Raw genomic sequence first — 57390 nt, 5'->3', positions numbered from 1 at the left:
CTTAGCACCGTGCGAGGCATGGCACGCTCGATGCTCCAATGCTCCACATTCACAATCAGCCACACCAGCATGCGGCCGTTGCCAGGTAGCTTGAGTTTGGGTCGGTCAACGATGGCTGAATACGGGGCACGCGCGCTGATCAAAGAGGTCATGGTTCAATCCTAAAAACGGGTTTTATTTAGACAGTTGAGAGCCAAACAAACCTGTGGGCTTGATCAGCAAAATCAGCAGCATCATGGCGAAGGGTGCCATTACTGCGAGTGGCGCGTAGATCAACGAACCCAAGGACACGACTTGGCCGACCAACAGTGATGAGTAGAGCGTGCCTTTGATACTGCCCAAGCCGCCAATGATCACCACCATGAAAACGAACGCCAGAATCTCTAAGCCCATGTGCGGATCCACCATGATCAATGGTGCATAAATGCCACCCGCCAATGCAGATAAGGCGCCTGCCAAAACAAAAGTGATGGTGAATAAACGCCCTGCATTGATGCCAAGGCCCTCGACGTGCTCCATGTCTTCAATACCTGCACGAATGGCTTTGCCGATGATGGTGCGGTTCAAAAACAACCAGATGCCGATGTAGACGAGCGCCGCGACAACAATCACAGACAGTCGGTAGATGGGAATCTCGGTGCCGAATAAATTAATTTGCTCGTCAAGTGGCATGCGAACAGGACGGGGCACAACGCCCCAAAGCGCTTTGACCACACCGATGCCCCCGAGCAAAATGCCAAAGGATGTGATCATGCTGAACGTGAGTTCGCGCTCATAAATGCGCTTGAAAACCAGTCGTTCGACAGCAAATGCTAGCAAGCCACCGACGGCAACACCACCGACTATGCCAAGCCATAAATTACCAGTGAGTGCACTGATGCTGTACGTGATGTAGGCACCGATGGTGTAGTAAAGCAGCTGATCCAGACTGATGATGCGCATCAAGCCGAAGCACAGCGACAAACCAATGGAGATGAGAAAGTAAATACTGGCAAGACTCAGTCCAAAAACAACGCCAGAAAATAACAATTGAGCGGTCATACGTTACCTTTCTGACCCGACAAGCGGCGCCACAAACTTTTGCTCCAGTTTTCAAGCGTTCCGTAGAGGCCCACTGAGTTGGTCATCATGATGAAGACCAAGATGAAGCCCACGATCAATTCCCAGTTGCCAATGAACTTACTGGCCACATCGCGCAAGCCTGTGTAGGCCAAGGTGCCCACAATGGGTCCCCAAAGTGAACCCACACCACCCAGAATGGTCACCACGACAGGATCCGCTGTTCGTGAGTGTCCTGTGATTTCTGGACTCACTGAGCCAAGATAAATGGCATAAAGGCTACCTGCCAAAGCTGTCGTGGTGTTGGCAATGACAAATGCGGTGAGGCGAATCTTGAAGTTGTCATAACCAATGAATTCGAGCTTTGTTTCATTGATTTTTGTGGCCAAGCAGCAGGCGCCAAATAAGGTGTCATCCAAGTATTTGTAAAGTGCCCAAACAGCAGCGCCAATGAAAATACAAAACAAGAAAAATTCAGACGGTCTCGTGAGATCGAAGACAGGTGTGGCGTCGATGTTGGTCAAGAACCAAAGCCCGTTGTCGCCTTTGGTGATGTCCGACAAAACTTTTTGCAACATGTAAAAGATGATGACCGAGAGCGCCAAGTTCACCAATGCAAAGTAATCACTGCGCAAGCGAACAAACAACAGTCCTACGATGAAGGCAAAAACAAAACCTACACCTAATCCAATTAAAAGACCAAGGTAAGGGTTGGTGCCAAAGTAGAACAAATAGAACGCGGTCGCATAGGCGCCTACCGCCAAATAAGCGGGTTGACCAAAGGAAATGAAACCAACGCGACCGAGTAGAAAGTTGCAACCGATTGTGTAAATCGAAAAAACCAAAACCTCATTCATGAAAGGTAAAGGTAAAACAAATTTTGCAAGCCACAAAGCGGTGAATGTGATCACAATGCCACGCCACCAATGAATCGAATTCAACATCGCATGTCCTAGAGGTAATGTTCACACACATCGGTGCGAACTTGGTCGTCTTTTAGTTCGGCGACAAAGCGCCCCTCTTTCAAAGCATAAATACGTTTTGAAATGGCGCAGACCAAGGGTAAGTTTTGCTCAACGATCAACACGGATGCGCTTTTGCTGAGCTCTGTGAAAACATATTTCAGATGCGTCACGATGCTGGGGGCCAGACCTTCGGTTGGCTCGTCAATCAAAAGAACTTTGGGCTGACCCAAGATGGCGCGACCAATCATGAGCATTTGTCTTTCACCGCCACTCAAATGGCCGGCTTTGCGGTCCATCAATATTTGTAGCTTCGGAAAGAAGGTGATGACTGGATCCCAGTTGTAGTCACCGCTGGCATAGCTGCCTAGCTCTAAGTTTTCTCGCACAGTTAAGTCGGAAAACACGCGCTTGTCTTGTGGGACATATTTAACGCCCAAGCGAGCCACCTCGTAGGGGCGAAGACCTGTGAGCGTATGGCCATGACTTTGCACGTCACCACTGTCGGCTTGCAAAAAGCCTGAAATGCTTTTGAGCAGGGTTGACTTACCTGCGCCGTTACGACCCACGCAGGCCACAATTTCATTGGGCGCCAAGTGAAGGTTGATATCAAATAAAACACGCGCCTCTCCGCGAGAGACGTTCAAGTTATTGACGATGAGGTGGTCTTGAGTGTCAAGCATTCGCGTCTTCCGTTGCTTCAATTTGCCAGTAGCTACGCCTGACTTCAGGATGATTCAAGCATTCTTCGTAGCCACCTTCGGCGATCACTCGGCCTTCATGCATGACGACAAGCCGTTGTGCAAAATCTTGGATGTGAGAAATCTTGTGCTCGACGATCAAAATGGTTTGCCGACCAATTTGGTTGCGTAACACCTTGAGAACGCCTTTGATTTCAGATTCGGCCAAACCTGCCAAGGGCTCATCTAAGAGAAGCACTTCAGGATCTGCCAAGATCGCCATGGCAATTTCTAGACGGCGTTTTTCGCCCAAGCTCAAACTTCTGACAAAGCGCGATTGAATGTCTTGCAGGTCAAAGGTTTCAATGGCTTCCATGATCTTTGGCTCGCGATGCAAACTGGCGGTTCGCGTCGTTAGCAGGCCCCACATTGTTGTTTTGTAGTGCGATCGGTAATAAGCCAGCACCAAGTTGTCGAGCACTGTGAGGGTGTCAAACGTTGACGTCAGCTGGAAAGAGCGCGTCAACCCTTTGGCCACGCGTTCGGCAGGGCTTAATTGCGTGATGTCTTCGCCCTTGTAAAAGATCGTGCCTTCACTAGGGGGGAACATACCGGTTAGTAAATTAAAAAAAGTGGTTTTCCCGGCCCCATTGGAGCCAAGAATTGCCACCACTTCATGTTCGGCCATCTGGAAATCCACATGGTCAACAGCTACCAAGGCTCCAAAGCGTTTGGTAACGCCTTGGGCTTGTAGTACTGGGGTTGCAGTGTGCTTAAGCGTCATTGCGTTTGATCAATCAGTAACCCAATGATTTGAGGGAAGGCATGACTTGATCGCCGCCGACAGCGTTGATGACATTGAACAAATCCCATTCGTTCTTTTGATCTTTGGCGCCCTTGCCTTTGACCAAGAATGCTGCGTACTTGTATTCGGCCGCATGGTCTTCACGCCAGCGAGCTGGGCCTTTGAGCGTGTTGAAGCTGCCATTGTTTGAGCGCATGACGGCGGACACTTTGGCAGGGTCAAAGCTCTTGGCTTCTTCGAATCCTCGGAACATTTCCATATAGGCAATGTAGGCAATCGCAGCATAGGCATCGGGCGGACGGCCATATTTTGCGCGGTACAAGTCGGTGAACTCTTTCGCAGATTTCGCCACTTCTTTGTCCGCAAAGTTAGCCAAGTCGTAATAGAAGTAATGCATGGCATAGACGTTCTCTAAAGCCTCAGGTGGCAACCCTTTTGCAACAACGTTGGTGATGAACGCATTGAAGATGGTGGTTTCTTTGTTCAAGCCCATTTGCTGGACTTGCTTCAAAAGAGCCACGGCATCGGCAGCGAATTGCGCGGAGATGAACACATCAGGTTTGGCAGCGCGAACTTTTTGCAATACGGTGGTGAAGTCAGAGGTGCCCAGGGATACCTCGTCATAGCCCACAATTTCTGCGCCGTACTCTTTGGCCGCTGCATAGACGCCGTCACGAATATCCCAACCAAAACTATCCGAGCGGGCTAAGAAGAAGATCTTTTTCTTGCCCAAAGTTTTGATGGCAGATTGACCTGCCATGTAGCCCACCGTCCATGGGCTGTAAGCGGTTGCGTAGGTGGAGTCAGAGAGCTTGCCTTTTTGGAAGGCTTCTTTGGACATCACGCACACAGGGTAGTAAGGCAAGGGGTCTTTGCCCACCAAAGAGTTAATCGCGTAAGCGAGTGGCGCGAATGTTTGACCACCCAAGCCTTTGACGCCTGCGTCACGCATGTAGCGATAGCGACGCACGCCCACGTCTTGTTTGGCTTCATCGTCGCCCACTTCGCCTTCCACCAAGACTTTGCCGCCTGGCATGTTCAAGCCACCGCGTTTGTTGATGACATCGATGGCTAAGAGTGCGCCTTCTTTTTGTGTTTCTGCGACCGCTGCAAAGTTACCAGTCAACGGCAGCAGGATGCCGACTTTGACTTTTTCATTGGCATAGGCCTGGCTGACCAAGGCGCTGCAAAGCGCCAAAGTCAAGGTAGATATAAGTTTTTTCATGAGGAATGTCTCCTTTTGGTGAGCAAATGAACTAACAGAAACAAAAAATCAATGGGTGGCTTCGCCGCCTTCAACCACCACGTTTTCGACCACGCCCCCACCGTTTCTGCGGAAAGCAGCAGCTTCAGCATATTCAGGGGAGTGAAAGCAATTGACGCCTGCTTCAAGCGTTGGGAACTCAATCACAACATAGCGATTGAAGGTGTCCGGCCCTTCATTCACTTGGTAGCGACCACCACGCGCCAACACTTTGCCGCCATGTTTTTGAAGGATCTCGGGCACCCGATCCGTATATTTCTTGTATTCCACTGGATCATGGATGATGCAGCGTGATAACCAGTAAGCAGCCATGTTGAGTCCCTTTAAGTGATCAGTTGATCTGAATTGACTTTAACTTGCACTGCTCATGATTTTTTGTAACCTAGGAGACAAAAAGTGCCTCACTAGGGTTTTCACTTTGTGGGGTGATGTCGCCTTTAGGGGATCAGCACACTTGAGCCGCTGGTGTGACCAGACTCAAGATCTGCATGTGCTTTAGCAACATCGTCTAGCGCATAGCGTTGGTTGATGTTGATCTTCAAAGCACCTTTGGCAAACATGTCAAACACAGCGGCTGCTGAATGGCGCAGATCTTCTGTGGACGCGGTGTAGGTCACCAGTGTGGGGCGGGTGAAATACAAGGAGCCCATTTTTTGTAGAGTGCTAGCAGGCATCGGTGGTGGCGCACCTGTGGTGGTGCCGAATGACACGAAGTAGCCGCGCGGTGCCAGGCTGTTGAGAGATTGGTCGAAGGAGTTTTTACCCACCGAATCAAACACCACAGGCACGCCGGCGCCACCTGTGATTTCTTTGACACGGGCAGGGATGTCATCTTTCAGTCGGTCTAAGCAGTACTCGTAACCGTTGGCCAATGCGAGTTTGACTTTTTCGGGGCCTGCAGCCACGCCAATCATGTGGGCACCCAAATGCTTGCCCCATTGCCCTGCCAATAAGCCCACACCTCCAGCAGCAGCGTGCATCAACACGAATTGACCCTTTTGCACGGGGTAGCAACGTTGCATCAAGTATTCCACCGTCATGCCCTTGAGCAAGGAGGCGGCGATTTGTTCGTCTTGCATGTGTGCTGGCGCATGGAGCAAACGTGCTGCGGGATAGTTGCGGTGCGTAGCGCAGGCGGCTAATACGGGGCCACTGGCATAGCAAACACGGTCACCGACTTTGAACTCTGTCACGCCTTGGCCGACCCCTTCCACCACACCCACAGCCTCTGTGCCTAAGCCTGTCGGCATCGGGGCAGGGTATTGGCCTGAGCGTGCGTAGATGTCTTGAAAGTTCAAACCAATCGCTGTGTGACGAATGCGAACTTCGCCTTGTGCTGGCTCAGGCAGTTCAAGATTTTCAATTTTCAAAACTTCAGGGCCACCTGCGGCGTAAATGCGGACTGCTTTCATGGGAATTTTTTCTCTTTAGTTGAAGGTAGAAACTTTGACAGGCGCATCTTTGGCGACCATGACATCGTCGACGGCCTTGGTGTTTGCTCCGTCGTCGGTCCATTCAGGTACACGGCCCATACGAACCGCTTCGTGCCAAGCAAAGTTGAGTTCAACTTTGATGCCGTTGATGGGTTCACGCATGAAGAGCTGATAAAGGTTGGAGTTATGGGCTTTGCGTTCACTGAACTCAACCCCGTTTTTGGTCAACCGTTCGACAAACTCTTCCATCCCATCGCAGTTGATGCACAAGTGGTCAATGCGGCCTGAGCCAGGTGCACCTGCAGCTGAATAATCCATGCCTGCAACGTCTGAGGGGGTTTTCAGGTACGTGTCTTGGTGCGTGGAGTGACGCGCTTTGCCAATGTGAATCACGTCCTGATCGCCGATATAAAGCCAATAAACAGGAAAGCCAAACTCTGGGTGATAGCCGTTTTTGAAGCCAAGGTTTTCGCAAAACCAGTCGCGCGTGCCATCAGGATCGTGCGTGAGTATGAGTAAGTGTTCAAGAAAACGAAGTCCCATGGTGTGCTCCTTGGATTTAGGTTTATTTATTGTGTTCAGCCGTGATGGGCCGCGTTTCGCCAGAGTCGGTCAAGGTACGTGTCGCGTTGACAGAGGCATAGGTCCAAAAGATTTTCATAGGTTCGGAATCTGAGCGATTACGAAAACGGTGTGACACATTGGGTGGAATAAAGGTGGTGTCGTACGGCTTGAGTTCGAGCACTTCACCATCGATGTCCAAGAACGCATGGCCCGCAAGTAGCATCACGCTTTCTTCGCAGTTATGGCTATGGAATGGAATGGCCGTGCTGGGTGCAAACTCTGTGATGCCATTGATGAACGTGCTTGCCCCCATAGAAGGCAAGACCAGAGGTGTGGTGCGAGCGCCACCGCCACGGTCATGGCTTTTGATTTGATCGGGTCGAAGTACAGCGTGTTTCATAAATTTCCTTTCAAGTGCGAGCGGGCCCGCGCCAAACAGTTTTGATATTGGTGAATTCGTGCATGCCCAACATGCCTAATTCACGGCCATAGCCTGAGGCTTTGGTGCCGCCAAATGGCAGACGCGGATCAGAGGCAACCATGCCATTGATGAACACAGCACCGGCCTGAATTTGGTGAGCCAAGCGATAGCCCAAATCGATGTCCTGTGTCCACACAGCAGCACCTAAACCGAAGGGGCTGTCATTGGCGATGCGAATGGCTTCGTGCGCATTGCTGACACGCAAAATGGCAGCAGCTGGGCCAAAAGTTTCTTCACGCGCCACCGTCATGGCTGGCAACACATGGTCGAACACCGTAGGCTCGTAGAAAGCGCCTGAGCCTGCAATGGGGTTTCCACCCATCAAGAGTCGCGCACCTTCCTTGACCGAGGCTTGCACTTGCGCATGCAGTTCGTCACGCAAATTCAAGCGAGCCATTGAGCCCTGCGTCGTGTTGGCAGACATGGGGTCGCCCACAACCAATTGGCGGGTGATCGCGCAAAACGCATCTACAAACTCGTCTGCCACAGCTGCTTCGACAATGAAACGCTTGGCCGCAATGCAGCTTTGCCCTGTATTTTGAAAGCGGGCTTTGACAGCAACTGCAGCCGCAGCTTGCACATCGGCATCAGCCAAAACAATGAATGGGTCGGAGCCACCCAATTCCAGCACTTGTTTCTTCAGTGCTTCGGCAGCAGTGCTAGCAATTTGCCGACCAGCAGGCGTCGAGCCGGTAAAGGTCACGGCTGAAATACGTGGGTCCTTGATCAGCGCAGGTACTTTGGCAGCACCCACCAAAAGGGTGCTGAACAAGCCGCTGGGCAAGCCGGCCTCTTTGAACACATCCTCTAGAGCCAACGCGCATTGCGGCACGTTGCTGGCATGTTTTAAAACCAAGGCATTGCCGCTCACGAGCACCGGTGCTGCTGCGCGCATGACTTGCCAAAATGGGTAGTTCCAAGGCATGACGGCCAAGATCAAGCCCAAGGGGTCGTACACCACGCGGCTGTCAGTCGCGCCACTGGGGATGACCAGGTCATCTAAGTAGCCAGGCGCGCTTTCAGCGTAGTACTCAAAGTTCCACGCACATTTTTCAACTTCACCCAGGGCTTCTGTCAAAGGCTTACCCATCTCAAGCGTGATGATGCGGGCCAGCGACTCTTTGTTGCGACGTAAAGTTTTAGCGACATTGAGCAAGAAAGGCAGACGCTCTGACAGCGACAAAGCCGCCCATTTTTTTTGCGCGCGATCGGCTTGGGCCAAGGTTTGCTCAATGTGCGCGTCATCGTGCGCATTGAAGGTGGCCAGCGTTTCACCTGTTGCAGGGTTGAATGAGGTAATCATGTGTTTATCTTTATGCGTGAGTGAGCGGAGCAATGCCCAACTCGGCCGCCAAGGCGTTGAGCTCGGCGATCAAGGTCGGTGCGACGGGAATGCCTTGGGTGGCGTAGCGTTCCCGTTTTTCGTGGCTCTGCTCGCCGGGTAACCAAATGCGTTCAACCCCTGGCAAGCGTTCGCTGCTGCGAATGTCGCGCACCAACCTGTCCACTTCGTGTTTGAAGTGTTCGGGGTCGCCAAAGGCTGCCAAATCGATGACCAAAATAGCTTGGCCTGTGTTGGTCACACTCACATGGTCGGCGTTGAAATCGATCACATCGCGGCCCATGGCCGCACCACCCAAGGTGCCAGCCAGCAAGCCCACGATGAGGGCTAAGCCATAACCTTTGTGTTCGCCAATGGGTAACAAAAAACCATCATTGGCTTTGTTGGGGTCCAGCAGCGGTTTACCTTGACGGTCAATCATCCAGCCAGGCGGCATCATTTCGCCACGCTTGGCTTTGGCTTTCACCTTGCCGTAGGCTGCCACGGTGGTGGCCATGTCGAGCACGACAGGAGCCTCCTCAGAAGTTGGGATGCCAGCGGAAATTGGGTTGGTAGAGAGCAACATGTCCATGCCGCCCCAAGGCGGCAGATGGTTGGCGTTGCCGACGGCAAAGTACAAACCCAGCATGTTGTGTTGTAGCGGACGACGTGAGTACAACGAGGCAGGTCCTGCATGGTTGCTGAACCGGGTGCTGACCCACGCCACACCAGCTTCGCTGGCTTTTTCAATCGCCAAATCCACAGCATGAGAAACCACCAAATGGCCCATGCCGTTGTCACCATCCACCACTGCCATTGCAGAGCGCTCATGCACGACACGAATTTTGGGGTGCTTGTTGATGCCGCCCGCTTGGATGCGTTTGATGTATTGCGGTAACCGAATGATGCCGTGGCCATCAGAGCCTTGCAAGTCGGCTTCTGCCATCAGTTGGGATACTTTTAATGCATCTTCTTGAGGTAAGCCTTGGCTTGTCAGTGCATTTTGTATGAACTGTTGCAGTTCATTGAAGGAGTAAGTTGTAGGGGTGCTCATAGATTCAATGCGTGGTTCTTTAATCAGCGCGGATGCCTTTGTCTTGGATTAGTTTTCGATATAACTCGTATTGGTTGCGTGTTGCAACGCCAAAATCTGTGGGTGTGGTTCCGCGTGGCGTCACACCGATGGCTTGCAACTTTTCTCTCGTGCTGGGGTCATTCAGTGCTTTACGTACTTCGTCGCTGAGTCTGTCAATGATGGGTTTGGGTGTTCCAGCAGGCGCGACCATGGCGAACCAAGAATTAAATGTGAAGTCTTTCATGCCAGCTTCGCTGAAGGTGGGAACTGCGGGGTATTGAGGCAGTCGAGCCTGCGTCGAAACCGCGAGTAACCGCAATTTCCCGGCCTGAATCAGAGCTGTGACTGTGCCGAGTCCTTGCATGGCTGCATCGACTTCTCCTGCGGCGACAGCAACTGCAGCAGGAGTCGCGCCCTTGTAAGGCACATGGCTGATGTCAAGATTGGCTCTGCTCAAGACCAACGCCATACCAATGTGTTGGGGGCTGCCGTTGCCGCCTGAGCTGTAGTTGAGCTTGCCTGGGTTAGCTTTGGCTGCATTGAGAAAGTCAGATAGGGTTTTGTAGGGACCATCTGCCTTGACGACGATGCCCCATTCAATCGTTCCAACCAATGAAATCGGTTCGAAATCAGTCAGTGCATTCCATGGCATTTTGGCCATCATGTGCGGCACCATGGTTAAAACGCTGTCGTTGTAACCGCCGATGGTGTAGCCGTCAGGTGCGGCCCGTGCAACCCGCTCTGCGCCGATCAGACCGGATGAACCTGCGATGTTTTCGATCACAAACGCTTGGCCCATGTTCTCACCCATTTTGACGGTGATGACGCGCGCAGCATTATCAACAGCACTGCCTGCCGCCAGCGGGATGATCATCTTGATGGGCTTTTGCGGGTAGGCGGTTTGTGCTGAACACAAAGCCGCGATACAAAAAATGGCCGTTGCAAGAATAGGGCGAGAGAGCCGAACGTGGAATGGTTTTTTGAGGGTCATGATGGTATTCAGCTGTTGTGGCTGTCTATGTTTTAGCAATATGAACTGCCCTCAGCTTAAAAGGCCATCTACCCGTTGTCCAATGCTAGATTTTTACTCTGCCATATCATTGTGTGATTGATCCAGAGGGTGACTGCATGAATTTACGTACCTTGCGCTACTTCATTGCCATTGCGGATGCTGGCAGTCTGACCGCTGCAGCGGCAGCCATTCCAATTGCGCAACCCGCTTTGACGCGTCAGATGCGTGAACTTGAATCTGAGATGGGTGTTGCATTGCTTCAACGCATGCCGCGAGGGGTGCGTTTGACGCAGGCAGGCGTCACTTTTTACGAGTCTGCGCAACGCATCCTCGCTGAATCGACGCGACTGCGGCAACGCTTGTCGCATGAACAACACCCGGGGCAATCCAAGGTGACATTAGGGGCGTCTCCGACACTGGCGCGCGTGTTGTTACCAGGTTTGTTAGAGAACTGCTTCAACACCCTTGAAACCATTGAGTTGAGCGCGCGAGAAGCGTTCACCCCCGCCTTGATGGATTGGCTTGAGAAGGGGGTGATCGATATGGCCATCGTGACCAACCCAGGCACAGGGCGCGCGCTGTCTTTACAACCCTTGTTAGGTGAGCCATTTGCTCTGGTATCGCATGTCGCCATGCGGGTTGGCCCGGTTGTTTCGGTGAATCAATTGACACGCATCCCGCTGCTCATGACCAGCCTACACCGAGGCATCATTGATCGCCAAATGTTGGCATTGGGCAAGCAGTTGAATGTGCAAGCTGAAATCGATTCGGTCGATTCGATTCGTGAGTTACTCATGCGTGGGCGCTGGGCAACGATCATGCCCGTCTCTGTTTTCAAAGATATTGATTTGCACCCTGAAATCATCATGTCTGAGATTTCAGGCGTACAGCTCAATCGCTTGTTGGTGTTGGCCACGCGTTTGGAGCCACGCCCAAGTCTTGCCTTGACCTTGGTGCAAGAGTTGGTGGAGGCTGAGTTTTCCCGCTTGATGCGCCAAGGCGTATTCAGTTTTGGCTCGGGGATCGAGCATGCGGCTGATTAGGTAAGAACGCCATCACCGCCTGATTGAATGCTTCAGCTTGCTCAATGTTTGACAAATGCGCAGCATCTTTGAGAACCACATAGTGTGACTTTGGCCAATGTGAGTGGATTTGCTCCGACATGGCTGGTGGGGTAGCTTGGTCTTGGTCTCCGACGATAACTAAGCCAGGATGCTGAAGTTTTTGTAAGCCGTCGTGTGTGTTGATGACCGAAATAGCGGCACAACAACCCGCATAGCCTTCAGTCGATGTGGTTTCAATCATGTGACCGATGCGTGCCATCACCTCTGGATGACGTTCGCGGTAAGGGTCGGTGAACCAGCGTGATAAGGTGGGCTGCACCAATGCGGTCAAGCCCTGAGTGCGCGCAAGCGTCGCACGATCGCCCCACATGGCTACGGCATTGGGCGCACCCTTGCCAGTACTGTCTGCAATGACCACATGGTCCAACATACTGGGGTGTCGAATGGCGAATACCTGTCCAATCATGCCGCCCAACGACAAGCCAATCCAATGTGTGCGTGTCACGCCCAAATGTTTGAGCAAGCTGTGCACGTCATCTGCCAATTGCTCAAGTGTGTAAGGACCTTCTGTGCTTTGTGTTTGTCCATGGCCACGGATGTCGTAGCGTAAGACCGTGAAGTGTTGATTCAGTAATTCAAGTTGTGAATCCCACATGCCTAAATTTGCAGCCAATGAATGAGACAAGGTTAGCCAAGGGCCCTTACCGGTTACTTCGTAGTACACGTCAATGCCGTCGATGTTTGCTTTCATAGGGGTGTCCTAAAGATGTCAGTGAAATTAATGGTTAACTTGTTCAATGGCTTGCATCAAGCGCTCTGGGTTGAGCGGCAAATGGCGAGCTCGAATTCCTAGGGCATGTGCCACGGCATTGCCCAGTGCAGCTGCGCAAGGTCCTGTGGCGACTTCGCCGCTGCCAAGACTTGGGTGCTCAGCGGCATCGACCAAATGGATGTCTAGCTCTGGTACATCGTTGAAAGACAAAATGGGGTAATTTTCCCAGTCATGCGTGCTAATGCCTTGTGCATTCCAGCGTACCGATTCGTGCAAACTCCAACTGATAGCTTGCAAGATTCCGCCTTCAATCTGGTTACGTAAACCATCGTGATGAACAATTGCCCCAGCGTCGACGCAGGCCCAAATCTTGAGCACTTTGACGCGTTCGGCCACTTCGACGTGCGCGATCAAAGCGCAATAGCCGGCTTTGTTTTTGTAGCGTGCATAGCCCACACCATAGCCATAGCCAGATCCAGCGTCGCCACGTGCTTGCCAGTTGGCTCGATGTGCCACGGTCTCAATCACGTGTCGTGCGCGTGCGTCGCTCAAGTGATTGAGGCGAAACGCCACAGGGTCGATCTTGACTGCCTCGCAGAGCTCATCCATGAATGACTCAATGGCAAACACGTTGGCATGAGCACCTAAAGACCTTAATGCAGACACTCGCACAGGGGAGTTGTCAATGAAGTGATGCTCAATGCTGAGCTCACCTACGTCATACGCGGGTATTGCATTGCGTAAGCCACCGCCAGTGGGCAAGGGGACGTCTTTGGGGGTGGGTGGTGTGCAGTTTTTAAATGCTGACCATGCGCCGAGAAGTTGTATGCCATCACCCCAGCTTGGACGGTTCAGATGGGTATGTGACCAGACTTGGGTTTGCCATTGGCAAATGCGGCCGTCGTTGTCCAAGCTGCCTTGAATATCCACTAGGCTGGCAGGTCCCATGGGTGAAACTGTCATTTCATCTTCGCGACTCCATTGCACACGAACGTTGAGGTTCCAAGTGTGTGCGATGAATGCGGCGTCAAATGCGACATCATCTGCGCCGTTGTGGCCATAGCACCCTGCGCCAGGCGTGTGTTGAACATGTACTTGTTGGGGTTGCAGTTGCAAAGCTTGTGCGATTTGGTCGCGCAGTTTGAAAACGCCCTGCGAGTGCGACCACACCTGAATGCCTTGGTGGGTGGGCTGCGCCAGTGCACATGCTGGTCCAATGGACGCATGGGCAATATAGGGGCGTGAATACCGCCGCTGCAAAGTAAGGTGCGCAGGAGCAGGCTGAGGTTGATGGGGAATTTCATGTGCCGCCATGTGACTGACGGCCGACAGTTGCGGTAAGAGAACTTCAGCATCCAAATCGCGAGGTAAATCAGGCGTAGACCATGCTGTGAGTGCTTTGGCTTGCGCATGCGCCTTGGTTAATGCACCTTCATCTCTGCTCAAAAGAGCGATGAAATGGTGTTGTACCAGCACACGATCTACACCTGGCAAAGCTTCTAGGGCCTTGGTGTCAATCACCAAAGGTCGGCTATTTGGATGCTGCCCACGTAAAACACGTGCATGCCATAGGTCGGACAAATGAAGGTCTTGGATAAACCCAGCACCTGTAAATTTAAGCCACAAGTCTTCGCGCTTGGCCACGAAGGTTTCGGTTGGTACAGCGATCAGCGTTGCATTCGCATCATCGACGCGCAAAGCTTGCCAGATATGGTTTTCAGCTTTTGCTAACTCTTGATAAGAGAGTGCTTTTCCAGAAGGTGCAATGAACCTGCCTTCTTTCAAACGCAGCGCGTCAGTGTGGCAAGCCAAATTTTTCGCGGCAGCTTGGGCAAAGTGGCTACGTACGACATTGCCAACGTGATGCCATGCTTGCCCACCAACTTCAATAGATTGACTGCCCGCTGTAAAACCTTCGTCGGGTGAAAAATTCGTATCTCCTGCTACCCACTTCACTTGCGCAGGTGCTACGCCCAGGGCGTCACATGCGATTTGGGTGAGTGCCGTTGAAATGCCTTGGCCTAGTTCAACTTTGCCAGTGCGTAATTCAAATTGACCCTCATCGGTCAATCTCAGCCACTGGCCCGCCCTTGGCGCAGTGATCAAGCTAGGTGAGAGAGCTGACATGGCTGAGATTTTTTTGAGCCAAACGCACGGCTCGCAAGATGCGCGTGTGCGCGCCGCAACGACACAAATGCCGTGACAAGGTATCGCGTATCTGAGCTTCGTTTGCATCCGGGTGTTGTTGAAGTAAACCAGTGACGCGCATCAAGATACCGCTTACGCAATAGCCGCATTGCGCCGCTTGTTCATCAATGAACGCTTGCAGCACCACGCGACCAATGGGGTCTTCTGACAAACCTTGAGCGGTTTGCACATGGCGACCCTCAGCGGCCCACACGGGAAGACTGCAAGAGTTTTGGGCTACCCCATCTACCAATACCGTACATGCACCACAGTGTTCCGTGCCACATCCAAACCGCACAGATGCGTCTGAACATTGCTCGCGCAATTCATGCAACAAAAACGCCTGTGAAGAGCCTTTGAGTGTGATTGAGCGATGGTTGTGTTGGATTGTTGTCACGATGAATGACTTACTGGTGAGTGTCTGTGCATTTACTGTTTCGCGTGCTTGAGCCACCACGCAGCCAGCTGTGTACCGTCGGCATGACCTAAGCCGTCAGATGAGGCTTTGTCAAATGCGCTCAGTGCAGATTGAACAGTGGGTACTGTGTAACCCAAGGCACCGGCTTCTTCGACCATGGTGCGTAAATCTTTACGAATCGAGTCAATATTGAAGTGTGCAGGCCCAAGGTCTTCACCATGCAAGGCAGACACGATGGCGGGTGTGCGCATTTTTAAAATAGCGGGGGCCCCTGATGTGTCAGACAAAATGTCCATGACTTTTTCTGGGCTCAACCCCGCAGGCGCTGCCAACGCGAGTGCTTCACCCAATGCTTGCCAATAGACCAGCAAGGGCAGGTTGATTGCCAACTTCACGCTTGCACCAGCACCAATAGCGCCCACATGTTCCACGCGGCGGCACAGCTGATCCAGCAAGGGCTTGGCAAGTGCAAAGTCTTCTGCTGAACCACCCGCCAAACCTAACAGCTTGCCATCACGCGCAGGGCCGACTGTGCCGCCTACTGGGCATTCGACAAAGTGGGCTTTGGCTTGTTTGAGTTTGACGCTGAGGTCCTTTTGGGTCACAGGACGCACAGTGCTCATATCAATGAATAACTTGCCCGCGATGTTTGCACTCAATGCGCCTGATGACCCTGAGTAGGCTTGCTCAATCGCCTTCGCATCGGTGAGGACGGAAAGCACGACTTCGCTGTCTGCCACTGCTTGTGCAGGGGTCTGTGCCCAATGTGCACCGCGATCTAGGAGCTTTTGAGATTTTCCTGCCGTGCGGTTCCAAACAGTGAGCGTATGGCCTTGATCGAGTAAGCGTTCGGCCATGGCACTACCCATGCGGCCGGTTCCAAGAAGGGTAATTTTCATGCGTGACTCGTTGGTGATGGATTACTTGATTTTGAACAGCTTCATGGCATTACCACCTTCAATGAGGCGACGGTCGGCCGCGCTGAGACGGTTCACACCAGCAATCAAACCACGTGGATCGTCTTCACCCATGTCATAGGGGTAGTCGGTGCCCAGCATCACATGATCTGCACCGTAGCGGTCAATCAATTGCTTGAGCATGCGTGGATCAAAAGTGATCGAGTCGAAATAAAACTTTTCTAAATAGCTGGAAGGTTTTTTCTTGATGACCGTGCGTGTATCAGGACGTGCACGCCATGCATGGTCCATACGTGCCCAGTAGTGTGCAAGGAAGCCGCCACCATGGGCAGCTAAGAATTTAATTTTTGGATAACGAGCCACGACACCATCAAAAATCAAGTGGCTGACTGCCACGGTGGTTTCCAGTGGATTGCCAATCACGTTGTTGAAGTAGTGGTTACGCAAGCGCTCGCCTTGGGTGTATCCCAAAGGATGCATGAACACGACGATGCCCAGTTCGTTGGCTTTTGCAAAGAATTTTTCAAGCCCTAAGCTTGGGTCGGTCAAGTTCAAACCATTCACGTTGGTGTTGATTTCCACACCACGCAGACCAAGCTTTTTGACGCAGTATTCCAGCTCTTTCACTGCAAGTTCGGCATTTTGCAAAGGGACTGAACCCATGCCAACAAAACGATCGGGATGCTGAGCGACTACGTTGGCAATGCCCTCGTTCACTTCTCTTGCCAGTTCTGCTCCATAAGCAGGTTCAGTGAAGTAAAAGTAATGGTAAGGAGCGGGAGCCACAGCTTGGATGTCAACGCCCATGCGGTCCATATCCTTCAAGCGCACATCAATGCCCATTAATTTGGGCGCGCGGTCTTTCATTTGCTTGACGTTGGTTTCATTCGTCAAATCGTTGGCAAAGATGACGGTAGGGTCATATTGCGCCGCATTCAAATGCGCAGTTTTTTGGTTGACAACAGGATTCAAGTAGTGGCAATGCACGTCCACTACTTTGAGCTTGCCTTTGCTGTTGCGAACCGTTTTTTGCGTACTCGATTTAGCCGCGACTTGTACGCGACTTTTGGTGGGTGCTTTGGTGGCAGCCTGGCTCATGCCAGAGCTCGAGCGTGACATGCGCTCAGCTGCCGTGTGGTGATGTGAGGGGTCAACGCAAGATGGGGAGCAAGTGAAAAACATATGAACCTCTGTGAATGAAACCAGTTAAAAAATACCGAGATGACGAGTTGCCAGCTCTGGCGATGCGCGGACTTCTTCGGCACTGCCGCTAAATGCAACTTGGCCAATGTTTAGTACAACCAATTCATCGGCCAATTCTTGAGCCACCCCAAAATTTTGTTCTACCAAAATAATGGATAAGCCTTCTTGCTTGAGTTTGCGGATAGATTCGGTCACTTCATGAACGATCAACGGCGCTAGACCCTCAGAGGGTTCATCTAGCAAAAGCACATCAGGATTACCCATGAGTGCACGGCCAATCACTAACATTTGTTGTTCGCCGCCAGATAAGGTTCCGGCGCGTTGTGTGGCCCGTGATTTGAGTTGAGGAAACATGTCGTAAACACGTGCCAAATTCCAAGGTGCTGACGTGTCGCGTCGCTGTGCAGCCACCTCTAAATTTTCTTGCACACTCAAATTGGCAAATACCCGACGGCCTTGTGGCACCAAACGAATGCCCTGTCGTGCAATGGTTTCTGGTGATAGGTTGTCTGTTCGTTTGCCGCGCAACAAAATCTCGCCGCTGCTGGCAGTTAATAACCCCGACAGGGTGAGCATGGTGGTGGTCTTGCCCGCACCATTGCGACCTAGCAGCGCCAAGAGCTGGCCTTGCTTGAGCGAAAAGGAAATTCCGTGCAGCACATGGCTGCTGCCATAGTGCGCGTGGACGTTGTGTAGAGATAAAAGTTCAGTGGCCAAGGTAGACCTCTCGGGTACGCGGGTGGTTGACCACGGTGTCGCGATCGCCTTCAACAATCAAGCTGCCGTAGTGCAACACTGAAATCTTTTCAGCAAAAGCCAAAGCGACATCCATGTCGTGTTCGATCATCACGATCGTTGTGCTGCGAGGCAAGCCGGCAATTAAGTCACGAACCAAGATACGTTCATCTTGCGATAAACCTGCCAGAGGTTCGTCAAGCAATAGCAACTTGGGTGACTGCGACATGGCAACCCCAATTTCGACGCGCCGTTGTTCGCCATATGACATCTCGCCTACATGTCGGTCTGCACTGTGCGTCAAACCTACGCTTTCAAGCACATGCAATGCCTGTTCATAGACTGGATCATTGCGACGAAGCGGTTGGAACGCATTGAAACGACGCTGACTGATTCCAAGTAATGCCAAGGCTACGTTGTGTAGAACCGTATCTTTGTTGAATAAATTGATGATTTGATAGGTACGACTTAACCCAAAGTGTGGCCGTACATGAACGGGTTGATGGGTCAAATCGTGTCCGAACACCTTGATGCTGCCGCTGTCGGGTTGAAGCTCGCCAGCAATTTGATTGAACAGTGTGGTTTTTCCTGCGCCGTTCGGTCCAATGATGAGACGACGTTCACCAGGTTGCACAGCCAAATTAACACCTTGGGTGACGGCGACACCACCAAAGCTTTTGCGCAATTCAGTCACTTCTAGGGCGAGTGTCATGGTTTGCCTCCAGGTGTTGCTTGACGCCAAAAGCGTGCCGACACCATACCTTTAGGTAGGAACACAACAATGAATAAGAACACAAAGCCCAGCAGCATATTCCAGCGCTCGACGTAGGCAGAGGCGTAATTTTTGAGCATCACCACCAAGATCGCACCCAGTATGGGTCCAATCAATGTGCTGGAGCCGCCGGCAATCACACACAACAAAGCTTCAGCTGAAACAGTGATGGCCATCACGCTTGGGTGTATGTATTTGTGGAAATAGACATACAACAGGCCTGAAACTGCACCTAAGAAGCTGGCAATGACAAACGTAAACCAGCGTATGGACCAAACGTTGTACCCGAGTGCGCTCATCCGACGTGGTTGGTCACGTGTGCCTCTGATGGATGCCCCAAAGGGTGAGTGCACCAGTCGTGCAATAGCGAGCAAACACACGGCAGTGATGCAAAGAGCGAACCAATAAAAATTGGCACTTATGTCAAGGTCAACGCCAAATGGTGATGGGCGTGTGAGTCCGGATAAACCGTTGTCTCCATTGGTTACTGAAACCCATCGATAACCTAAGCCCCACACAATCTGTGACAACGCCAGGGTGAGCATTAAAAATCCTAAGCCAGTGGCACGCAGCGCAATCCAACCAAATATCATGCCCATGACTGTGGTGAGTAACAAGGCTGCTGGTGCAGTCACTGCGTGATCTAAGCCAAATTTCAAGCTCAACCACGCTGAGAAATAAGCAGCCAAACCCAAATAGCTGGCATGTCCAAGAGAGGTCAACCCTGCATAACCCACCAGCAAATTGAGGCTTGAGGCGAAGATCACGGCAATCAAAATTTGACTGCCTAGATTGACAAAGTATTCACCCGCGATGAATGGGAGTATTGCCATGACAGCAAAACCCAAAAGACTGAACCAAATCTTCATGTGGTGACTCTCCCAAATAGTCCTTGAGGTTTGAAAGCAATCACGACGACCATCGGCAAGAACAAAATAACGTAAGCCAAATCAGGCACCAAAGCGATTCCAAAGGTGTAGATAAAGCCAACAATGAAGCTGGCAACAAACGTGCCCAATAAACTTCCGACGCCACCCAAGATCACAACGATCAGCGCGAGTGGCAGCATGTCGGCATCAAGTCCTGGGTAGGCATTGAAAATGGGTCCAGCCAATGTGCCGCCCAAGCCGGCCAATGCCGCGCCCAAACAAAACACAGTGGTGAACAATGCAGAAGCAGGTATGCCAACAGCACGTGCCATGTCCATGTCGTCAACACCGGCTCGAATCATGGCGCCTAGCCTTGTTCGCTCCATCAACAAGTACAACAAAATTGCGGCAATGATGGCTGCAATTAAGATGACCAAACGATAGGTGGGAAAGGTCAGACCCAAAAACTGCAGAGGTGTTTGGAACATCGCTGGAGTCGAAATTGGAATCGGATCGCCTCCCCAAATCATCAAGCAAAAATCTGCGGCAATGAATGACAAGCCTAAAGTTGCCAGAACTTGCCCTTGGGAGTTTCCACTGAGGCGACGCAAGATGAAGCGCTCAATCAGCCCCCCTACGATGGCAATGATGATCATGGAAGCGATAGCGGCCACGATCAAATTGTGGCCGTCACGCACAAGCGTGGCGGCCACATAAGTCCCCAGCATGAACAACGAACCGTGTGTCAGATTGGCGATGCGCATTAGTCCAAAAATCAGCGCAAAACCTGATGACAACATGAACAACAAGCCACCTAAGGCAAGGCTGTTGAGGGTTTGAATGATCCAAATTTGCATGGGGAGTTGGGTCTATCAAGACTCTAAGTTTTTAGCAGGTGGATAGTCGCGTGTGTAAACAGGGCTAGACAGGAATTGCTTCTCGTCATACGTCCAGAATTGACTGACGTTGGGATAGGTTTTGACCACCGAGTTCACCAATCGCCCATCTTTGCGCTCGACTTGTCGTACAAACACATCACCGACCACGTTGCCAAAACTGTCAAAGCGCACAGGACCGCGGGCAGTTTGGATGTTCGTTTTGCGAAGTGCTGCCATCAAGCCATCACGGTCTGTGAATTTGCCTTTAACGGCCGCAATGGCGTTTTCCAAAACAGCACCACTCACATAAGTGCCTGCTGCGTAGTAACCGGGGTCATAGCCAAATGCTTTGCGGAAAGCGGGAGCAAACTTGGCGTTCACTGGGTTGGCCAATTCGGCTGAATACCAGCAAACGGTCTGTATGCCCAGAGCTTCGTCTCCCATGTTGCGCAACACGGATTCATCGAGAGCGGTCATGCCTCCAACAATGGTCATCTTGTTGCGAAGACCGTATTCGTTGAATTGACGCACAAAGCGGAATCCGTTTGAACCCGCAAAACCCAAAAAGATGCCGTCAACATTGGTTTTCAATTGGGCTAAGAAGCTGCCGTAGTCGGGTGCAGTGAGTGGTGGGAAGAGTTTTTGCACAATCTTGCCGCCGTTTTCTTCGAAAACACGCTGAAAGCCCGCATTCATTTCGTGACCGTAAGCGATGTCGTCAGCAATCATGACCATACGCTTGAATTTGAGTGTTTTCGCGCAGTGATCAGCCATCACGTGTGAACACTGTGCAGACGAAGAAGTGGCTCGCACAAACCAAGGGTTAGGTTTGCGCTGGGTCATGTCTTCAGCTGCGGCCACGGACAAAGTAGGAATTTTGTTGGCCTTGATGTAGTCGTCGATCGCTAACGCTTCAAAAGCGGCGAGCGGGCCCATCAATACGTGCACTTTGTTTAGTTCGACCAACTCCTGCACTTTTGCTTTTGCTGTGGCAGGTACGCCGGCCGTATCCGCCACAAACAACTGAACTTTTTGACCAGCCAACATGTTGTTACGCTCGTTTAGATACATCACCAACGCGCGTTCCATGTCGATGCCACCAGAGGCCAAGGGGCCTGTTTTGACTGTCAACAAACCAATGCGCATGGTTTCGCCAGGGGCTTGTGCGTGCGCGAATTGCGGCAAAGTCGTGCTCACTGCCGCAGCAGCGGTACCTTGTAGAAAATGTCGTCTTGTAGTCATGTTGTCTCCTGTGTGTGTATGAACGAAACGCGAGAACCTAGTTTGAGGCCATCCTCATGATGACGGAATTACAGGAATCAGCAAGTAGGAATCATGCTGAGGTCCAAAGTGCAAAGTTGTCTTGCCCGCAAATATCTCTTCTGGACGATCACGTGGGTCATCGTGCAAAAAGGGCCCGCAACCACGCAGTTCATTTTTAAAGTTCGAGAGTTTGAGCCCTGTTTTTTCGGCGTAGATATAGTCTTTGCCCCGCACACTTAGAGCAATGCGGTAACCCGCTGGCACAACGACAGATGTAGGCCAAATTTCGATGTCTAGCTCCACAGGTTCGTGAGGGGCCAAAGGCTGTGGTTTACGGTGCGTGTGGTAAGGCCGGAAAGGCTTGCTGAGCTTGGTGTCAAGTTCACGGTGCGATGCCCGCAACCAACCTTGCGCGACGGGTGTGTGCGGATCAATAGCTCCGGCAAACGTAACTTCTCGCAAATCGGGCGTGAACACCCGGAGAACGACGAAAACGTCGGCATCCGTTGTGTTGGATGAAGCCCAGAGTTTTGCAGCTAATGGGCCAGTGATCTCAGTGTCATGTTCCACGGGCTCTGACATAAATGTCAGACCATTTCCTTGTGCCTCAAACGACGCATCACAGGCTTGCGTGACCTGCGTATTCGATAGCAAATGGCCCACTGGATTCAAGTGCAGACGTTGCCACTGTGTCCGATCTATGGGCCAATTTTTTTCCATGCGTTCTTCGAAGTGGTCGGTATGACGCACTTGCAAGCGGACAGCGGGTTCTTTGTCCCAACCGTTATCCTCGCCTTTAAGAAAGTGTGCGAAAAAACGTTTTTGGATGGCGACCCCATAGTCGGTGTAGAAATGCGTCCAATGTTCGAGGCCATGCATTTCGAGCCATTTTTGTTTTGATGCAGCACGCATGAACGATTCGCTGTTGCCCCTTAAGTGCAGGCCTTGGCCACCCCAGTTGCCTGCGGATAAGAATGGCACGGTGATGCGGTCCCACTGCGCTGAGCGTTCGCGGTGATAGTCATCATCCAGTGGATGCGACAAGATGTCGTCTCCAAAGGAGCAGCGATTGGCTGCTAGAGTTTTGTCGTCCAAGGTTTCGTCACCGCAGACCCATTCACCAGTGGCTTTGCTTTTTGGACCACGCGCCCCTAGACCATACTGAACGGTCTTGACTTGCATGTCATACCAATTAGCCCAGAAGGTCGATAAGATACCGCCATGATGCGTCATGTCGCGATACCAATCTGATGCGCCTTCCCAGATACACATGGCTGCCAAGTGCGGCGGGTTGGTGCTTGCGACCTGCCATTGGTTGATACCAAAGTAAGAGACGCCTGATAAACCGACTTTGCCGTTGCTCCAATTTTGTACGCCTGCCCATTCAATGCAGTCGTGAAAATCTTGTGTCTCGCGCGGTGAGAAGTGATCTACAAATCCTGGGGAGCGTCCGCAGCCACGCGAGTCGACGCGCACGCAAACGTAGCCGTCGGGCACCCATTTTTCAGGATCAACTACTTCCCAGTTTTGAAACAAATTGCTTGAGTTGTGCGGGACATCGGGGTGATCACTCACCATCTTTTGCCAAGCGCTTGGGTAGCCTTCTTGAAAGGCGAGTCCCTTTGCATAAGGGCCATAGCTCAACAAAACAGGGTGCTTGCCCGCACCCAATGGGCGAAACACATCCGCACGCAGAACTAATCCATCATTCATTTGAATGGGAACGTCCCAGTCAATTTGCATGCCTTGACGAACTTCGCTGCGTGAATGTGTTGGCTGTGTCATAAATTATTTGCCAATGGCAGCATTCACGCGTGGCATGACTTCATTTGCGAAAAGCTCCATCGAGCGTTTGCCGAGCGCAGGATCGACCCAATCGTGAAGTGCGTAAATTAAATTACCAAAGTCACCCACGTGTTCGCGGAATGCCAAAATTTGATCAACCACAGAATTCACAGTTCCAGCAAGTACCAAGCGGTTGGTGACGTACTCAGGTGTGAGTTCGCTGTCGGGCATGTTTTGATCAGTTTTGAACAAGTTGCTGCGACCGCCGCCGGTGACCAGCTTACGAACCAGTTGTTTGAAATAGAAGTGATAGGGGCCGCCTTCTTCCAAGCCGTAACGCTTGGCGGTGGCTTCGTCATCCGCTACAAAAATGCTTTTGGCGACACGCCACTCTGAGGGGTGTGCTACGGCGCCGACCGCCTCGCGACCTTCCACATACTTGGGCCAGTGTGTTTTGACCCATTCAGGCATCAAGAAGTTGGCCGAGATGGGCCCCCAACCGCGCTTAGCCATTTCTGTGACGCCTTGAGAGAACGGCGCAACTGCTGTGCCTACGATAGGTGGGTATGGCTTTTGGTAGGGCTTCATGATGAAGCCCTGGCCGATTTCAGGAATCATGGTTTTATCGACTGATATGTTCCAGAACTGGCCCTCAATGTTGTACGGCGGCTCTGAGTCCCAAATTTTTAAGATGGTGTTGATGCTCTCCACAAACATCGCATTTCGATCTTTGCCAAGGTTGCCAAATACTTCCACATCAGACATCAAGCCACCTGGACTGATGCCCATGATGAAGCGCCCTTTGAGTAGGTGGTCCAACATGGCGGCTTGCGCTGCGACGGCTGCTGGGTGAGCGTTTGGCAAGTTGATGGTGCCTGTCCCCAGTTTGATATTTTTAGTTTCTGAGGCCAAAGATGCCAAGAACATCATGCTGGAGGTGACGGTTTCAGCTGCGTCTGTGACGTGCTCGCCAACATAAGCTTCACTAAAACCTAAGCGATCTGCCAAGATGATGGCTTCACGGTCTTCTTGCAAAGACTCCGTCACATTACGACCTGGTGGATGCAATGGCATCATGAAGGTGCTGTATTTCATGGTCATACGAGTTCCTATTTAAACTAAAAATTTCAATGAATTAAGCTGGATGGAGTTCGGGGCTCGCGCTTTGCGCGTAGCGACCTTGCACATAAAGCAAAGCGGTTTGGTCTTGATGCTGATAGGCCTCGACTTCGCCCAAATACAGAATGTGATCCCCCACATCAAGGCGTTGAACGGTGCGGCATTGAAATGTCGCGGCGCAACCTTCTAGTACGGGTAGACCTTCGATGCCGAGGGCGTAGTCCACCCCGTTAAATTTGTCTGGTATGGGGCTGGCAAAACGCTTGGAGTGTTCGATTTGTGAAAGCGATAAGACGTTGATCACAAAGCGGCCGCACTCGTCGTAAGCGGGCAAATTAGGAGATGTTTTTTGCAAACTCCACAGCACGATGGCTGGCTCTAGCGAGACAGAGCTGAAGGAATTTGCGGTGACGCCAATCAAGCGGTGATCTGACGCTTTTGTGGTGACGATCGTGACGCCGGTTCCGAAAGAGCCAAGTGCTTTTCGAAGATCTAAACGATCAAATGGATGTTTGGTGTTCATGTGATCACTTTATTGTGATCACATGATCTAGAGCAATTAGAGTTTTCCCTTGGTTGTCACGCCAGCGCGACTTTTGGAAACTGTCGTTATCCCTAATAAGCTGGGCATCACAACCCGCGCGCCTGCGATGAAATGTTCAATCGTCATGCGGATGAGATCTTCAAGATCATCTTCAATGGGGACATCAAAAATCCATTGGCGTTGACCAAAATAAAACACCCGAGCATTGATGCTCCACACCAATTCAATTTCATTGCTTTTGAGTGGAATTTTGTCAATGGTTGGCAGCCCAAATTCATGACGTAGCTCAATGGCGATGGGCACCAAAATGCGTTCGCGCAAAATATCTAAATACCTGCGGTTGATGTCTTCACCGCGAAGTCCGGAAAACATAAAAATTCGGACCCAGTCGCGGGTCAGGGCCGCTTTTGCATATTCGATGTAATGCCTCGTCAGACGCTCTTGCAGCGGAATACTGCGGTCACGCACCACACTTTCCCAAAATGGGTTCCATCTGCCTAGATAGACCTCTTCATAGACCCGATTGATAAGCGCTTCTTTGTTTGGGAAATATTTGTAGAGCAGCGATTGCGTTACACCCAAGCGCTTGGCAAGTTCGCGTGTATCGCCACCAAAACCGACCTCTGCAAAAAAACGAACAGCTTCTTGCGCAATGTGTTTTTCACGCTCTGCGCCGCTGAGTCTGACGGAGGCTCCAGTTGAAGATTTCTGAGTGGATGATTTCTTAGTGACCATTTAATTTACAAGTTGGGTGCTGCGACGTGGACCAAGCCGCGTGTTTGAACTGATGTCATGATGGCTTCAAGAGCAGCCACGTTAGCTAACATTTCTTGTGTCGTCACGGGGTAAGGCGCGACTTTGCGAATGGCTTTTGCAAAGGCTTCCAAATTGGCCAACACTGTCGGGTGAGGAGATGCAAATCGCGTCACTGGTTCTTGCCCGCGAAGCACAGTGGTAATGTCCCAGCCGGTTGGGTTTTCAGGATGTGTGCGATCTCGAATTTCAATCCAGCCTTTGGAGCCGTAAACAGCGAAGCGTCCTTCAAATGGCGTGGCCAACACAGCGCTGATCATGGCATTTGCGCCATTTGGAAAGCCCATCATGATGCCTAGCGTGTCGCCATTTTCAAAGTCTGAACCTAGTGTTGCTAAGCGGGCCCAAAGTGACTCACAGGGGCCGAGCAAGGCAATGCTTAAATCTACCAAATGAATACCCGTAGCGGTCAATGGACCGACGGGGGCGTATTTGTTGGAGAGTCGCCAGTTGTCTTTGGGGAGTGCGAAGAACTTGTCTTGGCTGAAGTTGGCTTCAATTTGTAAGATTTCACCCAAGGCGCCATCGGCGATGAGTTGGCGCATGGCCATGATTTCAGGCTCAAAACGGCGTTCATGTCCGATACCTAAAACTAAGTGCTTGGATTGGCACTGTGCGACGGCACGTTTGGCATCTGCGAGTGTAAGACACAGTGGCTTTTCGCAAAAAATGTGTAATCCAGCATTGGAAGCAGACACCATTTGATCGGCGTGCTGCTGGTGCGGGGTGCACAAAATGACTGCTTCTAAGCCAGATTTAGCCATCAGGTGTTCAGGCGAATCAAATAGCTCAACCCCCGCAAGAATGGGGTCAGATGGCATGGCAGATCGCACGCTGGCATCGACTTCTGCGACTCCTGAAAGCTCAAGCCAAGAAGAGTTCGCGAGTTGGCGAGCTATGGTTTTCCCCCACCATCCGTAACCAACGAGTCCAATTTTGACGGGGCGTGTGTCGTTTTTTGAATTGGTATTTGCTGTCACAGTCGTGTCTCCATGAAGTTTTACTTATCTATAAACTAGTTTAGCGTATACAACAATTGGAGATCAAATGAGCACCAAGAAATTAGTCAAACCATCCAAAACCAAAACACCTGGTTCTGTTAAAGCAAATTTTGAACGTATAGGTTTTCTGGGTCTTGGCATCATGGGATCAGCAATGGCTGGCAACTTGATGAAAGCTGGCTTTGAAGTTCATGGCTTCGATCCCACGTCCAAAGCGCGGCAGCTCTTCAAAGCTTCGGGTGGGCATGTGAGCAAAGACGCGGCTGACTTGGCGCAGTCGGTAGATGTTGTCATCACATCATTGCCCAGCGCTGGTGCATTGATGGATACCGCCCGTGTCTTAGCGCAAGCAGGACGTAAAGGGTTGTTGGTGATTGAAACCAGCACCTTAGATATCAAAGACAAAGAAGCTGCGCGCGATGTGATGGCCAAGAAAGGCGTGACCTTACTTGACTGCCCTTTGTCAGGTACGGGTGCACAGGCGGCACGAAAAGATTTAACAGTCTATGCCAGCGGACCTGCTCTAGATATTCGTCGACTGGCGTCAGTGTTTGAAGGTTTCTCTAAGGCGCATTTCGATTTGGGTGCATTTGGCAATGGGATGAAGATGAAGTTGATGGCCAATTTGTTGGTTGCTATCCACAATGTATCTACTGCTGAGGCGCTGTTGCTAGGTCAACGATGGGGTATCAAACCGAGTACAGCCGTCAAAGTGCTGAGCGATGGCGCTGGTGGTTCGCGCATGTTGCAGGTGCGTGGCCCCATGATGGAAAACGAAGGTTGGAAAGAAGCCACCATGAAAATCTCGGTGTGGCAAAAAGACATGAAGTTGATTGCGCAAGCTTTGGCAGACGCACAGGTACCAGCACCATTATTTGCCGCAACCATCCCACTTTATAACGCCGCCATGGGGATGGGGCATGAGGCCAATGACACGGCTGCTGTGTTCGATGTGTTGGAGAAAATGTCTTCGATTCCGAAAAAAACTGCGCTGAAGCAAAAAAGCAAGCGTTAGACGCTTAAGGTACTGATCAAATATGGCTCGCATTTTAGTGATTGGTGGCTCCCTGGGCGGTTTGTTTGTTGCGAACATGCTGCACCGCGATGGCCATGATGTTCAGGTTCTTGAAAAAGTAAAAGGCTCCATGAATGGCCGTGGTGCTGGCATCGTCTCGCATGATGTGCTTGTCAATTCGCTCGAACGTGCAGGCCTTGATGTGCAAGCCACGCTAGGGGTTGAAGTGCCGGGGCGTGTGTTGTTAGACCAATCCGGTCAAAGCTTGATTGCGTTTGATATGCCTCAGGTGCTCACATCGTGGAGTCGTTTGTATCAAATTTTGCGAAGTGCCTTGCCATCTGATCGTTATCACCAGGGTACTTTGGTGACACGTGTTGAAGAGCGTGACGCCAGCGTGCATGTGTACTCCGTCAACGATGGCAAAGAATCTACTTGGCAGGCGGACGTGTTGATTGCAAGTGATGGCATTCGTTCCAATGTGAGGCAGCAATTTTTCCCGCAAATTCAACCCAAATACGCAGGCTATATCGCTTGGCGAGGCGTGTGTGATGAATCTTTGTTGTCAAACTTAACGCAGACCACCTTGTTTGATTACTTTGGATTCTGTGTGCCGCCCGACGAACAAATCATTGGCTACCCAGTGGCTGGCTCGGACAACGACACCACACGCGGTCATCGTGCTTATAACTTTGTGTGGTACCGCCCAGCTGCTGAGGGGGACGAGTTGCAAGCTTTGCTAACTGATGCAGACGGCGTCCACTATCCACAAGGGATACCACCACACAAAGTAGCTTGGCGACAGTTGGCCAAAGTCCGTGAAGACGCGCGGCGTTTGCTATCACCTCAGTTTGCTGAGATCCTTGAAAAAACCCCGCAGCCATTTCTTCAGCCAATTTTTGATTTGGCCTCAGACACTGTTTCTGTTGGCCGCATAGCTTTGATGGGTGATGCGGCTTTTGTGGCTCGCCCGCACATTGGCATGGGCGTCGCAAAGGCGGCACAAGATGCGCTTGCCATCGCAGACGCTATTCGCGCGCACGGCGCCAATGCAGAGGCGATTGCAGCCTATGCCAACGTACGTTTCGCTGCAGGACAATCGGCAGTTAACCGAGCACGTTGGTTGGGTAGCTATGTCAAGTCTCCTGATGGACAAACCAAGCCGATGGCGCAGCGTGAACACCAAGCCATTCATGAAACGGCCATTGATTTGGGCCGCTATGGACATCAATCACAATTTAAAGAAAACTCACTATGACCCAAGATCGCTTACCCCTCATTCCCACTTCGCAATGGAGTCCAGCGCAGCGCGAGTGCGCAGATGAAATCATCCGAGGCCCACGTGGAGGTTTGATCGAACCGTTCATTCCATTGCTCCGCAGTCCTGAGTTGTGCACGCACGCACAACGTATGGGTGAATATCTGCGTTACCGCAGCGCTATTGGGATGCGCTTGTCAGAGTTGGCGATTTTGGTCACGGCACGCCATTGGTCGCAGGAGGTGGAGTGGGCGATTCACGCGCCTATTGCAATTCGTGAAGGTATCAGCGAATCCATTGTTGAGACGATTGGTCTCAATCAAAAACCACGATTCACCCAAGCTGATGAGCAGCTTGTGTACGATTTTTCAGTGCAGTCGCTGGTTGATAAACGAATCAATGATGCAACTTGGACGCAGGCCATCACGCATTTGGGTGAACAAGGGGCTGTCGACTTGTTGGGCATCGTGGGTTACTACACGATGCTTTCTGTGCTCATGAATGGTGCGTGCACCCCAGCACCTGCTGGTGCCAAGATGCCGCTTCCACAGCTTTAAGTGCCGTTCAGCGAACGTGAACTTTGAGGGTTGCCAGTCCTTCGACTGAACCCTCCATCACGTCGCCCGCCTTGACGGCATTGACGCCTTCAGGTGTGCCTGTGAATATCAAGTCACCAGCTTCTAGTTGCCAAGCAGCAGATAAATGCTCAATGGTTTCGCTGATATTCCAAATCAACTTCTCGATGCTGCTCTTTTGACGAACATCCCCATTGACGGTGAGTTGGATATTTGAATGTTCAATATTTCCAGCGTGAGCTTTTGGGGTAATCGGCCCCATCGGCGCACTGAAGTCAAAGGCTTTGCCGATGCACCAAGGACGACCTTGCTTCTTCATGTCGTTTTGCAAATCGCGACGCGTCATGTCTAAGCCGACGGCATAGCCATAAACGTGTGACATGGCATCTGCCGCTTTGATGTTTTTGCCGGCTTTGCCGATGGCCACGACGAGTTCAATTTCGTGGTGCAGGTTTGTCGTCAAAGAAGGGTAAGGCATCTCACCAGTTGTTCCTTCTGGAATTACCACCAGTGCGTCAGCTGGCTTCATGAAAAAGAAGGGGGGCTCGCGGCCTGTGAAGCCCATCTCTTTGGCATGGTCTTCATAGTTTCGGCCAACACAATAGATGCGATGGATCGGCATCTGAGTAGATTCACCCCGAATTGGCACAGTGACCGTGGGGCTAGCTGGGAAAAGTAATGTCATATCAACTCCTAGTGATTACTCTGTCAGAAAGCCAGCTGCATGAACACCAGCAGCACAAATGATTTCATCCTCGTCACCCGTTCCGCCGCTAGCGCCAACCGCTCCAAGAATGTGGCCATGACTGTCTTTGATCAACACGGCACCGGGTTGTGGCAAAAATTTACCTTCCGCTGTGGCCGCTAAGGTGATGAAGAAGTTTGGGTTGTCCTTGGCGCGTTCTGCTAACACACGGCTGGAAGCGCCCATACCCACTGCGCCCCATGCTTTGCCGCGTGCGATATCGAATCTGAACATGCTTGCACCGTCTTCACGGCCAAATGCAATCAATTGTCCTGAGGCGTCAAGCACTGCAACGCCCATGGGTTTGTAATTTGCAGCACGCGCAGCTTTGCATGCCTCTTGGATGATGTGGTTGGCTTGGTTAAGTGAAAGATGAGTCAAGGTTTTCTCCAGATAAAAAAGTCATTGATTTCTTCGCGGTTTGATTCCCGCCATGGATCCTAATACCTCTGCAGTTGCAGCAGTGTCTTCGAGTGCTAAACCTTGAGCCATTGCGGCTGTGTAGATATCAGCTGAAACTGTGAATAGCGGGGTGGGGCAATTGACCGTTTTGGCAAGGTCGCCAATGATGGCCATGTCTTTTTGCCAGACCTCCACTTTCATGGTTGCTGGAGCGTATTGGCGTTCCACCATCATGGCCATGCGTGACCGCATGACGCCCGTTCCGAGTATGGGGCTGTTGCCGAAATGTTGAAGCATCTCACGCGGATCCAAGCCCATTTTGCGTGCCAAGGTCACAGACTCGGCGTATGCCACGTTATAAATTGCAACTAAATGATTTGCCGCAAGCTTCATTTTTGTGCCACTTCCAAAGACCCCCAAGTAGGGGGTGTCATCTGTAAATTGGCGCAAGAGTGGCAGAACTTGAAGGTAACTTTTTTTCGGGCCACTAGCAAAAATGGTCCAGGTGCGATCTTTGAGATGAGACACCGTTCCGATGATCGGGCAGTCTAGAGTAACGATGCCAACAGATTTCAGATGTTTGGCACATGACTCTTTGTCTTGAATGGGCAGCGTGCTTGTTTCAATGACAACTTTCCCAACCCCATTGGCTTTGACCAAGTTTTGCGTGATTTCTTGTGTGACTGCTTTCAATGCTTGGGCGCTGGGCAGCGATGTGATGGCAATGTCAACGTGTTGCACAACACGCGCAATGCTTGTGTACGGTTTGCCGCCCAGGTTCTTCAAGCGAGCCCTGGCTTTTGGATCAATGTCATACCCGCAAACATCGAACCCTGATTCCACCAAATACTTCGCCATGGCACCGCCCATGATGCCAAGTCCTATCAGTCCAATTTTCGGCAAGGCGTGCGTGTTCTTCATGGCGGAAGATTTCATTTGGAATTTTTCCCATGCGTCACCGCCCCGACAGCTTGAAACAACTGACGTATGACATCGGCATCCATATGGCGAACGATAAAGACCAACCTTGAATCTTGATCGTCGCTAGGCCATCTGTCCATCTTCACAGGCGTATGAAAAATGTGTTGAACGCCTTGCACCACCACAGGCTCGCCTTCCACATTCACAATGCCCTTCATGCGAAGTAGGTCCGGACCGCGCAACGTGGTTAGCAACTCCAAGGCTGCTGTGAAAGAAGTCCATTCAAAGGGTTGGGTGAATCGCAATGACAAGGTACGCACGGATGCATCGTGTGAAGACGATCTTTGCCCCAAGTAACGCCCACCATGCTCTGTGGTGTCTGAAGCAACCAAGGCTTCGCCTAAAAAACGCAGGGTGTTGTCGCTGGCGCGAGAGCTGGATAACCCTAAATCAATCAGTGCGGACGGCGCAACCTCGCCATTTTGGATGAGCTCGATGGGCGCCTGTGCATTTAGCTCGCGAATCAATCCAGACAAAATTTTGATGTCATCTGAACCCGTCAAATCGGATTTCGTGATGAAGATTTTGTCAGCAATGGCGATTTGTTTGATAGCCTCAGTTTGTTGCTTGATCTGCCCAGAGCCGTTCACGGCATCGACCAGAGTGATTAAACCATCTAAACGGTAATGTGCCGCCAATAAAGTGTCGCTTGCGAGTGTTTGCACCACGGGCGCAGGGTCAGCCAACCCTGTGGTTTCAACAATCACTCGGTCAAAATCAAACACCTCGCCGACGCGACGTTGGGCAAACAAATCGCGCAAAGTTTCTTGTAAATCTGTGCGAACTGAGCAGCAAATGCAACCATTCGCTAACAGGGTGATGTTTTCTGAAGACATGGTGACCAAGTCATGGTCAATCCCGATTTCGCCAACTTCATTGATGACAACTGCCACACGTCGCATTTCAGGATGCAACAACAGTTTGGAAATGAGGGTGGTTTTCCCGCTGCCCAAGAACCCAGTGACCAAAGTCACTGGAATCTTTCCGGCCAACGCATCACGCGACCAAGTCACTGAGCGCTCGTTCAAATGTTCATTTCAAGAATGTACAAACCGCCCGTGAAACGGTCCACGGTGTAGACGATACGCCTGTCGTCTACGTACACATCATTGAGTTGAATTGCACCTGCGGGAGATAGCTTGGGCGCGCCCGGCACGAAATAGGCTATCTCTTGCACTTGGTAAGGATTGCTGGTGTCGTACACACGCACACCTGCATTGAAAAACGAACCAACAATGATGGTGTCAGAACGGAATGAGGTTGGGCCAGGCAAGTTTTCATGCAAGTTATGTGCGCCAAACCGCCCGCCACGTTTGGCGAAGGCTTCAAAAGACGGCGCGGGGAAGGTGCCAATCGGAACGGGATTTCCCTCGTTACGGGCATCCACTACCCACACCAGCTTGGGCCAATCTGCGCCATTGTCTTGCACGCATTCATCACTGACGATCCAGAGCCCACGATCAAACAGTGGCAACACGGTGTGCGTAAAGCCGTTGAATGGTGGGGAATGGTTCCACTGGGATACAACCTTGATGTTGCTCATGTCTGAGATGTCAAGCACCACAGCGCCACCATCGATGTAGCCAACAAAGGCGCGGTCTGGACGCTCTGGAAACACGTTTGTGTTGTGTGTGCGAAAGCCCGTATCGAATTGCTTTGGTAGCCGCGGTGGTGGAGGTGCCTCATCGCCCTCGCGTGTGCCCGGATACCACCAGCGGCCTACTTCCACAGGCTTGGTGGGGTCAGAGATGTCGAGGATGCGGTAGAACTGATCGTCGAGGGGATTGCGGGGTTGAAAGTCTGACGCGCCGGAAGACATGTGAACATATTTACCGTCCACAAACCACACCGCATGCACACCTCGTGAATGCGGGCCTGAGCAGTCGAAGTGTGAAAGCAAACGTGGTGTTTCCGGTTGGCTTACATCAAAGATATCGATGCCCGCGGGTTTGATGCCGACGGTACTGGCTTGGTAAGCCACGACCATGATGTCACCAACAACGTCTAAGGAGTTGGAGCGCAGTTTCATGTGCGGCAACTCGGTTTGCACGATGAGTTTGGGATTGGTGGGGTCTGTCACATCAACACCCGAAAAATTCTTCGGAGCTGACTCGTGCGCTAGCCACAGAATGCGACGACCGTCGGAGGTCATCTGCATTGACATTCCCTCTCCCAAACCACCAAAGCCTGCAAGCTCATGGTGGGCTAGCAATTTCATGTTGTGTGACAAGGTTTGGTCAGCACGCGAAGCAGGTTGTGGCGCATGAAGCATGGGTAAATACTCATCAAAAATTATTTGGAATCTGTAATATAGCAACTTGGAGATCAAATGATCTAACAACATTCCCTAACTATGAAACCAAGGAGACACCTGATGAGTTCTAAATTGTCATTGCGTTGGAAGAAGAGTTTTTATGCTGGCATTGCCGTGCTGGTGAGTTGTGTATCTATGTCATCTTTCGCCCAAAACTTTCCCAACAAGCCCGTCAAGTTGGTCGTGACCTACCCTGCAGGCGGTAGCTCAGATTTGATGGCACGCATCATGGGTCAAAAGCTCAGTGAGCACTGGGGTCAACCTGTCATTATTGAGAGCAAGCCGGGTGCTGCTGGCTCTATTGGTATGGAGTTCACAGCGCGTCAGCCAGCAGATGGTTACACCTTCGTGGTTGGCAACTTAGGACCTGCATCAGTGAATCCATTGATCACCAAGGTTCCATACAACATGGACAAAGACTTTATCCCCGTTGCGTTGACAGCAACTGGGCCAAACATCTTGGCGGTTCCAACGGCGTCGCCTTTCAAAAACTTAAGCGAGCTTTTGACGGCTGCACGTAATAAGCCAGACAGTTTAAATTTTGGTACCAGTGGCCCTGGCAGCATGGCGCACTTGGGTGGTGAGCTGATCATGCGCCAAGCCAATATCAAAATGACGGGGGTACCTTACAAGGGCGGCGGTTTGGCGGTCAATGACTTATTGGCGGGTCAAATTGACATGATGGTGTCAGACGCATTGCCTGTGAGTCAGCACATCAAATCAGGTCGTTTGCGTGCATTGGCCATCACTAGCGCCAAGCGCTCGCCCATGATGCCTGATGTCCCCACTTTTGCAGAAGCTGGTTTGCCCGGCTTGGTCGCTGTGAATTGGTGGGGCGTTTTCTTGCCAGCAGGCACGCCCAAACCCATTGTTGATGCCTACCACAGCGCCTTGGTCAAAATCATGGCCAATCCTGACCTCAAAGATAGATTTACTGGTTTGGGTGTGGAAGCATTGGCCACATCACAAGATGAGTTCAAGGCTTTCTTGGCTTCTGAGAATGCCAAGTACTCCAAGCTCATTGCTGACAACAACATCAAAGCCGAGTGATCGGTTCATTGCTAGTGACCGTGCTCAGTCAATCTCGTTGAGGTGAGCACGGTCAAACTCAGTCAACACGCATGCGAAGTCAATGGCCCATAAGGTGCTTGACGATTACCTGATAATCAGCGCATGCGAATTCGCTTCACCAAAATGCAGGGCGCAGGCAACGACTTCGTGGTCTTGGACGAGACCACCCAGCGTTTGAACCTCACCCCCGCCCACTACCGTTTTCTGGCCGACCGCCACTTTGGCGTGGGCGCAGACCAAATTCTCACCGTGCGTCCCGCGCCGCAGGCTGATGTGGACTTTGAATACGTCATCCACAACGCCGACGGCGGCGAGGTGGAGCAGTGCGGCAATGGCTCGCGCTGCTTTGTGCGCTTTGTGCGCGAACAAGGCCTGACCGATAAAACCACCGTGCGCGTCAAAGTGCATGGCGGCGTCATTACCTTGCAAGAAATGCCTGACGGCCAAGTGACGGTGGACATGGGGGCGCCCGTGTTTGACTTGCCGCAAGTGCCGTTTGCACCCAAATATGCCCAAGCACTCAACGACACCCAATGGCAACTGCAACTTGGCAATGGCGACTCACCCAAAGTGGGCGTGGTGTCGATGGGCAACCCACACGCTGTGCAAGTCGTAGACGATGTGGACACTGCCCCTGTGTTGGAGCAAGGCTCCCTCATTGAACACCACGCCGCATTCCCTAAGCGCGTGAACGCAGGCTTCATGCAAGTGCTGAGCCGCAGCGACGTGCGCTTGCGTGTGTTCGAACGCGGTTCAGGCGAAACGCTGGCGTGCGGCACTGGCGCTTGTGCCGCGGTGGTCACGGGCATTCGCTGGGGCCTGCTTGACCCACGCGTGACTGTACAAACCCATGGCGGGACACTCACCATTGAATGGCAGGGCGGCGACACACCCGTGCACATGACTGGCCCAGCCACCACCGTCTTCCAAGGCGAAATTACGATTCCGGACACCCTATGACCAACGCTGCCATGAACCCCATTACCGAAGACGACATTGCCAATTTTTTGGTGAACACGCCAGATTTTTTCGAGCGGCACGCCGAGCTGTTGTCCGCTGTCAAGCTCAACAGCCCACACAGCCACCGCGCCATTAGCTTGCAAGAGCGTCAAGCCGAAATGATGCGCGAGAAGATTCGCGCCCTCGAGCTGCGCATGATGGACATGATGCGCCACGGGACAGAAAACGAGGTGCTGATCGAGCGCATGCAGCGCTGGGTCAAAACCTTGTTGATGACCAGCAATGCGCGTGATTTGCCACACACCATTGCGGACCACATCCAACATGACTTCATGGTCCCGCAAGTGGCCATCAAGGTATGGGGTGTGCGCGAGGATTTCAAAATTGAGCCTTTCGCGCAAAGTGTGATCGATCCCATCAAAGACTTCGCTGCCTCGTTGACCAAACCTTACGTGGGCATCAACAACAACTTCGACGCCGTGCAGTGGTTGGCAGACCCAGTCGCAGCTCAGTCGGTGGCCTTCATCGCTTTGCGTGCCACCCGCCCCGAGGACACGTCAGTAACCGCGGCTGAGCAGCCGGTGATTGGCTTGTTGGTGTTGGCATCGCCCGACCCACAGCGTTACTACGAGGGCATGGGCACCACCATCATCGAACGCATGGGTGACTTGGCCAGCGCGGCGTTATCTCATCTTCGTTGAAGTCACCTGCGTTAATAAACACGCATTCAAAGCACATGCACTTGGTCGCCCGCTACCTCGACCATGTGCGCTTTGAAAAGCGCTTGGCCGAGCGCACTGTAACGCTCTACACGCTAGACCTTGAAAAACTCACCGACTACGCAGCCGAAGCCAATGTGGCGCTTGAGGCTGTGCAAAGTATGCACATTCGCCGCTGGGTCTCGCACATGCACAGCGGTGGTCGCAGCGGGCGCGGCATTGCACTCATCCTCTCAGGCTGGCGCGGGTTTTACGTGTGGCTGGGCCGTCAGGGCTTGGTCACCAGCAACCCCGTGCAAGACGTGCGCGCGCCCAAAGCGCCCAAGCCCTTGCCCAAAGCCTTGAGTGTGGACGATGCTGTGCAACTAGCCGAGTACCAAGCTGCCTCAGACACCGCCGACCCGTGGCTAGAGTGCCGCGACTCAGCCCTGGTGGAGCTGCTGTACGGCTGCGGCCTGCGTGTGGGCGAGCTGGTGGGCCTGGACGTGCAAGCAGGCGCACAAGCCAAAGGCTGGATTGACTTTGAAGGTGGCGAAGCCCATGTGCTGGGCAAAGGCAGCAAACGCCGCAGCGTGCCCGTGGGTCGCAAAGCGCTAGAGGCCATGCAAGCATGGGTGGCAATGCGCCAGCAAGGCCTCACGCCCGCTACCGCCGAACAAACCGCCATGTTCATTGGCCGCAATGGCACACGCCTGACTGCGCAAGCCGTGTGGCAGCGCTTGCGTCAGCGCAGCTTGAAAGCGGGCCTGTCTACGCCTGTGCACCCGCACATGCTGCGCCATTCGTTTGCCAGCCATCTCTTGCAGTCCAGCCAAGATTTGCGCGGCGTGCAAGAGCTGCTGGGCCACGCCAACATCACCACCACGCAGGTGTACACGCGGCTGGACTTTCAACATTTGGCGCAGGCGTATGACTCTGCGCATCCACGGGCTAGGAAGAAGTAACGCTTCTTTGATGTTGCTCCGGCCCAAGTCAGGGGTGGGACAGGCGCATCGGCTCATGCGTCGCTGCGCGCCAAAATCGCCTCAACGCCTACCCCGCCCCTGACTTGGACCTTGTTTGCTAGCCAATACTTCGTTACCAAACACTCGTAGCCATGTCGTGCACCGGAGCCCGATGCGGCGATTTTGGCGCGCAGCGACGCATGAGCCGCAGCGGGCTCCGGTACGCGACGTGGCGAAGCGAAATAAACAGCCACGCAAGACGTAAACCCCCAACGACTCAAACGACAATTGAGTCAATGAAAACAATCAAGCTAAGAGAAGGCAAAGAGCGTTCTGCCTTGCGCCGCCATCCGTGGATTTTTGACGGTGCCATTGCCAAAGGCAGCGGCGACGCGGGTGAAACCGTGCGCGTGGAATCGAGCGACGGCCAGTTTTTGGGCTGGGCATCGTGCAGCCCCGAATCGAAAATTCGCGCGCGTATTTGGAGTTTTGACGAAGGCCAGCGCATTGATGCCTCGTTCTTCAAAGCTTCCATCGCTCGCGCCATTGCCGCGCGTAGCCGTTTTGACATCCAAAGCAACGGCGTGCGTTTGATTCACGGCGAGTCCGATGGTTTGCCTGGCCTGATCGTCGACCGTTATGACGACATCTTGGTGGCGTCGTTTTTGTCGTGCGGCACTGAGCGTTGGAAAAACGTGATTGCGGACGAGTTGCTGGCGCAAACAGGCTTGACCAAACTCTACGAACGCTCAGACTCCAACGTGCGCAAGCTCGAGGGCTTGCCTGAAGTCACAGGCTGGTTGCGCGGTGAGGGCGCTACGGGGGTGGTGCTGCGCGAGCACGATTGGCAGCTGTCGCTGGATGTGGCCGAGGGGCACAAGACTGGTTTTTATTTGGACCAACGCGACAGCCGCAAGAAGTTTTCCGATTACGCCAAGCGCTTGCAGTTTCAGCGCGTGCTCAATTGCTATTGCTACACCGGCGGCTTTACTGTGGCGGCGTTGGCGGGCGGTGCGGCGCATGTGACGTCGATCGACTCATCTGGCCCCGCGATTGAGCTGGCCAAAGCCAACGTGGCGCTGAACGGCTTTGATGCCGCACGCACCACCATGATGGATGCGGATGTGAATGCCTCGTTGCGACAGTTCATTCAAGAAGGCCGAACCTTTGATGCCATCGTGCTGGACCCGCCTAAGTTTGCGCCAACGGCCGCTCATGCCGACCGCGCGGCGCGCGCCTACAAAGACATCAACCGCTTGGCGTTCAAGCTGCTAGAGCCGGGTGGCGTGCTGTTTACCTACAGCTGCTCGGGTGGTATCAGCGCTGATTTGTTCCACAAAATCATCGCATCGGCAGGTATTGATGCGCCGTGCGATGGCTACATCAGCGAGCGCATGCAAGGCGCGCCTGACCATCCGATGACCTTGACCTTTCCCGAGGGCGAATACCTCAAGGGTTTGGTGGTGGTCAAAGCGGCAGAGCTGGTTGAAAAAACCAACTCAGCCACAATATCGGGTTAATTCAGTTACTTCTCACAAGGCTCTCTCATGTTGATCCCTGCCACCATCCTGACCGGCTTTTTGGGCTCGGGCAAAACCACCTTGCTCAAGCGCGTGCTGACCGAGGCCCACGGCCAAAAGATTGCCATCATCGAAAACGAGTTTGGCGAAGAAAACATCGACAACGAAATTTTGGTGTCTGACACCAACGAGCAAATCATTCAGATGAACAACGGCTGCGTGTGCTGCTCGATCCGCGAAGACTTGCGCACCACGCTGCAGTTGTTGGCCGCCAAAAAGCGCAAAGGCCTTTTGGACTTTGACCGTGTGGTGATCGAAACCACCGGTTTGGCTGACCCCGGTCCTGTGGCGCAAACCTTTTTCATGGACGACGAGATTGCCGAGAGCTTTTTGCTCGACTCCATCTTGACCTTGGTCGATGCCAAACACGCCGCCCAGCAGCTGAACGACCGCCAAGAAGCGCGCCGCCAAGTGGGCTTTGCAGACCAGATCTTCATCAGCAAAGCCGACCTCGTGACGCCCGCTGAGTTAGATGCTTTGCAGCACCGCCTGAAGCACATGAACCCACGCGCCCCACAGAAAGTGGTGCACTTTGGCGAAGTGGCCTTGAGCGAAGTGTTTGATCTGCGCGGCTTTAACTTGAACGCCAAGCTCGACATCGACCCAGACTTTTTGGCCGATGACGACCATCACCACCACGATGGTGAGCATTGCGACCATCCTTCACACCAGCATGGCCACGGGCACGACGACCACGCCCATCACGACCACGGCCATGAACACGGCGAGCACTGCGACCACCCCTCACATGCGCATGACCACGGCCCCGGTCACCATCACCACCACGATGACGACGTGAAGAGCTTTGTCTACAAGTCCAAGCGCCAGTTCGATCCCGCCAAGCTGGAAGATTTTCTGGGCGCCATCGTCAACATTTACGGCCCCAAGATGCTGCGCTACAAAGGTGTCTTGAACATGAAGGGCACTGAGAAGAAGGTGATCTTCCAAGGTGTGCACCAGTTGATGGGCAGTGATTTGGGCCCTGATTGGGCTGAAGGCGAAGAGCGCATCAGCAAGATGGTGTTCATTGGGATTGACTTGCCCAAGGACATCTTGATCCAGGGTCTTGATCAGTCCTTGGTTTGATGAATTTTGTTAGATTTCGCTAAATTAATGAAACCTTGGGGATTGTGGCTACAATCCCGCGCGCCAGACCCTGCCAGCACACCCGTGCTGTCTGAGGCCGCTAGGAGACCCACAGTGAACGCTAAATCCAAGAAAACCGCTACTAAAAAGCCTGTTCCCGCTAAAAAAGCGTCTAAAACAGTTGCATCGCCCAAAGCGGTAGCGAAGAAGATCGTGAAAAAACCTGTGGTGGTGAAGACCCCTGCAAAGTCTGCCAAGCCAGCGTCTAAGCCTTTGGCTAAAAAAGCTGCGCCAGCCAAAATGGCTGCTAAGAAGGCGATTGCCAAGGCCGCATCTGTTAAGAAAGCGGCTGCACCTAAAGCTGCAGTCAAAAAGGTAGTCGCCAATAAGACCGCAGCACCGGCTAAAAAAACAGTGTCGACCAAAGCACCCGCCAAAGTAGTCAAAGCGCCTGTCAAGTTGGTGAAGGCTCCCGCAAAGGCTGTCAAGACACCCGCCAAGACAGTCAAAGTTGCTGTGAAAGCGGCAGCCAAGCCTGTTGCTAAAAAAGCAGCGACCAAGCCAGCATCCAAGGTTGCTGCCAAGCCAGCAAAGGCTGCGCCAAAAGCCGCTGTCAAACCAGCAGCCAAGGTTGCACCTGTTAAGAAGGCACCCGCTGCTAAACCAACACCCGTCAAAGCCGCTAAGCCCGTTGTGGTCAAAGCTGCTGCGGTCAAGGCTGCCAAGCCCGCCAAAGAAACCAAGGCCAAAGTGGTGGCTGCGCCTGCACCCTTCGTGCATGTCACCCCCATCATTCCTGGCTACACCCCTGTGGTGCACAAGAAAAACTCCAGAGCTGCCAAGATGGCGGCTTTGGTCCCACCCCCGCCAGCTCAAGTGGTTGCGTCCAACGCAGCCAAGAACAGCTTTATGCCCATGACGGCACCCTCCGCTCCAACCATTGTTCCTGTGATACCTAAAAAAGACGCCAAGCTCGCCAATAACTGGAAAACCAAAACGGTTGACCAAATGACCGATGCTGAAATCATCGCCATGCCCGACGCCGAGTACATGAATGACATGCAAATGGCATTTTTCCGACTCAAGCTCGTACAGCTGAAAAACGAAGTGCTCAGCAATGCCAGCGAAACCACCGAACATCTGCGTGAAGACACCGTGGTGGTGCCCGATCCAGCCGATCGCGCCACCATTGAAGAGGAGCACGCCCTGGAATTGCGCACACGTGACCGTGAACGCAAGTTGCTCAAGAAAATTGAGCAGTCCATCCACCGCATCGACAGTGGTGACTATGGCTACTGTGACGAAACTGGTGAAGCCATCGGCGTGGGCCGATTGTTGGCCCGCCCAACGGCCAGTTTGTCACTCGAAGCACAAGAACGTCGCGAAATTAAGCAGCGCATGTTCGGAGATTGATGGCCAAAACGCCAAAAATCTTCAAAAAGCAGACCTCTCGGTCTGCTTTTTTTATGTCTTTTTCTCTTCACAAGCCACTTTTAGTGCCTTATCTAAGTGCTTCATTTATAACGATTTTTAGCTTGTGGCGCGCATGTTAAAATCGCTGTAAGTTGTTGATTTCATTGAAAAAATTACCAATTCGGGTGTTCTGAACAGGTTTTCCTGCTACAGTGCAAATAAGTGCAATTAAGTGGTGAAAAGTGCCTTTTGGCTTTTTCGTCCCGCTTAGTTGTTTGATTTGCATGTGGAAAAAGGGTCACCAACGTGTTTCAGGGTGCTTCATCGCTGAGTCTCGACGCCAAAGGCCGTTTGTCGGTGCCAACACGGCATCGCGACGTTTTGAGCGCGACTGCGGCTGGGCAGCTCACGATCACACGTCACCCCCACGGCTGTTTGATGGTCTTTCCACGCACCGAGTGGGAGAAGTTTCGCGAGCGCATTGCTGCACTGCCCATGAGCGCGCAATGGTGGAAACGTATCTTTTTGGGCAATGCGATGGATGTGGAGATGGATGGCACAGGCCGTGTCCTCATCTCGCCCGAGCTGCGCACCGCAGCCGGCATCAGCAAAGACACCATGCTGCTTGGCATGGGTAACCACTTTGAACTTTGGGACAAGGCGACCTACGAGGCGCAAGAGGCCCAAGCCATGCAGGGCGACATGCCCGATGTGTTCAAGGAATTTTCTTTTTAAGGGATGACGGTGGATACGCCATGGCTGCACACCACCGTCCTACTTAGCGAAGCTGTCGACGCCCTCGACATCAAGCCGGACGGAACCTACGTAGACGCGACCTTTGGTCGCGGTGGGCATTCCCGACTCATTTTGTCCAAGCTTTCGCCCAAGGGTCGTTTGATCGCATTCGACAAAGACCTTGATGCGATAGCGGCGGCAGAGCAAATTCAAGATCCGCGTTTTTCAATTCGACACCTTGGCTTCACGCACTTGGGCGAGTTGGATGCGGGCTCGATCGACGGCGTGCTGATGGATTTGGGGGTGAGCTCACCTCAGATTGACAACCCAGCACGCGGTTTCTCTTTTCGAAACGACGGTCCTTTGGACATGCGCATGGACACCACCCGTGGCCAAAGCGTGTCCGAATGGCTGGCCGAGGCGGAAATTCAACACATCGCGGAGGTGATACGTGAATATGGCGAAGAACGGTTTGCTTTACAGATTGCAAAGGCGATTGATGCTCGCCGACAAGAACGGGGCGTGCCTACATCCACCTCTGAATTGGCCAAGCTCGTGGCTGACACGGTCAAAACCCGCGAGCCGGGCAAGGACCCTGCAACGCGCACATTTCAGGCTTTTCGGATTTTCATCAATGCCGAGCTTGAGGAGTTGCAACAAGCGCTAAACGCTTCGTTGCAGGTGTTGCGCCCAGAAGGTCGATTGGCTGTGATCAGTTTCCACTCCTTGGAAGACCGCATCGTCAAGCAGTTCATCACACAGCACTCACGTGAGGTGTATGACCGCCGTGCGCCTTTTGCGGCGCCCAAGGTGATGGACTTCAAAGCCATTGACCGCGTTAAGCCCAGCGCTGCCGAGGTGGAGGGCAACCCCCGCTCACGCAGCGCCATCATGCGCGTGGCCGAGCGCTTAGGGGCTGGGGCATGAGTCGCGTGAGCGTGTTGCTGATGATCGCCGTCATGATGAGCGCGCTGTATTTGGTGCGCACGCAATATGAGTCGCGTTCGCTCACCACTGAGATTGACCGTGCCACCAGTTTGGCTCGCAACCTAGAAACAGAAAACGACCGCTTGGATGTAGAGCGCCGTGCACAGGCCACGCCGTTGCGTGTTGAAAAACTCGCGCGTGAGCAATTGCACATGCGCACCATCACACCAGCCATCACCCAATACGCCACAGTGTCGGGTGCTGTTGCGTCTGCATCGGCTCCTGCGGAGGTTCGCCCATGAGCAGCCGCAGCGTGCAATACACCTCTAGCCCTTTGCTCGCGAGCAAGACGCCAATCTGGCGTAGCCAGTTCATCGTGGCTGTCATTGCTGCGGGCTTCTTAGGCTTAGTGGCGCGAGCTGCCTATGTGCAAGTGATTGACAACGCGTTTTTCAAACGTCAAGGCGCGGTGCGTTTTGTGCGTACCTTAGATTTGCCAGCCAACCGTGGCCGCATCTTGGACCGCAACGGCAACATCTTGGCGTCCAGCGTGCCTGTGCCCAGCATTTGGGCCAACCCAGAAGACATCGAGCGCGACCCTGCCAAGCTCAAAGCCTTGGCCAAGTTGCTGGGCATGAGCAGCGTTGAGCTGGACAAGAAGCTGCAAGATGAAGACAAAATTTTTGTGTGGCTCAAACGCCAAGTCGACGAGTCGGTGGCCAAAGACATTGCTGCCCTCAAGATCAAAGGTGTCTACGACCGCAAAGAGTACAAGCGCATCTACCCCGAAGGTGAGTCGGTTGCACACGTGGTGGGCTTCACCAACGTTGAGAACTTGGGCCAAGAGGGTGTAGAGCTGACCTTCAACAAAGCCTTGGGCGGCAAACCTGGTTCACGCCGCGTCATCAAAGACCGCCTGGGCCGTGTGGTGGAAGACATCGGCGAAATGGTACCGCCCTTAGACGGTGAAGATTTGCAGCTGAGCATCGACAGCAAGGTGCAGTACTTCGCCTACGAAAAAATCAAAGAAACCGTCATCGCTAACAAAGCAGCCGCAGGCAGCGTGGTGGTGTTGGACGTGAAAACTGGAGAGGTATTGGCCTTGGTCAACTACCCCAGTTACTCGCCGGGCAAGCGTGGCAACCTCAGTGGCGCACAGCTTCGCAACCGCGCACTCACTGACACGTTTGAACCTGGCTCCACCATGAAACCCATCGTGGTGGGTTTGGCTTTGGAAAAGGGCATTGTCAAGCCCGAGACCATGATTCAAACCGCGCCCGGCAAATTGCAAATGGGCACAGCAACCATCACCGACGCGCACCCACACGGGATGTTGAGCGTGAATGAAATCATTCAAAAATCCAGCAACGTGGGCACGGTCAAGATTGCCATGCAAATGCAGCCCCATGACATGTGGGAAGTGTTCACGCAAGTGGGTTTGGGGCAAAAGCCCCAAGTGCCGTTTCCGGGGGCAGTGGCAGGCAAGGTGCGCGCTTACAAAACATGGCGACCCATTGAGCAAGCCACGATGAGCTATGGCTACGGTTTGTCCACCAGCTTGTTTCAGTTGGCGCAGGCCTACAGTGTGTTTGCGCACGACGGCGAAATGGTGCCCATGAGCTTGGTGAAAACAAACCAGCCAGAAGTCAACGGTGCACGCGTGTATTCGTCGCACAACGCAGCGGCTATTCGCAACATGTTGCACATGGTGACCATCCAAGGTGGCACAGCTCCCAAGGCGCAAACCATGGGTTACTCGGTGGGTGGCAAAACTGGCACTGCGCACAAGGTCGAAGGTAAGGGCTACGCCAGTAAAAAATACCGCGGCTTCTTTGTGGGCATCGCGCCCATCGACAACCCTCGCATCGTGGTGGCTGTGATGGTGGACGAGCCCACCAATGGCGCTTACTTTGGTGGTGATGTGGCTGCCCCGGTATTCAGCCAGACCGTGCAACAAACTTTGCGCATGATGGGTGTGCAGCCCGACATGGCGGTCAAGCCCCAAGTGGTGACCAAGGTTGAGAAGGAGTCGTTTTGATGAAACGACTGCATAGCCCCCAAGACGCCGCACAGTGGTTGCGCACGCAAGTGCGTGGCGTGCTGCACACCGACAGTCGCCTTGTGGGCGCGGGTGATGGCTTCATCGCTTGGCCGGGCGGCGTGACGGATGGACGTCAGTTCGTGGCATCTGCTTTGAAGCAAGGCGCAAGCGCCTGCGTGGTTGAGAAATCGGGGGCTGATGCCTTTGCATGGGAAGAGAACCCAGCCATTGCCACCTACGACGGATTAAAAGCAGCCAGTGGTTGGATTGCAGCGGCGTATTACGAGCAACCCAGCCAAGCGCTGGACGTGGTGGCCATCACAGGTACCAATGGCAAAACATCCACCGCTTGGTGGCTGGCGCATGCGCTGCAAAACGCAGGCAAGCGCTGCGCCATGGTGGGTACCTTGGGTGTGGGCGAGGTGGGTCAACTCGAAGTGACAGGTATGACCACGCCCGACCCTGTGTTGCTGCAAGCCAAGTTACGCGGCATGGTCGACGCCGGTGTGAATGCCTGCGCCATTGAGGCGTCATCCATCGGTTTGGCTGAACATCGCCTAGACGGCACACAGGTGCGCGTGGCCATGTTCACCAATTTCACACAAGACCATTTGGACTACCACGGCGACATGGCCAGCTACTGGCAAGCCAAGCTGGCGTTGTTCGGCTGGGCTGGTTTGCAAACGGCTGTGGTGAATGTGGATGATGCACAAGGTGCAGCCTTGGCTAAGCAATTGAAAGCACGTGGTGACCTTGGTGTGTGGACTGTGTCATGCGCTGATCATTCAGCCATTGGTGCCGTCGGCAGTACACACGCATCAACCCAAAACATCGTGGCACGCCACATCCAACACGGTGCCATGGGTTTGAGTTTTGATGTCCTGGAAGGTGAAGAGATTCACGCCTTAAACACGCAGCTGGTGGGTCACTACAACGTGAGCAATGTGTTGGGCGTCATCGCCTGCTTGCGTGCGTTGGGCTTGTGCTTGGCCGATGCTGTGCAAGCCTGCCGCGTGTTGCCTGCCGTGCCAGGCCGCATGCAAACTGTCGGTGTTGCTGGTGAACCGTTGGTCGTGATTGATTACGCCCACACCCCCGATGCAGTGGCGCAAGCGGTGCAAGCCTTGTTGCCTTTGGCTCAGTCGCGTGGTGGTGAGTTGACTTGTGTGTTGGGCTGCGGCGGTGATCGCGATTCGGCCAAGCGCCCCTTGATGGCCGCTGCTGCCGAGCAATATGCGCAGCACATCGTGTTGACCAGTGACAACCCCCGCAGCGAAGAGCCGCAAACAATTTTGAATCACATGCTGGCTGGCTTGCAAAATGCAGCCAAGACAACAGTGATTGTTGACCGTGCGCAAGCCATTGCGCAAACCGTGCAACACGCACGCGTGCAAGACGTGGTGTTGGTAGCCGGTAAAGGTCACGAGGACTACCAAGAAATTTCAGGCATCAAACATCCTTTCAGTGATGTGTCGCACGCCCGCGAAGCATTGGCTCAGCGCGCTGAAAAGGGGAGGGCACATGTCTGACATGAACCTCAGCCTCAAGCAAATCTGCCAGTGGCTCACTACTGCAAAGTTGTACGGTGATGGCGACTTGACCATTCAGCGCGTCCATACCGACAGCCGCACCTGCCAAGCCGGCGACTTGTTTGTGGCCTTGAAGGGTGAGCGCTTTGATGCGAACGACTTTTTGCCACAAGTGTCTGCCAGTGGCGCAACGGCTGCTTTGGCCCATCACGGTTTAGAAGCGGTCCCGTTAGCCGGTGTGCAAGTGCCAGACACGCGCATGGCTTTGGGCGAATTGGCCAAAGGTTGGCGCAGTCAATTCAGCTTGCCTGTTATTGCAGTCACAGGCAGCAACGGCAAGACGACCGTCACACAAATGATCGCCAGCATCTTGCATGCAGGCATGGGCAACGATGCATTGGCCACACAAGGTAATTTAAACAACGACATTGGCGTGCCGCAAACCCTGCTGCGCCTGCGCGCCCATCACCGCGGTGCGGTGGTGGAGCTGGGCATGAACCACCCCGGTGAAATTGCTGGCTTGGCCGACATGACGCAAGCTTCCGTGGCCTTGGTGAACAACGCCCAGCGGGAACATCAAGAGTACATGGCCACCGTGGAAGCAGTGGCGCAAGAAAACGGCGAAGCCATTAAAGCCTTGCCTGCACATGGCGTGGCCGTCTTCCCAGCGCACGACGAATACAGCCCACTTTGGAAAACCTTGGCTGGCAACCGCGCTTGTTTGCGTTTCTCTATGAGCGGCAACAAAGCCAACGAAGCTGAAGTGCAGCTGCTCAAAGCTGATTGGATAAACGACCACTGGGCCCTAGAAGCGCAAACACCCGCTGGTCTATTGCGCGCACAGCTGTACATTGCGGGTCGCCACAACGTTGGTAATGCCTTGGCAGCCGCGGCTTGTGCGCTGGCAGCGGGCCTGTCTTTGACCACGATCGAACAAGGCCTCAACTGCTTTGAGCCTGTCAAAGGCCGCTCACGCGCATTTGGTATTCATTGCCAAGGTCGCGACATCACTGTGGTGGACGACACCTACAACGCCAACCCCGATTCCGTACGCGCTGCAATTGAGGTGTTGGCCGAGTTGCCTGCACCACGTTTGCTGGTGTTGGGTGACATGGGTGAGGTGGGCACGCAAGGCCCTGAGTTCCACCAAGAGGTGGGCTTGTATGCAGCACAAATGGGCATTGACCATGTGCTGTGCTTAGGCGACTTGGCGCGACACACCGCCAATGCCTGTGGCGCGAACGCACAACACATGGCAGACATCGACGCCTTGAACGAACAGGTGATGCAACAGTTGCCCCAGCTGGGCAGCGTGTTGGTCAAAGGCTCACGCTTCATGAAGATGGAGCGCGTGATTGAGGCGATCAACGCCTGTCATGACCACAACAAAAAGGAAACCACGCCATGTTGCTAACCCTAGCCCAATGGTTGCAAACCCTCTCGCCAGAATTTGGTTTCTTCCGCGTGTTCCAGTACCTCACATTTCGTGCAGTGATGGCTGCATTGACGGCGCTGCTGATTGGCTTGGTCGCTGGTCCTTTTGTGATTCGCCGTTTGGCCGCTTTGAAGATTGGTCAGCCTATCCGCGAATACGCCATGCAGTCCCACATGGCCAAAAGCGGTACGCCCACCATGGGTGGTGTGTTGATCTTGATTGGCATCGCCGTGTCCACCTTGTTGTGGGCTGATTTGTCTAACCGTTTTGTGTGGATCGTGATGATCGTTACCTTTGGTTTTGGTGCCATTGGTTGGGTAGATGACTGGCGCAAAGTGGTGAACAAAGACCCAGAGGGTATGCCTTCACGTGAAAAATACATGTGGCAATCCATCATTGGTTTGGTGGCTGCTTTGTATTTGGTGTTCAGCATTTCCGAGAGCAGCAACTACCGCGTGTTGGAGTTGTTTTACTCATGGGTCAAGTCCGGCTTTGATGTGGACTTACCCCCCAAAGCGGGTTTGTTTTTGCCTTTCTTCAAAGAGGTGAGCTACCCACTCGGTGTGTTTGGTTTTGTCATCATGACCTATTTGGTCATCGTCGGCTCGAGCAACGCAGTGAACTTGACCGACGGCTTAGACGGTTTGGCCATCATGCCCGTGGTCATGGTGGGCTCGGCCTTAGGCGTGTTTGCCTATGTGACGGGAAGCTCGGTGTATTCCAAATACCTGTTCTTTCCCTACATCCCAGGTTCAGGCGAATTGATGATTTTCTGTGCCGCCATGGCCGGTGCAGGCCTGGCGTTTTTGTGGTTCAACACGCACCCTGCGCAAGTGTTCATGGGAGACGTGGGCGCACTGGCTTTGGGTGGCGCACTCGGCACGATTGCCGTGATCGTGCGTCAAGAAATTGTGCTGGCCATCATGGGCGGCATCTTTGTGGTGGAAGCCTTGTCAGTCATGTTGCAGGTGACCTACTTCAAGTACACCAAGAAGAAATATGGCGAAGGCCGTCGCATTTTGAAGATGGCACCTTTGCATCACCACTTCGAGAAAAGCGGCTGGAAAGAAACCCAAGTCACGGTGCGTTTTTGGATCATCACCATGCTCCTGTGCTTGGTGGGTCTGTCTACTTTGAAGTTGAGATAAGACGATGCAGAAACTCCACAACCAATCAGTGCTGATTTTGGGCTTGGGTGATTCCGGCCTGGCGATGGCGCGTTGGTGCGTGCGCAATGGTGCGCAAGTGCAAGTCGTGGACACGCGTGCCGAGCCGCCGCATTTGGCTGTGTTGCGTGCAGAGTTGCCACACGTGAAATTTCTGCACGCCGCGTTTGCTGCCAGCTTGGTGGCAGGCCAAGACGTGCGAGCAGTATTCAAAAGCCCGGGCCTGAGCCCTGAGTCTGTCGCGCCTGTGTGGAATGCGGCGGTCGCCGCTGGTTTGTGGGTGGGCACTGAGCTGACCTTGTTTGCACAAGCTTTAAGCGATTTGCAAACCAGCATGGCCTATCACCCCAAGGTGTTGGCCATCACGGGCACCAACGGTAAAACCACCGTCACCGCATTGACAGGTCAGTTGTTGGAGCGTGCCGGCAAGCGCGTGGCAGTGGCTGGCAATATTGGCCCCACCTTGCTCGACACGCTGTCGCAAGCGTTGGACAAAGCCGCCGAAGAACAAGCTGCAGCTGACGTGATTGCCGCTCAAGAAGCGGCCGAGCTGGCTGCGGATGAAGTCGCGGCCGAGGGTGATACTGAATCACAAATGGCGCTGACAGGCACAGAAGCCGAACAAGCGAAAGAACAAGGCGAAGAAGCTGCGCAAGTGGCGGCAGCCGATGACGAGCCCTATGAGGTGGACCTGCCACCTTTGGTGCCACCACCACCGCCCCCGGCTGACCATCCTTTCCTGCCGCAAGTTTGGGTATTGGAGTTGTCAAGCTTCCAACTCGAAGGCGTGGACAACTTCGAGCCTACAGCGGCCACGGTGCTCAACCTGACGCAAGACCACCTCGACTGGCACGGCAGCATGGAGGGTTACGCAGCGGCGAAAACTCGCATCTTTGGCAAGCAAGGCATGCTGGTGCTCAACCGCGAAGACACGGGCGTGATGGCCATGTTGGATAGCGCGCCGGTTGAAGTGACAGAAGTTGTGGTCAAGTCCCCACGTGCCAAAACGCCAAAGGTACAAGTGCGTGCGCACCTCACGTTTGGTGGCGATATGCCACAACGCCCCGGTGACTACGGCATTGAAACTGTCAATGGCATGACATGGCTCGTGCGCGCTTTAGAGGCTGACGAAACACGCAAACGCCGTAAAGACGACGAAGAAGAAATTCATTTCCAACGCCTGATGCCTGCCGATGCGCTGCGCATCCGTGGCCGTCACAACGCGCTCAATGCTTTGGCTGCACTGGCCTTAGCCGGCAATGCCGGCGGCGATTTGGCCCCCATGTTGTTTGGCCTGCGCGAGTACCAGGGCGAGCCGCATCGCGTGGAAGCCGTGACCATCCTCAACGGTGTGGAATATTTCGACGACAGCAAAGGCACCAACGTGGGCGCCACCGTGGCCGCTTTGCATGGCCTGGGTGTGGACCGCCGTTTGGTGGTGATTTTGGGTGGCGATGGCAAGGGTCAAGACTTTTCGCCCTTGGCTGCGCCCGTGTCGCGCTTTGCACGCGCCGTGGTTTTAATAGGTCGTGACGCACCTGCCTTGCGCGAAGTGCTGCAGCACAGCGGCGTCAAGCTGTTGGATGCTGCGAGCTTAGAAGAAGCGGTCAAGTTGTGCAGCGAACAAGCCCATTCTGGTGACGCTGTGTTGTTGTCGCCCGCCTGCGCGAGCATGGACATGTTCCGCAACTATGCACACCGCGCCGACGTATTTGTGAGTGCGGTGAACCACTTGGTGGACGAAGCTGGAGGCCTGGCGTGAGCGACATGGCTACATCCATCGAAGTCTCTTTTGTGCAGCGCATGAAGCAGAGCTTCGCTCGCCTCATGGGCGGTGAGCCAGAGACTGGCATGGATGCCTTGCCCGTGCGTGTGCACGGCACGGAGTTCACGCGCACCGCTGCTTCCCCTGTGCATGTGAAAGGCTTTGATCAACCGTTGGTTTGGGTCACCTTTGCTTTGCTGATGTTTGGTTTGGTCATGGTGTATTCAGCCTCCATCGCCATTCCTGACAACCCACGCATGGGCGCTGGCTATTCCCAAACGCATTTCTTGTTGCGACATTCGCTCTCGTTGTTTGTGGCGTTTGTGGTTGCCTTGTTGGCGTTTCAAATTCCTCTCAACACCTGGGAGCGCATTGCGCCTTGGGTGTTCATTGCTTCCATCGTGTTGCTCATCGCCGTGCTGATTCCCTTCATCGGCAAATCGGTGAATGGTGCACGCCGTTGGATCAGTTTGGGCTTCATGAATTTCCAACCGTCCGAGCTGGCCAAGTGGGGCGTGTTGCTGTACGCCGCCAACTACATGGTGCGCAAGATGGATGTGAAAGAAAACTTTTTCGCTGCTGTCACGCCGATGGGCGCTGCAGTGGCAGCGGTGGGTTTGCTGTTGTTGTCTGAGCCCGACATGGGTGCCTTCATGGTGATTGCCGTGATTGCCATGGGCATCTTGTTTTTGGGCGGCGTCAACGCCCGCATGTTCTTCTTGATCGCGACGGCCTTGATTGGCGTGTTTGCCCTCATCATCGCCACGTCTGAGTGGCGCCGCGAGCGCATCTTTGCGTACCTTGACCCATGGAGCATGGAGCATGCGCTGGGCAAGGGTTACCAGTTGTCGCACTCGCTGATTGCGATTGGCCGTGGTGAAATTTTTGGTGTCGGCTTGGGCGGCAGTGTGGAAAAACTGCACTGGTTGCCCGAAGCGCACACTGACTTTTTACTGGCTGTGATTGGTGAAGAGTTCGGCTTTGTGGGCGTAGTGGCCGTGATTGGCATGTTCATGTGGCTGACACGTCGCATCATGTACATCGGCCGTCAAGCCATTGCGATGGACCGTGTGTTTGCTGGCTTGGTTGCGCAAGGCGTGGGCATTTGGATGGGCTTTCAGTCCTTCATCAACATGGGTGTGAACTTGGGTGCATTGCCCACCAAGGGCTTGACCTTGCCACTCATGAGCTACGGCGGCTCAGCAATTTTGTTGAACCTCATTGCCATTGCGGTGGTGTTGCGCGTGGATTTTGAAAACCGCGTCGTCATGCACGGGGGGCGTCTATGAGCACGACCCAACGCACCGCACTCATCATGGCTGGCGGCACAGGTGGCCACATCTTTCCCGGGTTGGCTGTGGCTGAGCAATTGCGTATCCATGGTTGGAACGTGCATTGGCTCGGTGCGCCCGCGCCGAGCATGGAAAGCCAACTGGTGCCACCGCGTGGCTTCGCATATGAAACCGTTCAGTTCGGTGGCGTGCGCGGCAAAGGTCTCACGACCTTGGCGCTCTTGCCCTTCAAGTTGCTACGTGCGTTTTGGCAAAGCCTGTGTGTGGTCCGTCGCGTGCAGCCCGATGTAGTGGTGGGTCTGGGTGGTTACATCACTTTCCCAGCCGGCATGATGGCTGTGTTGTGTGGCAAGCCTTTGGTCTTGCATGAACAAAATTCTGTGGCTGGCATGGCCAACAAAGTGCTCAGTGGTGTGGCTGACCGCGTGTTCAGCGCCTTCCCCCATGTGTTGCCAAATGCCGAGTGGGTGGGCAACCCCATGCGCGATGGATTTGTGAACCAAGCCGAGCCCGCACAGCGCTTTGCCGACCGCGCTGGCCCACTGCACGTGTTGGTGGTGGGGGGCAGCTTAGGCGCGCAAGCTTTGAACACGGTGGTGCCGCAAGCCTTGGCCAAGATTCCACACGACCAACGCCCTGTGGTAACACACCAAAGTGGCGCGAAGCAAATTGATGCACTGCGAGCTGCGTATGCAGAAGCAGGCGTGCAAGCCGAGTTGACACCCTTCATCGACGACACCGCCCAAGCCTTTGCAGACGCTGATGTGGTGATTGCCCGCGCGGGTGCCAGTACCGTGACCGAGTTGGCTGCCGTGGGTGCTGCGGCGATTTACGTGCCGTTCCCCCACGCGGTGGACGACCACCAAACCACCAACGCACGTTTCGTTGTGGATGCGGGCGGTGGTTGGTTGGTGCCACAAAACGAATTGAAACCCCAAGACTTGGCTGATCGTTTGCAATTCTTGACGCGCCGCACCTTATTGGCGTGTGCCGAGAAAGCTTATGCCGTGCGCCAGGTGGAAGCGGTCGCGCAAGTGGTGGCCGCGTGCGAGCAACTCGCAGCGAAAGGAAAAAAACAATGAAGCACGCCATTCGTCACATCCATTTCGTCGGCATCGGTGGCGCAGGCATGAGCGGCATTGCCGAAGTGCTGTTGAACTTGGGTTACGCCATTTCTGGCTCCGACTTGTCGGACAGCCCGGCCTTGAAGCGCCTGCAAAGCTTGGGCATTCAAACCTATGTCGGTCATGACGCCAAAAACATGGCGGGTGCAGATGCCGTGGTCACTTCCACCGCGGTGCACGCCGACAACCCGGAAGTGGTGGCAGCTCACGCCAAGCTCATTCCCGTGGTGCCACGTGCTGTGATGTTGGCCGAACTGATGCGCCTCAAAACAGGCGTGGCCATTGCCGGCACGCACGGCAAAACTACTACTACCAGTTTGGTGGCCAGCGTGTTGGCTGAGGCGGGCATGGACCCCACTTTTGTGATTGGCGGCAAGCTCAACAGCGCAGGTGCGAATGCCAAGCTGGGTTCGGGTGACTACATCGTGGTGGAAGCCGATGAGTCAGACGCGTCGTTCTTGAACCTCTTGCCCGTGATGGCGGTGGTGACCAACATCGACGCTGACCACATGGACACCTATGGCCATGACTTCAACAAGTTGAAGGCGGCGTTCATCGAGTTCTTGCACCGCATGCCTTTTTATGGCGCAGCGATTTTGTGCACGGACGATGCAGCAGTGTGCAGCATCTTGCCGGAAGTGTCACGCCCCATCACCAGCTATGGCTTCAACGAAGAAGCGCAAGTGCGTGCCGTGAATGTACGTGCCGACAACGGTCGCATGTGCTTTACCGTTCAGCGCCGTAACGGTGTGACTTTGCCCGACATCGACATCACCCTCAACTTGGCGGGCGAGCACAACGTGCTCAACGCTTTGGCCGCCATTGCGATTGCGGTGGAATTGAATGTGCCTGATCAGGCTTTGCAAAAAGCACTGGCCGAATTCAAAGGCGTGGGCCGTCGCTTCCAACGTCACGGTGAAGTGGCTGCGAAGACCGGTGGTGAGTTCACACTCATCGAAGACTATGGGCACCACCCTGTGGAAGTCGCAGCCACATTGGCGGCGGCGCGTGGTGCATTTCCCGGTCGTCGCTTGGTGTTGGCATTCCAGCCGCACCGCTACACCCGCACGCGTGATTGTTTTGAAGACTTCGTCGAGGTCATGGGCCGAGCCGATGTGCTGTGGCTGTCTGAGATTTACGCTGCAGGCGAAACGCCGATTGCTGCAGCCGATGGGCGCGCACTCTCGCGCGCCATGCGCGTGGCAGGCCACGAAGCTTTGGTTTTCGTGGATGACATTCAAAAAATGGCCCAAGTCATTGCCGACAACGCCCAAGCGGGCGATGTGGTGATGTGCATGGGCGCAGGGTCGATTGGCCAAGTGCCAGCCAAAGTGCTGGAGTTGGTGCAACAACATAAGAGCTAAATAAGAGCTAAAAATGACTTTCAATATCACCACTGCCAAAGTTGCTGTCCTCATGGGTGGGTTATCCGCCGAACGTGATGTGTCCATCATGTCGGGCAGCGGCGTGCTCAAGGCTTTGCAAAGCAAGGGTGTCAACGCCACAGCGTTTGACCCAGCAGAGCGCAGCTTGGACGAGCTCAAGCGCGAAGGCTATTCACACGCCTTCATCGCGCTGCATGGCCGTTATGGTGAAGACGGTGCTGTGCAAGGCGCGTTAGAGTTGTTGGGCATTCCCTACACCGGCTCAGGTGTGATGGCCTCCGCCATGGCGATGGACAAAGTGATGACCAAGCGCGTGTGGAGCGCAGTGGGCTTGTCGACACCCGGTTACGTGTGGTTGTCACCCGAAGATCAAACGGCCGACAACATCAATGCCATTCCAGCTAAGTTGGGCTTGCCTTTGATCGTCAAGCCACCCCGTGAAGGCTCATCGATTGGTATGAGCAAAGTCGCGCAAGCAAATGAAATGAGCGCGGCCGCTGAGTTGGCGACGAAGTACGACCCTGATTTGTTGGCAGAAGAATTCATCACCGGCGAAGAATTGACTTGCCCCATCTTGGGCAACGGCCCACATGCACGCGCATTGCCTGTGGTGCGCATTGCCGCCCCTGATGGCGCGTATGACTACAACAACAAGTACTTCACCGATGACGTGAAGTACCACTGCCCAAGTGGCTTGCCCGAAGCTGAAGAGCAAGAAGTGCAACGCTTGGTGGTGGCTGCTTACCGCGCGCTGGGCTGCCGTGGTTGGGGCCGTGCCGACATCATGTTGCGTGCGTCTGACCGTAAACCCTTCTTGTTAGAGATGAATACATCGCCTGGCATGACCAGTCATTCCTTGGTGCCCATGTCTGCACGTGCAGCGGGTATCAGCTATGAAGACTTGTGCTTGATGCTGTTGGAGAGCGCCACGCTCGATCACCCCGGAGGTCCTAAGGCCGTATGACCACGCGCTACACCCACATGCGACCCCGTCCCGAGGTGAACACCTCGGTGGTGGTGCCGCTCGACGTCAAGCTCATGCACATGGCGGCTTCGCTGATGTTTGCGGGCTTGGTCGTGGGTGCCTTGGTGGGCGGCATGTGGGCCTTGGTGCAGCTGCCAACGTTTGCACTGAAGGGCATCACCGTCAAGGGCGATGTCGAGCACAACAACGAAGTGACCTTGCGCGCCAATGTGGTGACCAAGTTCACAGGTAATTTCTTCACCGCCGATTTGGCCCGTGTGCGCAGCGCCTTTGAAAGTGTGCCTTGGGTGCGTTTGGCCTCGGTGCAGCGTGAGTTTCCCAACCGCTTGCGCGTGACGCTGCAAGAGCACAAGCCCGTGGCCTATTGGGGTGACGACGGCGAGCAACGCATGGTGAACAGCTATGGCGAAGTGTTTGAAGCCAATGTGAGCGACTTGGACGATGACAAGATGCCGCGCCTGAGTGGGCCAGACAGCCAATCGCAGCAAGTGCTGTCCATGTATTTGGCACTGGCGCCTGTGCTGAAAGATTTGACGCTGTCGCTCGACAGCTTGGCCTTGACCGATCGCGGCAGTTGGCGTGCCAAGTTGGCACATGGTGCAGTGATTGAGTTGGGACGCGGCAGTGTGGATGAGGTCATGGTGCGTGTGCAACGCGTGTCACAAACACTGGCGCAGGTGACAAATAAATTGGGTCGCAAAGTGACGGCCATTGAGTCGGCAGATTTGCGACATGACAACGGTTATGCGCTTCGGGTGCGCGGGGTGAGCACGCAAGACGTGCCCGCCAAACGCTAACGAGCAGACGAAGAGAAAGAACGAGGCTGTTATGGCAAAAGAGTACAAAGATTTGGTGGTCGGCTTAGACATTGGCACAGCCAAGGTCATGGTGGTCGTGGCCGAAGTGTTGCCCGATGGTGAGCTCAAGCTCGCAGGCCTCGGTGTGGC

The 57390-nt window shown here is 53.6% G+C and carries 58 protein-coding genes (1 of these 58 only partly in view); 24 read left to right on the top strand and 34 right to left on the bottom strand.

The window, feature by feature from the left end:
• From RMR24_RS10235 to RMR24_RS10175, 13 genes are all read right to left on the bottom strand, one after another.
• Positions 1–152: the 5' end (the start) of a polysaccharide deacetylase family protein gene (locus RMR24_RS10235; RefSeq protein ID WP_310614983.1), read on the bottom strand. It extends 727 nt beyond the left edge of the window; 152 of the gene's 879 nt are visible here — the first part of the coding sequence; its start codon is at positions 150–152; the stop codon falls past the left edge of the window.
• A 22-nt stretch (positions 153–174) separates the two neighbouring features.
• Complete coding sequence (locus RMR24_RS10230) at positions 175–1041, bottom strand: branched-chain amino acid ABC transporter permease (protein WP_310614982.1); 867 nt, start codon at positions 1039–1041, stop codon at positions 175–177.
• Positions 1038–1916 (bottom strand): branched-chain amino acid ABC transporter permease, encoded by an 879-nt coding sequence (locus RMR24_RS10225; RefSeq protein WP_310614981.1) that lies wholly within the window; start codon positions 1914–1916, stop codon positions 1038–1040. Before RMR24_RS10225 ends, RMR24_RS10230 begins: the two co-directional genes overlap by 4 nt.
• Positions 1917–2011: 95 nt before the next feature.
• On the bottom strand, positions 2012–2704 hold the full coding sequence (locus RMR24_RS10220; RefSeq protein ID WP_310614980.1) for an ABC transporter ATP-binding protein: 693 nt from the start codon (positions 2702–2704) through the stop codon (positions 2012–2014).
• A complete protein-coding gene (locus RMR24_RS10215) occupies positions 2697–3485 on the bottom strand; it encodes an ABC transporter ATP-binding protein (RefSeq protein ID WP_310614979.1) in 789 nt (262 codons plus the stop codon). The genes RMR24_RS10220 and RMR24_RS10215 overlap by 8 nt, the downstream gene beginning before the upstream one ends.
• A 13-nt stretch (positions 3486–3498) precedes the next feature.
• The gene (locus tag RMR24_RS10210) at positions 3499–4731 is read right to left on the bottom strand and encodes an ABC transporter substrate-binding protein (protein ID WP_310614978.1); all 1233 of its coding nucleotides are present in this window, start codon (positions 4729–4731) and stop codon (positions 3499–3501) included.
• A 48-nt stretch (positions 4732–4779) separates the two neighbouring features.
• Positions 4780–5082: a DUF1330 domain-containing protein gene (locus tag RMR24_RS10205; RefSeq protein ID WP_310614977.1), complete on the bottom strand. Its 303-nt coding sequence runs from the start codon at positions 5080–5082 to the stop codon at positions 4780–4782.
• A gap of 125 nt (positions 5083–5207) precedes the next feature.
• Positions 5208–6182, bottom strand: a complete 975-nt coding sequence (locus RMR24_RS10200; RefSeq protein ID WP_310614976.1) for a quinone oxidoreductase — start codon at positions 6180–6182, stop codon at positions 5208–5210.
• A 15-nt stretch (positions 6183–6197) separates the two neighbouring features.
• Positions 6198–6746: a VOC family protein gene (locus RMR24_RS10195; RefSeq protein WP_310614975.1), complete on the bottom strand. Its 549-nt coding sequence runs from the start codon at positions 6744–6746 to the stop codon at positions 6198–6200.
• A 22-nt stretch (positions 6747–6768) separates the two neighbouring features.
• Complete coding sequence (locus RMR24_RS10190; RefSeq protein WP_310614974.1) at positions 6769–7167, bottom strand: cupin domain-containing protein; 399 nt, start codon at positions 7165–7167, stop codon at positions 6769–6771.
• 10 nt (positions 7168–7177) lie between these two features.
• A complete protein-coding gene (locus tag RMR24_RS10185; RefSeq protein WP_310614973.1) occupies positions 7178–8551 on the bottom strand; it encodes an NAD-dependent succinate-semialdehyde dehydrogenase in 1374 nt (457 codons plus the stop codon).
• 10 nt (positions 8552–8561) lie between these two features.
• Complete coding sequence (locus tag RMR24_RS10180; protein WP_310614972.1) at positions 8562–9623, bottom strand: Ldh family oxidoreductase; 1062 nt, start codon at positions 9621–9623, stop codon at positions 8562–8564.
• Positions 9624–9642: 19 nt separating this feature from the next.
• Positions 9643–10635 (bottom strand): tripartite tricarboxylate transporter substrate binding protein, encoded by a 993-nt coding sequence (locus RMR24_RS10175; protein ID WP_310614971.1) that lies wholly within the window; start codon positions 10633–10635, stop codon positions 9643–9645.
• Positions 10636–10772: 137 nt separating this feature from the next.
• Between RMR24_RS10175 and RMR24_RS10170 the strand changes: the two genes are divergently transcribed.
• Positions 10773–11699, top strand: a complete 927-nt coding sequence (locus RMR24_RS10170; RefSeq protein WP_310614970.1) for a LysR family transcriptional regulator — start codon at positions 10773–10775, stop codon at positions 11697–11699.
• Here RMR24_RS10170 and RMR24_RS10165 read toward each other — a convergent pair.
• From RMR24_RS10165 to RMR24_RS10095, 15 genes are all read right to left on the bottom strand, one after another.
• Entirely contained in the window at positions 11662–12471 is an 810-nt protein-coding gene (locus tag RMR24_RS10165) for an alpha/beta fold hydrolase (protein ID WP_310614969.1), read from the bottom strand. The genes RMR24_RS10170 and RMR24_RS10165 overlap by 38 nt on opposite strands.
• A gap of 27 nt (positions 12472–12498) precedes the next feature.
• A complete protein-coding gene (locus RMR24_RS10160) occupies positions 12499–14619 on the bottom strand; it encodes a molybdopterin cofactor-binding domain-containing protein (RefSeq protein ID WP_310614968.1) in 2121 nt (706 codons plus the stop codon).
• Positions 14600–15076 (bottom strand): 2Fe-2S iron-sulfur cluster-binding protein, encoded by a 477-nt coding sequence (locus RMR24_RS10155; RefSeq protein WP_310614967.1) that lies wholly within the window; start codon positions 15074–15076, stop codon positions 14600–14602. Before RMR24_RS10155 ends, RMR24_RS10160 begins: the two co-directional genes overlap by 20 nt.
• A gap of 32 nt (positions 15077–15108) precedes the next feature.
• Complete coding sequence (locus tag RMR24_RS10150) at positions 15109–15996, bottom strand: NAD(P)-dependent oxidoreductase (protein ID WP_310614966.1); 888 nt, start codon at positions 15994–15996, stop codon at positions 15109–15111.
• Between the two features lie 21 nt (positions 15997–16017).
• The gene (locus tag RMR24_RS10145) at positions 16018–17112 is read right to left on the bottom strand and encodes an amidohydrolase family protein (RefSeq protein ID WP_310614965.1); all 1095 of its coding nucleotides are present in this window, start codon (positions 17110–17112) and stop codon (positions 16018–16020) included.
• Between the two features lie 108 nt (positions 17113–17220).
• Positions 17221–17934, bottom strand: a complete 714-nt coding sequence (locus tag RMR24_RS10140; protein ID WP_310614964.1) for an ABC transporter ATP-binding protein — start codon at positions 17932–17934, stop codon at positions 17221–17223.
• A complete protein-coding gene (locus RMR24_RS10135) occupies positions 17924–18664 on the bottom strand; it encodes an ABC transporter ATP-binding protein (protein WP_310614963.1) in 741 nt (246 codons plus the stop codon). Before RMR24_RS10135 ends, RMR24_RS10140 begins: the two co-directional genes overlap by 11 nt.
• Positions 18661–19557: a branched-chain amino acid ABC transporter permease gene (locus RMR24_RS10130; protein ID WP_310614962.1), complete on the bottom strand. Its 897-nt coding sequence runs from the start codon at positions 19555–19557 to the stop codon at positions 18661–18663. The genes RMR24_RS10135 and RMR24_RS10130 overlap by 4 nt, the downstream gene beginning before the upstream one ends.
• Before the next feature lie 32 nt (positions 19558–19589).
• Positions 19590–20450: a branched-chain amino acid ABC transporter permease gene (locus tag RMR24_RS10125; RefSeq protein WP_310614961.1), complete on the bottom strand. Its 861-nt coding sequence runs from the start codon at positions 20448–20450 to the stop codon at positions 19590–19592.
• 15 nt (positions 20451–20465) lie between these two features.
• On the bottom strand, positions 20466–21713 hold the full coding sequence (locus RMR24_RS10120; protein WP_310614960.1) for an ABC transporter substrate-binding protein: 1248 nt from the start codon (positions 21711–21713) through the stop codon (positions 20466–20468).
• Positions 21714–21767: 54 nt separating this feature from the next.
• Entirely contained in the window at positions 21768–23519 is a 1752-nt protein-coding gene (locus RMR24_RS10115) for a CocE/NonD family hydrolase (protein WP_310614959.1), read from the bottom strand.
• Between the two features lie 3 nt (positions 23520–23522).
• Positions 23523–24620 (bottom strand): LLM class flavin-dependent oxidoreductase, encoded by a 1098-nt coding sequence (locus RMR24_RS10110; protein ID WP_310614958.1) that lies wholly within the window; start codon positions 24618–24620, stop codon positions 23523–23525.
• A gap of 34 nt (positions 24621–24654) precedes the next feature.
• Complete coding sequence (locus RMR24_RS10105) at positions 24655–25161, bottom strand: flavin reductase family protein (RefSeq protein WP_310614957.1); 507 nt, start codon at positions 25159–25161, stop codon at positions 24655–24657.
• 36 nt (positions 25162–25197) lie between these two features.
• Positions 25198–25917, bottom strand: coding sequence for a TetR/AcrR family transcriptional regulator (locus tag RMR24_RS10100; protein WP_310614956.1), 720 nt, complete (start codon positions 25915–25917; stop codon positions 25198–25200).
• A gap of 5 nt (positions 25918–25922) precedes the next feature.
• Entirely contained in the window at positions 25923–26975 is a 1053-nt protein-coding gene (locus RMR24_RS10095; RefSeq protein WP_310614955.1) for a Gfo/Idh/MocA family oxidoreductase, read from the bottom strand.
• Between the two features lie 67 nt (positions 26976–27042).
• On the opposite strand from RMR24_RS10095, the gene RMR24_RS10090 reads away from it, so the two are divergent.
• From RMR24_RS10090 to RMR24_RS10080, 3 genes are read left to right on the top strand one after another with little or no spacing between them, the layout of a single operon-like run.
• Positions 27043–28011 carry an NAD(P)-dependent oxidoreductase gene (locus RMR24_RS10090; RefSeq protein WP_310614954.1) on the top strand — a complete coding sequence of 323 codons (969 nt, stop codon included), beginning with the start codon at positions 27043–27045 and terminating at the stop codon, positions 28009–28011.
• A gap of 22 nt (positions 28012–28033) precedes the next feature.
• Positions 28034–29269: an FAD-dependent monooxygenase gene (locus RMR24_RS10085; protein ID WP_310614953.1), complete on the top strand. Its 1236-nt coding sequence runs from the start codon at positions 28034–28036 to the stop codon at positions 29267–29269.
• Positions 29266–29826: a carboxymuconolactone decarboxylase family protein gene (locus RMR24_RS10080; protein WP_310614952.1), complete on the top strand. Its 561-nt coding sequence runs from the start codon at positions 29266–29268 to the stop codon at positions 29824–29826. The genes RMR24_RS10085 and RMR24_RS10080 overlap by 4 nt, the downstream gene beginning before the upstream one ends.
• A gap of 7 nt (positions 29827–29833) precedes the next feature.
• Here the strand turns inward: RMR24_RS10080 and RMR24_RS10075 are convergent, their stop codons facing one another.
• Genes RMR24_RS10075 through RMR24_RS10055 form a run of 5 tightly spaced genes read right to left on the bottom strand, consistent with a single transcriptional unit; the run spans position 29834 to position 34130 of the window.
• Positions 29834–30529, bottom strand: coding sequence for a fumarylacetoacetate hydrolase family protein (locus RMR24_RS10075; protein ID WP_310614951.1), 696 nt, complete (start codon positions 30527–30529; stop codon positions 29834–29836).
• 15 nt (positions 30530–30544) lie between these two features.
• The gene (locus RMR24_RS10070) at positions 30545–30970 is read right to left on the bottom strand and encodes a heme-binding protein (RefSeq protein ID WP_310614950.1); all 426 of its coding nucleotides are present in this window, start codon (positions 30968–30970) and stop codon (positions 30545–30547) included.
• Between the two features lie 21 nt (positions 30971–30991).
• A complete protein-coding gene (locus RMR24_RS10065) occupies positions 30992–31927 on the bottom strand; it encodes an NAD(P)-dependent oxidoreductase (RefSeq protein WP_310614949.1) in 936 nt (311 codons plus the stop codon).
• Positions 31924–33000 carry a GTP-binding protein gene (locus tag RMR24_RS10060; protein WP_310614948.1) on the bottom strand — a complete coding sequence of 359 codons (1077 nt, stop codon included), beginning with the start codon at positions 32998–33000 and terminating at the stop codon, positions 31924–31926. Before RMR24_RS10060 ends, RMR24_RS10065 begins: the two co-directional genes overlap by 4 nt.
• Positions 32997–34130, bottom strand: a complete 1134-nt coding sequence (locus RMR24_RS10055) for a hypothetical protein (protein ID WP_310614947.1) — start codon at positions 34128–34130, stop codon at positions 32997–32999. The genes RMR24_RS10060 and RMR24_RS10055 overlap by 4 nt, the downstream gene beginning before the upstream one ends.
• A 216-nt stretch (positions 34131–34346) precedes the next feature.
• Between RMR24_RS10055 and RMR24_RS10050 the strand changes: the two genes are divergently transcribed.
• The 4 genes from RMR24_RS10050 (at position 34347) to RMR24_RS10035 (ending at position 37980) form a co-directional block, all read left to right on the top strand.
• A complete protein-coding gene (locus RMR24_RS10050; protein WP_310614946.1) occupies positions 34347–35336 on the top strand; it encodes a tripartite tricarboxylate transporter substrate binding protein in 990 nt (329 codons plus the stop codon).
• A 123-nt stretch (positions 35337–35459) separates the two neighbouring features.
• Positions 35460–36317, top strand: a complete 858-nt coding sequence (gene dapF, locus RMR24_RS10045; RefSeq protein WP_310614945.1) for a diaminopimelate epimerase — start codon at positions 35460–35462, stop codon at positions 36315–36317.
• A complete protein-coding gene (locus tag RMR24_RS10040) occupies positions 36314–37018 on the top strand; it encodes a DUF484 family protein (protein ID WP_310614944.1) in 705 nt (234 codons plus the stop codon). The genes dapF and RMR24_RS10040 overlap by 4 nt, the downstream gene beginning before the upstream one ends.
• Positions 37019–37053: 35 nt before the next feature.
• The gene (locus tag RMR24_RS10035; RefSeq protein WP_310614943.1) at positions 37054–37980 is read left to right on the top strand and encodes a tyrosine recombinase XerC; all 927 of its coding nucleotides are present in this window, start codon (positions 37054–37056) and stop codon (positions 37978–37980) included.
• A gap of 53 nt (positions 37981–38033) precedes the next feature.
• On the opposite strand, the gene RMR24_RS10030 is transcribed toward RMR24_RS10035, so the two are convergent.
• Positions 38034–38234, bottom strand: a complete 201-nt coding sequence (locus RMR24_RS10030; RefSeq protein ID WP_310614942.1) for a hypothetical protein — start codon at positions 38232–38234, stop codon at positions 38034–38036.
• 42 nt (positions 38235–38276) lie between these two features.
• Between RMR24_RS10030 and RMR24_RS10025 the strand changes: the two genes are divergently transcribed.
• From RMR24_RS10025 to RMR24_RS09950, 16 genes are all read left to right on the top strand, one after another.
• Complete coding sequence (locus tag RMR24_RS10025; RefSeq protein WP_310614941.1) at positions 38277–39500, top strand: class I SAM-dependent methyltransferase; 1224 nt, start codon at positions 38277–38279, stop codon at positions 39498–39500.
• A 27-nt stretch (positions 39501–39527) separates the two neighbouring features.
• Positions 39528–40646 (top strand): GTP-binding protein, encoded by a 1119-nt coding sequence (locus RMR24_RS10020; protein ID WP_310614940.1) that lies wholly within the window; start codon positions 39528–39530, stop codon positions 40644–40646.
• A gap of 114 nt (positions 40647–40760) precedes the next feature.
• Positions 40761–42059 (top strand): RNA polymerase-binding protein DksA, encoded by a 1299-nt coding sequence (dksA, locus tag RMR24_RS10015; protein ID WP_310614939.1) that lies wholly within the window; start codon positions 40761–40763, stop codon positions 42057–42059.
• A gap of 306 nt (positions 42060–42365) precedes the next feature.
• Positions 42366–42794: a division/cell wall cluster transcriptional repressor MraZ gene (gene mraZ, locus RMR24_RS10010; RefSeq protein WP_108283278.1), complete on the top strand. Its 429-nt coding sequence runs from the start codon at positions 42366–42368 to the stop codon at positions 42792–42794.
• Positions 42795–42803: 9 nt separating this feature from the next.
• Positions 42804–43721: a 16S rRNA (cytosine(1402)-N(4))-methyltransferase RsmH gene (gene rsmH, locus RMR24_RS10005; RefSeq protein WP_310614938.1), complete on the top strand. Its 918-nt coding sequence runs from the start codon at positions 42804–42806 to the stop codon at positions 43719–43721.
• The gene (gene ftsL, locus RMR24_RS10000; RefSeq protein ID WP_310614937.1) at positions 43718–44023 is read left to right on the top strand and encodes a cell division protein FtsL; all 306 of its coding nucleotides are present in this window, start codon (positions 43718–43720) and stop codon (positions 44021–44023) included. The genes rsmH and ftsL overlap by 4 nt, the downstream gene beginning before the upstream one ends.
• On the top strand, positions 44020–45759 hold the full coding sequence (locus RMR24_RS09995) for a penicillin-binding protein 2 (protein WP_310614936.1): 1740 nt from the start codon (positions 44020–44022) through the stop codon (positions 45757–45759). The genes ftsL and RMR24_RS09995 overlap by 4 nt, the downstream gene beginning before the upstream one ends.
• Complete coding sequence (locus RMR24_RS09990) at positions 45759–47291, top strand: UDP-N-acetylmuramoyl-L-alanyl-D-glutamate--2,6-diaminopimelate ligase (protein ID WP_310614935.1); 1533 nt, start codon at positions 45759–45761, stop codon at positions 47289–47291. Before RMR24_RS09995 ends, RMR24_RS09990 begins: the two co-directional genes overlap by 1 nt.
• Positions 47284–48705 (top strand): UDP-N-acetylmuramoyl-tripeptide--D-alanyl-D-alanine ligase, encoded by a 1422-nt coding sequence (gene murF / locus RMR24_RS09985; protein WP_310614934.1) that lies wholly within the window; start codon positions 47284–47286, stop codon positions 48703–48705. The genes RMR24_RS09990 and murF overlap by 8 nt, the downstream gene beginning before the upstream one ends.
• Positions 48696–49874, top strand: coding sequence for a phospho-N-acetylmuramoyl-pentapeptide-transferase (gene mraY, locus RMR24_RS09980; protein WP_310614933.1), 1179 nt, complete (start codon positions 48696–48698; stop codon positions 49872–49874). The genes murF and mraY overlap by 10 nt, the downstream gene beginning before the upstream one ends.
• Before the next feature lie 4 nt (positions 49875–49878).
• Positions 49879–51654 (top strand): UDP-N-acetylmuramoyl-L-alanine--D-glutamate ligase, encoded by a 1776-nt coding sequence (murD, locus tag RMR24_RS09975; RefSeq protein WP_310614932.1) that lies wholly within the window; start codon positions 49879–49881, stop codon positions 51652–51654.
• Between the two features lie 41 nt (positions 51655–51695).
• Positions 51696–52946, top strand: a complete 1251-nt coding sequence (ftsW, locus tag RMR24_RS09970; protein WP_310614998.1) for a putative lipid II flippase FtsW — start codon at positions 51696–51698, stop codon at positions 52944–52946.
• Positions 52943–54031: an undecaprenyldiphospho-muramoylpentapeptide beta-N-acetylglucosaminyltransferase gene (murG, locus tag RMR24_RS09965; protein ID WP_310614931.1), complete on the top strand. Its 1089-nt coding sequence runs from the start codon at positions 52943–52945 to the stop codon at positions 54029–54031. The genes ftsW and murG overlap by 4 nt, the downstream gene beginning before the upstream one ends.
• Positions 54028–55437 (top strand): UDP-N-acetylmuramate--L-alanine ligase, encoded by a 1410-nt coding sequence (gene murC, locus RMR24_RS09960; protein WP_310614930.1) that lies wholly within the window; start codon positions 54028–54030, stop codon positions 55435–55437. The genes murG and murC overlap by 4 nt, the downstream gene beginning before the upstream one ends.
• Positions 55438–55450: 13 nt before the next feature.
• Positions 55451–56422: a D-alanine--D-alanine ligase gene (locus RMR24_RS09955; protein WP_310614929.1), complete on the top strand. Its 972-nt coding sequence runs from the start codon at positions 55451–55453 to the stop codon at positions 56420–56422.
• Positions 56419–57240 (top strand): cell division protein FtsQ/DivIB, encoded by an 822-nt coding sequence (locus tag RMR24_RS09950; RefSeq protein ID WP_310614928.1) that lies wholly within the window; start codon positions 56419–56421, stop codon positions 57238–57240. Before RMR24_RS09955 ends, RMR24_RS09950 begins: the two co-directional genes overlap by 4 nt.
• Positions 57241–57390: the final 150 nt, after the last annotated feature.

The sequence above is a fragment of the Limnohabitans sp. genome (assembly GCF_031539105.1).
In the GTDB taxonomy this organism is placed as follows: Bacteria; Pseudomonadota; Gammaproteobacteria; order Burkholderiales; family Burkholderiaceae_C; genus Limnohabitans.
This window is presented reverse-complemented; position numbering and strand designations above follow the sequence as displayed.

Coding starts and splice junctions, on each gene's coding strand:
- RMR24_RS10135 (WP_310614963.1), bottom strand. CDS start 18,664: ATGACACTCGCCCTAGAAGTGACTGAATTGCGCAAAAGCTTTGGTGGT.
- RMR24_RS10190 (WP_310614974.1), bottom strand. CDS start 7,167: ATGAAACACGCTGTACTTCGACCCGATCAAATCAAAAGCCATGACCGT.
- RMR24_RS10090 (WP_310614954.1), top strand. CDS start 27,043: ATGAGCACCAAGAAATTAGTCAAACCATCCAAAACCAAAACACCTGGT.
- RMR24_RS10075 (WP_310614951.1), bottom strand. CDS start 30,529: ATGACATTACTTTTCCCAGCTAGCCCCACGGTCACTGTGCCAATTCGG.
- murD (WP_310614932.1), top strand. CDS start 49,879: ATGCAGAAACTCCACAACCAATCAGTGCTGATTTTGGGCTTGGGTGAT.
- RMR24_RS10040 (WP_310614944.1), top strand. CDS start 36,314: ATGACCAACGCTGCCATGAACCCCATTACCGAAGACGACATTGCCAAT.
- RMR24_RS10115 (WP_310614959.1), bottom strand. CDS start 23,519: ATGACACAGCCAACACATTCACGCAGCGAAGTTCGTCAAGGCATGCAA.
- ftsL (WP_310614937.1), top strand. CDS start 43,718: ATGAGTCGCGTGAGCGTGTTGCTGATGATCGCCGTCATGATGAGCGCG.
- murG (WP_310614931.1), top strand. CDS start 52,943: ATGAGCACGACCCAACGCACCGCACTCATCATGGCTGGCGGCACAGGT.
- mraY (WP_310614933.1), top strand. CDS start 48,696: ATGTTGCTAACCCTAGCCCAATGGTTGCAAACCCTCTCGCCAGAATTT.
- RMR24_RS10050 (WP_310614946.1), top strand. CDS start 34,347: ATGAGTTCTAAATTGTCATTGCGTTGGAAGAAGAGTTTTTATGCTGGC.
- RMR24_RS10165 (WP_310614969.1), bottom strand. CDS start 12,471: ATGAAAGCAAACATCGACGGCATTGACGTGTACTACGAAGTAACCGGT.
- murC (WP_310614930.1), top strand. CDS start 54,028: ATGAAGCACGCCATTCGTCACATCCATTTCGTCGGCATCGGTGGCGCA.
- RMR24_RS10205 (WP_310614977.1), bottom strand. CDS start 5,082: ATGGCTGCTTACTGGTTATCACGCTGCATCATCCATGATCCAGTGGAA.
- RMR24_RS10105 (WP_310614957.1), bottom strand. CDS start 25,161: ATGAACACCAAACATCCATTTGATCGTTTAGATCTTCGAAAAGCACTT.
- RMR24_RS10215 (WP_310614979.1), bottom strand. CDS start 3,485: ATGACGCTTAAGCACACTGCAACCCCAGTACTACAAGCCCAAGGCGTT.
- RMR24_RS10220 (WP_310614980.1), bottom strand. CDS start 2,704: ATGCTTGACACTCAAGACCACCTCATCGTCAATAACTTGAACGTCTCT.
- RMR24_RS10185 (WP_310614973.1), bottom strand. CDS start 8,551: ATGATTACCTCATTCAACCCTGCAACAGGTGAAACGCTGGCCACCTTC.
- RMR24_RS10150 (WP_310614966.1), bottom strand. CDS start 15,996: ATGAAAATTACCCTTCTTGGAACCGGCCGCATGGGTAGTGCCATGGCC.
- RMR24_RS10170 (WP_310614970.1), top strand. CDS start 10,773: ATGAATTTACGTACCTTGCGCTACTTCATTGCCATTGCGGATGCTGGC.
- RMR24_RS10085 (WP_310614953.1), top strand. CDS start 28,034: ATGGCTCGCATTTTAGTGATTGGTGGCTCCCTGGGCGGTTTGTTTGTT.
- RMR24_RS10100 (WP_310614956.1), bottom strand. CDS start 25,917: ATGGTCACTAAGAAATCATCCACTCAGAAATCTTCAACTGGAGCCTCC.
- RMR24_RS10130 (WP_310614962.1), bottom strand. CDS start 19,557: ATGGCAATACTCCCATTCATCGCGGGTGAATACTTTGTCAATCTAGGC.
- RMR24_RS10110 (WP_310614958.1), bottom strand. CDS start 24,620: ATGACCATGAAATACAGCACCTTCATGATGCCATTGCATCCACCAGGT.
- RMR24_RS09955 (WP_310614929.1), top strand. CDS start 55,451: ATGACTTTCAATATCACCACTGCCAAAGTTGCTGTCCTCATGGGTGGG.
- RMR24_RS10065 (WP_310614949.1), bottom strand. CDS start 31,927: ATGAAATCTTCCGCCATGAAGAACACGCACGCCTTGCCGAAAATTGGA.
- RMR24_RS10120 (WP_310614960.1), bottom strand. CDS start 21,713: ATGACTACAAGACGACATTTTCTACAAGGTACCGCTGCTGCGGCAGTG.
- RMR24_RS10020 (WP_310614940.1), top strand. CDS start 39,528: ATGTTGATCCCTGCCACCATCCTGACCGGCTTTTTGGGCTCGGGCAAA.
- RMR24_RS10080 (WP_310614952.1), top strand. CDS start 29,266: ATGACCCAAGATCGCTTACCCCTCATTCCCACTTCGCAATGGAGTCCA.
- RMR24_RS10175 (WP_310614971.1), bottom strand. CDS start 10,635: ATGACCCTCAAAAAACCATTCCACGTTCGGCTCTCTCGCCCTATTCTT.
- dapF (WP_310614945.1), top strand. CDS start 35,460: ATGCGAATTCGCTTCACCAAAATGCAGGGCGCAGGCAACGACTTCGTG.
- RMR24_RS09995 (WP_310614936.1), top strand. CDS start 44,020: ATGAGCAGCCGCAGCGTGCAATACACCTCTAGCCCTTTGCTCGCGAGC.
- RMR24_RS09950 (WP_310614928.1), top strand. CDS start 56,419: ATGACCACGCGCTACACCCACATGCGACCCCGTCCCGAGGTGAACACC.
- RMR24_RS09990 (WP_310614935.1), top strand. CDS start 45,759: ATGAAACGACTGCATAGCCCCCAAGACGCCGCACAGTGGTTGCGCACG.
- RMR24_RS10145 (WP_310614965.1), bottom strand. CDS start 17,112: ATGAGCCAGGCTGCCACCAAAGCACCCACCAAAAGTCGCGTACAAGTC.
- RMR24_RS10225 (WP_310614981.1), bottom strand. CDS start 1,916: ATGAATGAGGTTTTGGTTTTTTCGATTTACACAATCGGTTGCAACTTT.
- RMR24_RS10180 (WP_310614972.1), bottom strand. CDS start 9,623: ATGAGCACCCCTACAACTTACTCCTTCAATGAACTGCAACAGTTCATA.
- RMR24_RS10160 (WP_310614968.1), bottom strand. CDS start 14,619: ATGTCAGCTCTCTCACCTAGCTTGATCACTGCGCCAAGGGCGGGCCAG.
- ftsW (WP_310614998.1), top strand. CDS start 51,696: ATGAAGCAGAGCTTCGCTCGCCTCATGGGCGGTGAGCCAGAGACTGGC.
- RMR24_RS10025 (WP_310614941.1), top strand. CDS start 38,277: ATGAAAACAATCAAGCTAAGAGAAGGCAAAGAGCGTTCTGCCTTGCGC.
- murF (WP_310614934.1), top strand. CDS start 47,284: ATGTCTGACATGAACCTCAGCCTCAAGCAAATCTGCCAGTGGCTCACT.
- RMR24_RS10230 (WP_310614982.1), bottom strand. CDS start 1,041: ATGACCGCTCAATTGTTATTTTCTGGCGTTGTTTTTGGACTGAGTCTT.
- RMR24_RS10195 (WP_310614975.1), bottom strand. CDS start 6,746: ATGGGACTTCGTTTTCTTGAACACTTACTCATACTCACGCACGATCCT.
- RMR24_RS10055 (WP_310614947.1), bottom strand. CDS start 34,130: ATGCAGATGACCTCCGACGGTCGTCGCATTCTGTGGCTAGCGCACGAG.
- RMR24_RS10210 (WP_310614978.1), bottom strand. CDS start 4,731: ATGAAAAAACTTATATCTACCTTGACTTTGGCGCTTTGCAGCGCCTTG.
- RMR24_RS10200 (WP_310614976.1), bottom strand. CDS start 6,182: ATGAAAGCAGTCCGCATTTACGCCGCAGGTGGCCCTGAAGTTTTGAAA.
- RMR24_RS10035 (WP_310614943.1), top strand. CDS start 37,054: ATGCACTTGGTCGCCCGCTACCTCGACCATGTGCGCTTTGAAAAGCGC.
- RMR24_RS10125 (WP_310614961.1), bottom strand. CDS start 20,450: ATGCAAATTTGGATCATTCAAACCCTCAACAGCCTTGCCTTAGGTGGC.